At 46.4% G+C, this 57671-nt stretch carries 58 protein-coding genes and 1 other annotated feature (2 of these 59 cut by a window edge); of the genes, 50 read left to right on the plus strand and 8 right to left on the minus strand.

The features are described 5' to 3' along the window. Positions 1 to 190: the 3' portion of an FtsW/RodA/SpoVE family cell cycle protein gene (locus tag DIJ65_RS04020; RefSeq protein ID WP_117301492.1), read on the plus strand. Its footprint begins 977 nt before the window's first position; the window shows 190 of its 1167 coding nt (coding positions 978-1167); the start codon falls outside the window, past its left edge; its stop codon occupies positions 188 to 190. 15 nt (positions 191 to 205) lie between these two features. Beyond that, positions 206 to 3646: a pyruvate carboxylase gene (gene pyc / locus DIJ65_RS04025; protein WP_117301491.1), complete on the plus strand. Its 3441-nt coding sequence runs from the start codon at positions 206 to 208 to the stop codon at positions 3644 to 3646. A gap of 605 nt (positions 3647 to 4251) precedes the next feature. On the opposite strand, the gene DIJ65_RS04030 is transcribed toward pyc, so the two are convergent. Next, a complete protein-coding gene (locus DIJ65_RS04030) occupies positions 4252 to 5301 on the minus strand; it encodes an IS1595 family transposase (RefSeq protein WP_117301489.1) in 1050 nt (349 codons plus the stop codon). Between the two features lie 80 nt (positions 5302 to 5381). Then, positions 5382 to 6293 (minus strand): COX15/CtaA family protein, encoded by a 912-nt coding sequence (locus DIJ65_RS04035; RefSeq protein ID WP_117301487.1) that lies wholly within the window; start codon positions 6291 to 6293, stop codon positions 5382 to 5384. A 347-nt stretch (positions 6294 to 6640) separates the two neighbouring features. Between DIJ65_RS04035 and cyoE the strand changes: the two genes are divergently transcribed. The 7 genes from cyoE to DIJ65_RS04070 all read left to right on the plus strand — a co-directional run bounded on the left by cyoE (position 6641) and on the right by DIJ65_RS04070 (position 13183). Continuing rightward, positions 6641 to 7558: a heme o synthase gene (gene cyoE, locus DIJ65_RS04040; protein WP_117301485.1), complete on the plus strand. Its 918-nt coding sequence runs from the start codon at positions 6641 to 6643 to the stop codon at positions 7556 to 7558. Positions 7559 to 7605: 47 nt separating this feature from the next. Beyond that, complete coding sequence (coxB, locus tag DIJ65_RS04045) at positions 7606 to 8688, plus strand: cytochrome c oxidase subunit II (protein WP_117301483.1); 1083 nt, start codon at positions 7606 to 7608, stop codon at positions 8686 to 8688. 33 nt (positions 8689 to 8721) lie between these two features. Then, positions 8722 to 10611 carry a cytochrome c oxidase subunit I gene (locus tag DIJ65_RS04050; RefSeq protein ID WP_117301482.1) on the plus strand — a complete coding sequence of 630 codons (1890 nt, stop codon included), beginning with the start codon at positions 8722 to 8724 and terminating at the stop codon, positions 10609 to 10611. Further along, positions 10598 to 11224, plus strand: a complete 627-nt coding sequence (locus DIJ65_RS04055; RefSeq protein WP_117301480.1) for a cytochrome (ubi)quinol oxidase subunit III — start codon at positions 10598 to 10600, stop codon at positions 11222 to 11224. The genes DIJ65_RS04050 and DIJ65_RS04055 overlap by 14 nt, the downstream gene beginning before the upstream one ends. Position 11225: 1 nt before the next feature. Continuing rightward, positions 11226 to 11558 (plus strand): cytochrome c oxidase subunit IVB, encoded by a 333-nt coding sequence (gene ctaF, locus DIJ65_RS04060; protein WP_117301478.1) that lies wholly within the window; start codon positions 11226 to 11228, stop codon positions 11556 to 11558. A 212-nt stretch (positions 11559 to 11770) separates the two neighbouring features. Beyond that, a complete protein-coding gene (ctaG, locus tag DIJ65_RS04065) occupies positions 11771 to 12694 on the plus strand; it encodes a cytochrome c oxidase assembly factor CtaG (RefSeq protein ID WP_117301477.1) in 924 nt (307 codons plus the stop codon). Positions 12695 to 12718: 24 nt separating this feature from the next. Beyond that, positions 12719 to 13183 (plus strand): DUF420 domain-containing protein, encoded by a 465-nt coding sequence (locus DIJ65_RS04070; RefSeq protein ID WP_117301475.1) that lies wholly within the window; start codon positions 12719 to 12721, stop codon positions 13181 to 13183. Between the two features lie 51 nt (positions 13184 to 13234). On the opposite strand, the gene ytvI is transcribed toward DIJ65_RS04070, so the two are convergent. Together ytvI and DIJ65_RS04080 are read right to left on the minus strand one after the other, a co-directional pair. Further along, positions 13235 to 14293, minus strand: coding sequence for a sporulation integral membrane protein YtvI (ytvI, locus tag DIJ65_RS04075; RefSeq protein ID WP_117301473.1), 1059 nt, complete (start codon positions 14291 to 14293; stop codon positions 13235 to 13237). Positions 14294 to 14580: 287 nt separating this feature from the next. Continuing rightward, entirely contained in the window at positions 14581 to 14946 is a 366-nt protein-coding gene (locus tag DIJ65_RS04080; RefSeq protein WP_117301472.1) for a YugN family protein, read from the minus strand. Positions 14947 to 15088: 142 nt separating this feature from the next. Between DIJ65_RS04080 and DIJ65_RS04085 the strand changes: the two genes are divergently transcribed. Beyond that, positions 15089 to 16153: a CAP domain-containing protein gene (locus DIJ65_RS04085; protein WP_117301470.1), complete on the plus strand. Its 1065-nt coding sequence runs from the start codon at positions 15089 to 15091 to the stop codon at positions 16151 to 16153. Between the two features lie 6 nt (positions 16154 to 16159). Here the strand turns inward: DIJ65_RS04085 and DIJ65_RS04090 are convergent, their stop codons facing one another. After that, positions 16160 to 16642, minus strand: a complete 483-nt coding sequence (locus DIJ65_RS04090; RefSeq protein ID WP_117301469.1) for a PaaI family thioesterase — start codon at positions 16640 to 16642, stop codon at positions 16160 to 16162. A gap of 74 nt (positions 16643 to 16716) precedes the next feature. Between DIJ65_RS04090 and DIJ65_RS04095 the strand changes: the two genes are divergently transcribed. After that, positions 16717 to 17163 carry a YlbF/YmcA family competence regulator gene (locus DIJ65_RS04095; protein ID WP_117301467.1) on the plus strand — a complete coding sequence of 149 codons (447 nt, stop codon included), beginning with the start codon at positions 16717 to 16719 and terminating at the stop codon, positions 17161 to 17163. A gap of 127 nt (positions 17164 to 17290) precedes the next feature. Here DIJ65_RS04095 and DIJ65_RS04100 read toward each other — a convergent pair whose 3' ends face one another. Next, positions 17291 to 18196 carry a glycerophosphodiester phosphodiesterase family protein gene (locus DIJ65_RS04100; protein ID WP_117301466.1) on the minus strand — a complete coding sequence of 302 codons (906 nt, stop codon included), beginning with the start codon at positions 18194 to 18196 and terminating at the stop codon, positions 17291 to 17293. 162 nt (positions 18197 to 18358) lie between these two features. Here DIJ65_RS04100 and DIJ65_RS04105 point away from each other — a divergent pair, with 162 nt between their 5' ends. Beyond that, the gene (locus tag DIJ65_RS04105) at positions 18359 to 18631 is read left to right on the plus strand and encodes a YlbG family protein (protein WP_117301464.1); all 273 of its coding nucleotides are present in this window, start codon (positions 18359 to 18361) and stop codon (positions 18629 to 18631) included. On the opposite strand, the gene DIJ65_RS04110 is transcribed toward DIJ65_RS04105, so the two are convergent. Then, positions 18632 to 19012: a DUF7147 family protein gene (locus DIJ65_RS04110; RefSeq protein ID WP_117301462.1), complete on the minus strand. Its 381-nt coding sequence runs from the start codon at positions 19010 to 19012 to the stop codon at positions 18632 to 18634. An 82-nt stretch (positions 19013 to 19094) separates the two neighbouring features. On the opposite strand from DIJ65_RS04110, the gene rsmD reads away from it, so the two are divergent. The 3 genes from rsmD to DIJ65_RS04125 are packed head-to-tail and all read left to right on the plus strand — an operon-like array spanning position 19095 to position 21224. Beyond that, positions 19095 to 19670 (plus strand): 16S rRNA (guanine(966)-N(2))-methyltransferase RsmD, encoded by a 576-nt coding sequence (gene rsmD, locus DIJ65_RS04115; RefSeq protein WP_117301460.1) that lies wholly within the window; start codon positions 19095 to 19097, stop codon positions 19668 to 19670. Then, positions 19663 to 20142: a pantetheine-phosphate adenylyltransferase gene (gene coaD, locus DIJ65_RS04120; RefSeq protein ID WP_117301458.1), complete on the plus strand. Its 480-nt coding sequence runs from the start codon at positions 19663 to 19665 to the stop codon at positions 20140 to 20142. The genes rsmD and coaD overlap by 8 nt, the downstream gene beginning before the upstream one ends. 56 nt (positions 20143 to 20198) lie before the next feature. Then, on the plus strand, positions 20199 to 21224 hold the full coding sequence (locus tag DIJ65_RS04125; protein ID WP_117301456.1) for a SepM family pheromone-processing serine protease: 1026 nt from the start codon (positions 20199 to 20201) through the stop codon (positions 21222 to 21224). Here the strand turns inward: DIJ65_RS04125 and DIJ65_RS04130 are convergent. Continuing rightward, positions 21212 to 22414: a nucleotidyltransferase gene (locus DIJ65_RS04130; RefSeq protein WP_117301454.1), complete on the minus strand. Its 1203-nt coding sequence runs from the start codon at positions 22412 to 22414 to the stop codon at positions 21212 to 21214. The two genes, DIJ65_RS04125 and DIJ65_RS04130, sit on opposite strands and share 13 nt — an antisense overlap. A 127-nt stretch (positions 22415 to 22541) precedes the next feature. Here DIJ65_RS04130 and DIJ65_RS04135 point away from each other — a divergent pair, with 127 nt between their 5' ends. The 35 genes from DIJ65_RS04135 to carB form a co-directional block, all read left to right on the plus strand. Beyond that, positions 22542 to 23075, plus strand: coding sequence for a YceD family protein (locus tag DIJ65_RS04135; protein WP_117301452.1), 534 nt, complete (start codon positions 22542 to 22544; stop codon positions 23073 to 23075). Between the two features lie 24 nt (positions 23076 to 23099). Further along, positions 23100 to 23276: a 50S ribosomal protein L32 gene (rpmF, locus tag DIJ65_RS04140; protein WP_117301450.1), complete on the plus strand. Its 177-nt coding sequence runs from the start codon at positions 23100 to 23102 to the stop codon at positions 23274 to 23276. Between the two features lie 571 nt (positions 23277 to 23847). Next, positions 23848 to 24600: an enoyl-CoA hydratase/isomerase family protein gene (locus tag DIJ65_RS04145; RefSeq protein ID WP_117301448.1), complete on the plus strand. Its 753-nt coding sequence runs from the start codon at positions 23848 to 23850 to the stop codon at positions 24598 to 24600. A gap of 193 nt (positions 24601 to 24793) precedes the next feature. Beyond that, positions 24794 to 26143 (plus strand): acetyl-CoA carboxylase biotin carboxylase subunit, encoded by a 1350-nt coding sequence (locus DIJ65_RS04150; protein WP_117301447.1) that lies wholly within the window; start codon positions 24794 to 24796, stop codon positions 26141 to 26143. Continuing rightward, the gene (locus tag DIJ65_RS04155) at positions 26140 to 26355 is read left to right on the plus strand and encodes an acyl-CoA carboxylase biotin carboxyl carrier protein subunit (protein WP_117301445.1); all 216 of its coding nucleotides are present in this window, start codon (positions 26140 to 26142) and stop codon (positions 26353 to 26355) included. The genes DIJ65_RS04150 and DIJ65_RS04155 overlap by 4 nt, the downstream gene beginning before the upstream one ends. A gap of 29 nt (positions 26356 to 26384) precedes the next feature. Further along, entirely contained in the window at positions 26385 to 27935 is a 1551-nt protein-coding gene (locus DIJ65_RS04160) for an acyl-CoA carboxylase subunit beta (RefSeq protein WP_117301443.1), read from the plus strand. An 83-nt stretch (positions 27936 to 28018) separates the two neighbouring features. Continuing rightward, a complete protein-coding gene (locus DIJ65_RS04165; protein ID WP_117301441.1) occupies positions 28019 to 28879 on the plus strand; it encodes a ketopantoate reductase family protein in 861 nt (286 codons plus the stop codon). Beyond that, entirely contained in the window at positions 28876 to 29256 is a 381-nt protein-coding gene (locus DIJ65_RS04170; protein ID WP_230321366.1) for a DUF3397 family protein, read from the plus strand. The genes DIJ65_RS04165 and DIJ65_RS04170 overlap by 4 nt, the downstream gene beginning before the upstream one ends. Positions 29257 to 29364: 108 nt before the next feature. Further along, positions 29365 to 30984, plus strand: coding sequence for a bacillithiol biosynthesis cysteine-adding enzyme BshC (gene bshC / locus DIJ65_RS04175; protein ID WP_117301439.1), 1620 nt, complete (start codon positions 29365 to 29367; stop codon positions 30982 to 30984). Between the two features lie 148 nt (positions 30985 to 31132). Next, the gene (gene mraZ / locus DIJ65_RS04180; RefSeq protein WP_117301437.1) at positions 31133 to 31564 is read left to right on the plus strand and encodes a division/cell wall cluster transcriptional repressor MraZ; all 432 of its coding nucleotides are present in this window, start codon (positions 31133 to 31135) and stop codon (positions 31562 to 31564) included. A 21-nt stretch (positions 31565 to 31585) separates the two neighbouring features. Beyond that, positions 31586 to 32524, plus strand: a complete 939-nt coding sequence (gene rsmH / locus DIJ65_RS04185; protein ID WP_117301435.1) for a 16S rRNA (cytosine(1402)-N(4))-methyltransferase RsmH — start codon at positions 31586 to 31588, stop codon at positions 32522 to 32524. Positions 32525 to 32536: 12 nt separating this feature from the next. Then, complete coding sequence (ftsL, locus tag DIJ65_RS04190) at positions 32537 to 32896, plus strand: cell division protein FtsL (RefSeq protein ID WP_117301434.1); 360 nt, start codon at positions 32537 to 32539, stop codon at positions 32894 to 32896. Next, the gene (locus tag DIJ65_RS04195; RefSeq protein ID WP_117301432.1) at positions 32893 to 35130 is read left to right on the plus strand and encodes a penicillin-binding transpeptidase domain-containing protein; all 2238 of its coding nucleotides are present in this window, start codon (positions 32893 to 32895) and stop codon (positions 35128 to 35130) included. Before ftsL ends, DIJ65_RS04195 begins: the two co-directional genes overlap by 4 nt. A gap of 24 nt (positions 35131 to 35154) precedes the next feature. Further along, on the plus strand, positions 35155 to 36123 hold the full coding sequence (gene mraY, locus DIJ65_RS04200) for a phospho-N-acetylmuramoyl-pentapeptide-transferase (protein WP_117301430.1): 969 nt from the start codon (positions 35155 to 35157) through the stop codon (positions 36121 to 36123). Continuing rightward, positions 36124 to 37488, plus strand: coding sequence for a UDP-N-acetylmuramoyl-L-alanine--D-glutamate ligase (murD, locus tag DIJ65_RS04205; RefSeq protein ID WP_117301428.1), 1365 nt, complete (start codon positions 36124 to 36126; stop codon positions 37486 to 37488). Positions 37489 to 37925: 437 nt separating this feature from the next. After that, the gene (locus tag DIJ65_RS04210) at positions 37926 to 38708 is read left to right on the plus strand and encodes a cell division protein FtsQ/DivIB (RefSeq protein WP_117303173.1); all 783 of its coding nucleotides are present in this window, start codon (positions 37926 to 37928) and stop codon (positions 38706 to 38708) included. Next, complete coding sequence (locus tag DIJ65_RS04215; protein ID WP_117303175.1) at positions 38686 to 39411, plus strand: DUF881 domain-containing protein; 726 nt, start codon at positions 38686 to 38688, stop codon at positions 39409 to 39411. The genes DIJ65_RS04210 and DIJ65_RS04215 overlap by 23 nt, the downstream gene beginning before the upstream one ends. A 16-nt stretch (positions 39412 to 39427) precedes the next feature. Beyond that, positions 39428 to 40144, plus strand: coding sequence for a DUF881 domain-containing protein (locus tag DIJ65_RS04220; protein ID WP_117303177.1), 717 nt, complete (start codon positions 39428 to 39430; stop codon positions 40142 to 40144). Positions 40145 to 40146: 2 nt separating this feature from the next. Continuing rightward, positions 40147 to 40509: a small basic family protein gene (locus DIJ65_RS04225; protein ID WP_117303179.1), complete on the plus strand. Its 363-nt coding sequence runs from the start codon at positions 40147 to 40149 to the stop codon at positions 40507 to 40509. 104 nt (positions 40510 to 40613) lie between these two features. Next, entirely contained in the window at positions 40614 to 41900 is a 1287-nt protein-coding gene (gene ftsA, locus DIJ65_RS04230; RefSeq protein WP_117303181.1) for a cell division protein FtsA, read from the plus strand. Between the two features lie 232 nt (positions 41901 to 42132). Then, positions 42133 to 43314 (plus strand): cell division protein FtsZ, encoded by a 1182-nt coding sequence (ftsZ, locus tag DIJ65_RS04235; RefSeq protein ID WP_117303183.1) that lies wholly within the window; start codon positions 42133 to 42135, stop codon positions 43312 to 43314. A 115-nt stretch (positions 43315 to 43429) separates the two neighbouring features. Continuing rightward, positions 43430 to 44098 (plus strand): YggS family pyridoxal phosphate-dependent enzyme, encoded by a 669-nt coding sequence (locus tag DIJ65_RS04240; protein WP_117303185.1) that lies wholly within the window; start codon positions 43430 to 43432, stop codon positions 44096 to 44098. Beyond that, complete coding sequence (locus tag DIJ65_RS04245; RefSeq protein WP_117303187.1) at positions 44098 to 44568, plus strand: cell division protein SepF; 471 nt, start codon at positions 44098 to 44100, stop codon at positions 44566 to 44568. The genes DIJ65_RS04240 and DIJ65_RS04245 overlap by 1 nt, the downstream gene beginning before the upstream one ends. Positions 44569 to 44589: 21 nt before the next feature. After that, positions 44590 to 44850 (plus strand): YggT family protein, encoded by a 261-nt coding sequence (locus tag DIJ65_RS04250; protein ID WP_117303189.1) that lies wholly within the window; start codon positions 44590 to 44592, stop codon positions 44848 to 44850. A gap of 65 nt (positions 44851 to 44915) precedes the next feature. Then, on the plus strand, positions 44916 to 45701 hold the full coding sequence (locus DIJ65_RS04255; protein WP_117303191.1) for a YlmH family RNA-binding protein: 786 nt from the start codon (positions 44916 to 44918) through the stop codon (positions 45699 to 45701). Between the two features lie 93 nt (positions 45702 to 45794). Next, positions 45795 to 46316: a DivIVA domain-containing protein gene (locus DIJ65_RS04260; protein ID WP_117303193.1), complete on the plus strand. Its 522-nt coding sequence runs from the start codon at positions 45795 to 45797 to the stop codon at positions 46314 to 46316. Between the two features lie 442 nt (positions 46317 to 46758). Beyond that, positions 46759 to 46973: a binding site (T-box leader), on the plus strand. Positions 46974 to 47016: 43 nt separating this feature from the next. Continuing rightward, positions 47017 to 49779 carry an isoleucine--tRNA ligase gene (ileS, locus tag DIJ65_RS04265; protein ID WP_117303197.1) on the plus strand — a complete coding sequence of 921 codons (2763 nt, stop codon included), beginning with the start codon at positions 47017 to 47019 and terminating at the stop codon, positions 49777 to 49779. Between the two features lie 490 nt (positions 49780 to 50269). After that, on the plus strand, positions 50270 to 50746 hold the full coding sequence (lspA, locus tag DIJ65_RS04270; protein WP_117303199.1) for a signal peptidase II: 477 nt from the start codon (positions 50270 to 50272) through the stop codon (positions 50744 to 50746). A 5-nt stretch (positions 50747 to 50751) separates the two neighbouring features. Further along, entirely contained in the window at positions 50752 to 51663 is a 912-nt protein-coding gene (locus tag DIJ65_RS04275) for an RluA family pseudouridine synthase (protein WP_117303233.1), read from the plus strand. A 191-nt stretch (positions 51664 to 51854) separates the two neighbouring features. Next, positions 51855 to 52391 (plus strand): bifunctional pyr operon transcriptional regulator/uracil phosphoribosyltransferase PyrR, encoded by a 537-nt coding sequence (gene pyrR, locus DIJ65_RS04280; protein ID WP_313903006.1) that lies wholly within the window; start codon positions 51855 to 51857, stop codon positions 52389 to 52391. A gap of 26 nt (positions 52392 to 52417) precedes the next feature. Continuing rightward, positions 52418 to 53707, plus strand: coding sequence for a solute carrier family 23 protein (locus DIJ65_RS04285; RefSeq protein WP_117303201.1), 1290 nt, complete (start codon positions 52418 to 52420; stop codon positions 53705 to 53707). Between the two features lie 123 nt (positions 53708 to 53830). Further along, a complete protein-coding gene (gene pyrB / locus DIJ65_RS04290) occupies positions 53831 to 54739 on the plus strand; it encodes an aspartate carbamoyltransferase (RefSeq protein ID WP_117303236.1) in 909 nt (302 codons plus the stop codon). A 3-nt stretch (positions 54740 to 54742) separates the two neighbouring features. After that, the gene (locus DIJ65_RS04295) at positions 54743 to 56023 is read left to right on the plus strand and encodes a dihydroorotase (protein WP_117303203.1); all 1281 of its coding nucleotides are present in this window, start codon (positions 54743 to 54745) and stop codon (positions 56021 to 56023) included. After that, entirely contained in the window at positions 56020 to 57114 is a 1095-nt protein-coding gene (locus DIJ65_RS04300) for a carbamoyl phosphate synthase small subunit (RefSeq protein ID WP_117303205.1), read from the plus strand. The genes DIJ65_RS04295 and DIJ65_RS04300 overlap by 4 nt, the downstream gene beginning before the upstream one ends. Then, positions 57107 to 57671 carry the beginning of a carbamoyl-phosphate synthase large subunit gene (gene carB, locus DIJ65_RS04305; protein WP_117303206.1) on the plus strand. Its footprint extends 2624 nt past the window's final position, so the window shows 565 of its 3189 coding nt (coding positions 1-565); it begins with the start codon at positions 57107 to 57109; its stop codon lies beyond the right edge, outside the window. The genes DIJ65_RS04300 and carB overlap by 8 nt, the downstream gene beginning before the upstream one ends.

The raw sequence follows: 57671 nt of genomic DNA on the forward strand, positions 1-57671 counted from the left end.
CGGCATAGCGAGTATGATTGGGATCCAATCTTTTGTTAACCTGGGAGGGTTGACAGGGCTAATCCCGCTGACCGGTGTCACTTTGCCGTTTATAAGTTATGGCGGAACTTCCGTAATTTTGTTATCGTTAGCTATGGGAGTATTAATGAATGTCTCCATGTTCCACAAATATGAAAAAACAAAAAAATAAAGGGTGTGCTGCATTGTGAAAAAAGTTAGCAAAATTTTAGTGGCAAACCGCGGAGAAATCGCTATCAGGGTTTTTCGCGCCTGTACAGAACTGAAAATTCCGACAGTTGCAATCTATTCACAAGAAGACAGTGGTTCTTATCATCGCTATAAAGCGGATGAATCATATTTAGTAGGAAAAGGGAAAAAGCCGATTGATGCTTACCTTGATATTGAAGATATCATTCGGATTGCAAAAGATACAGAAGCGGACGCCATTCATCCGGGTTACGGATTTTTATCGGAGAATGTCCATTTCGCACGCCGGTGTGAGGAAGAAGGAATTGTGTTTATCGGACCGACTTCGGCACATCTGGATATGTTCGGCGATAAAGTGAAAGCGCGTTCACAGGCGGTTGCTGCCGGAATCCCGGTTATTCCAGGTACCGACGGCCCCGTTGCATCACTGGAAGAAGTGGAAGAATTCAGCAGAACAGCCGGTTTTCCTCTGATGATCAAGGCGTCTTTGGGTGGCGGAGGACGCGGCATGCGCATCGTCCGCAATCAGGGAGAGCTTGCCTCAGCTTATGAAAGGGCAAAATCCGAAGCCAAGGCTGCTTTTGGCTCAGACGAAATGTACGTCGAAAAATTCGTGGAAAAGCCGAAACATATAGAAGTCCAGATTCTTGGGGACACTGCAGGAAACATCGTCCATTTATATGAACGCGACTGTTCAATTCAGCGCCGTCATCAAAAAGTGGTGGAAATTGCCCCGTCAAATTCAATCAGCAATGAATTGCGCAACGAAATTTGTGATGCGGCAGTTAAACTCATGAAGAATATAGATTACATAAATGCCGGAACCGTGGAATTTCTTGTCTCAAACGACGAATTCTTCTTTATAGAAGTAAATCCACGTATTCAAGTTGAGCACACGATTACGGAAATGATTACAGGAATCGACATTGTGCACTCACAGATTCATATCGCGCGCGGCAATGAGCTTCACGGAGATGTTATCGGCATACCTTCGCAGGATAAGATTCCGTTATTCGGTTATGCAATCCAGTCCCGTGTAACGACTGAAGATCCGGTCAATGATTTCATGCCGGATGCCGGCAGGCTGATGGTTTACCGCTCGGGTGGAGGTTTTGGTGTTCGACTTGATACGGGCAATGCATACCAGGGCGCAGTCATTTCGCCATATTACGATTCTTTGTTGGTAAAACTATCAACCTGGGCTTTGACTTTTAAAGAAGCTGCAGGCAAGATGGACCGGAATTTGCAGGAATTCCGAATCAGAGGAATAAAGACTAACATTCCTTTTTTGGAAAATGTTGTAAAACACCCAAGTTTCATTAAAGGGGAATTTGACACAAGCTTCATCGATTCAACACCGGAACTTTTCCTCTTCCCGGTGCGCCAGGATCGTGGAACAAAGCTTTTGAGTTATATCGGTAATGTGACGGTAAACGGATTCCCTGGAATTGAAAAAAGCAAGAAACCGATTCATGCGGCACCTAGAAAACCTGAAATCGACTTGACTGCCACGTTGCCTCCGGGCACAAAACAAATCTTCGATGAAAGAGGCGCAGATGGTCTTGCAGCATGGATCCATGAGCAGGAAGATGTCTTGTTGACGGATACGACATTCCGTGATGCACACCAATCCTTATTGGCAACACGGCTCCGTTCGTTTGATATGTTTGCTGTCGCGAAAGAAACTGCCCATTTGCAGAACGATCTTTTCTCAATGGAGATGTGGGGAGGCGCGACCTTTGATGTCTCTTACCGTTTCCTGAAAGAAGATCCTTGGCAGCGTTTGATAAAATTACGGGAGCGGATGCCGAACATCCTGTTCCAGATGCTTTTCCGGGGAGCAAACGCAGTTGGTTACAAAAACTACCCCGATAATGTCATCCGTGATTTTGTAAGGAAATCAGGAGAAGCGGGAATCGATGTTTTCCGCATCTTTGACAGTCTCAACTGGATCAAAGGGATGGAAGTCGCAATCGATGAAGTAAGGCAAAGCGGGAAAATTGCGGAAGCGGCAATCTGCTACACCGGTGACATTCTTGATCCGAGCCGGGATAAATACACGGTTCAATATTATAAAGACATGGCGAAGGAATTGGAGGCGTCAGGCGCCCATATTCTTGCCATCAAAGATATGGCCGGCCTGTTGAAACCGGAAGCGGCTTACCGTCTGGTTTCGGAACTGAAGGATACGGTATCGTTGCCGATTCACCTTCATACACATGATACGAGTGGCAACGGGATTTATATGTACTCCAAAGCCATTCAGGCCGGGGTTGATATAGTTGATACGGCCCTGGGGACGATGGCGGGACTTACCTCGCAGCCAAGTTCAAACTCCCTCTATTATGCGATGAACGGCAGCGGGCGCGAAGTCCGGATGGATATTCAGGCTTCTGAAAAGCTGTCCCATTATTGGGAAGATGTCCGCAAGTACTACGGCGATTTTGAAAGCGGCATGAACAGCCCGCATTCCGAAATCTATGTGCACGAAATGCCTGGCGGCCAATACAGCAATTTGCAGCAGCAGGCCAAAGCGGTCGGACTGGGAATGCGCTGGGAAGAAGTAAAAGAAATGTATTCACGTGTCAATATGCTTTTCGGCGATGTTGTAAAAGTGACGCCTTCATCAAAAGTGGTGGGGGATATGGCTCTGTTCATGGTGCAGAATGATCTGGACGAAAAAACGGTCATCACGCGCGGGGAAACGATAGACTTCCCGGAATCTGTCATAGAATTCTTTGAAGGCTATATCGGTCAGCCTCATGGCGGTTTCCCGAAAGAACTGCAGAAAGTGGTATTAAAAGAGCGCAAACCGATTACGGTGCGTCCCGGTGAATTGCTGGAACCGGTCGACTTTGAAGAAATCAGCAAAGTGCTATACGGAAAACTCGACCGGCCGGTAACAAGCCACGAAGTTCTCGCTTATGCGCTGTATCCAAAGGTGTTTGATGAGTATACGCTGACGAATAAAACATTCGGCGATGTTTCGGTTCTGGATACCTTGACTTTCCTTTACGGATTAAGACTGGGTGAAGAAATTGAAGTGGAAATCCAAAAAGGGAAAACATTAATCATCAAATTGGTTTCCATTGGAGAACCGCAAAAAGACGGAACACGCTCCATTTACTTTGAATTGAACGGCCAACCCCGCGAAGTCAGTATACTGGATAAGACAGTTGAAACCGACAGCGCGGTAAAACCCAAGGCAGACCCTACACAGGAAAGCCACATTGCGGCCACGATGCCGGGAACGGTTTTGAAAGTCGTTGCTGAAAAAGGGGCGAAAGTGAAACGTGGAGACCACCTTCTGGTCACCGAAGCCATGAAGATGGAAACAACGGTACAGGCTCCTTTTGATGGTACGATCACGGAGATCCATGTCAATGCAGCAGATGGCATTTCAACGGGAGACTTGTTGATTGAAATGGAAAAAATTTAAAAAAAGACAGCGGCGCATTTTAAGCGCCGCTGTCTTTTTTATTTTTGGCTATGTTAAAGTTTGGTGTTGTTTTTCACTATGATAAAAGGACCTCACATATTTATGAAAAAGTCCTTTTCATTGTCTTTATGGTTTTACTGTTTAATCAAACGTGAATAAGGTTGATTTTAATTTCAATTGAATGATAAGTTCACTCTCCTGAAGTGCTTAGACTCAAATAATTTGTTAATGATATTACATCTACTTCTATTCCATCTTTTTCATAAACAGTTAAAGCACCTTCTTGTTCTTTTTTCTCCCAACCCCAAAGGAAAATGATTGCCTTATACCTTAAAGGAAGTCCATTTTCCTCTGAAGCAGGACCCCAATCGTAAGACTCTAAAGTGCTTTTAGTATCTAAAAGTTCAGCTGTTTTTGGAACAGGAAATTCCTCGAATTGTTCAGATTCTTCATATGAAAAAAGAAAGATTAGAGGAAGGGTTATTACTATTACACTAATTAATACTTTACCTATTATTTTTTTAATAATCTTTGCTCACCCCTCCATATGTTTAATGAAACAAGAACCGTTTTCTTGATACTTCACCATAAAAATAGAAATATGATTATTTAGTAAACTTAGATAACCTAAGCTTATCATATGTTTCGACAATTGGAATTAAATTCCCTTTAATTATCATATCGTTGACCGTCACTTCGTTCAGTTGGTGCTGGATGCTCTCAAGCACCTGGAACCACGTAAGGTAATTATCAAGATACTTGGTTGCTACACCGTTGAAACGCTGTATCCAGCCTTTCAGTCTGCTGTGATAACTGTTGACGTTTTGGATATGATAAAGACCCTTTGTGCGGACTTTGCCATCTGATTTGAACTGATAAATGGTCATTCCTTTGTCAGTAGCGTAGGTTCTGAACGCTCGCCAGGAGTCTGTACATAATACATTTTGAGATGACAGTTTTTGACCAATGACTTTATCCAATTGCTCTTTCTTTATTCTGCCTACACCAAGAGTTGTCGAAACTGTATTTTTGTCACGGTCTCTTGCTACTAAGACACAGACCTGTTCCTTGCTGATGCCACGCTTTTTGGCTTTTCCACCACGTTTACGGGATTTTCTACCAGCAATTTTCTTCTGCCCTTTTTCAGAGTACAGAAAATAGGTCTCGTCCATTTCAACTATACCTTGAAAATTTTCTACTTCAATTTGTTTCAAAGCTGATAATAGTTTGTGTCTCCAGTAAAACAGCGTAACGTGGGTTACCCCTTTGACCATCTCAGCTGACTTACGGAGGGAGTAACCATCAATCATACATTCAATGAATTTTATCCATTTATTCAGACGGCGGGTTCTATAAAGTGCAGTGTGGGTTAAATCGGTGAAAGTGGCAGTACAGGCTTTACAGCGATAACGTTGTTTTTTTACTTCGTCACCATCTACAAGGGTAGTGTATTTGCCAAATCTGACAACGTGTTTGGATTGGCAGTGAGGGCAGGTGTATCCCTGTTTATTTTTACGTTCTGAAATCTCTTGTAAAGCATTTCCTGTTGAAGACGAAGCAGTAAGAGCATCTATAAGAAATGCTCGCAGTCTTTGTTTTTCTGCGGGATTTAATTTCTCTATCTCTTTAAGAATATCTGACGCTCTCACTGTCATCGCCATCCTTTAGTTGATACTTTTATTATAGAACAAACGTTCGTTAAATTCAAATATCAACATTAACCTTTAACATAGCCTTATTTTTTGCTGTAACTTCGTGAAACCAGTAGGACCATGTAGCACAAAAGCCCGAACAGGAGAGTGATGAAAAGCGAGTGCAATAAGGCAACCGCCAAATTCAATTTTGTCAGAACTGCAAGCATGCCGGTAGTAGCCTGCATCATCACAATGGTGAAGGCAATGATCCAGCCCCAGTAAATTGCACGTTGATTTTTGTAATGCTTGATGGCGTGCCACATGATGATGCCGATCCAGATGACGATGAGCCCAGCTGCTCCGCGATGCCCCATCTGTACCCATTCATACATATTGGATGGAAGGGCAAAGGAATCATTGCGGCACAGCGGCCAGTCTGAACAAATCAGGCTGGAATTCGTATGGCGGACGAGCGCGCCGGTGTAAATGACCAGATAGGAATACAAAGCCACACCGATTGTATGGAACTTTAATTTTCTGCCGATCTTCAATTTTTCCGTTTCGAATTTCCGGTCCACTTCAAATATGAGAAGAGCCAGGAGGAGCACTGATGCAAATGATATGAGGGAGATGCCAAAATGCAGAGCGAGAATGAAATCACCCTGGCCCCATAACACTTGAGCAGCACCGATGAGAGCCTGTAAAACCAAAAAGAACACGGAAGTGACCGCGAGAAACTTGGTTTCTCGCACATGCCCGAATTTTCTCCAGGCCCAAATGGCGAGAATCAAAATCAAAATACTGACGGCTCCGGTAACAAGCCGGTGGGAAAACTCAATCAGCACTTCGGCGGTAATGACATCAGGGATCAATTGGCCGTTGCATCCCGGCCAGTGCCGGCCGCAACCCATCCCACTGTCAGTTTTGGTGACGAGGGCACCGCCCAGAAGTATGAAGAGCATACCGATTGTCGCCGCAACTGCAAATAACTTTATATATTTATTCTGCTGCAAGAAAGCCACCTACTTTTTCTATATGAAAATACAATTAAACGTCCGTTACCTGCATACTCGATAATAGCGAAAGTCGGGTTAAAACACAACGGAAAATCAGTAATAGCGGAAACTTTCGATATTTGGACATATTAGGTGCAGCCTTCACAAACTGTTCAAAAACTATTATTTTTCATTCTTAAAAATGACCTTGTCATGATGTATGATAGGAAGAGTGCAATTGAGGCAAACTCACCATAATCAAAGCTTTTATCGCTAAATTTCAGTTATATGTAGAAAAAGGGCTGGATTTTAGATATAGTTATGATTAGCGGACTATGCTTACAACTTTGAAAGGAGGAGGTTAAATGTCAAACGGCCGGTCTTTGTCTGCGGAAGCACACGAGACACCTGAAACAACCAGCTTTGTCCAGGACTTTTTGGCACTTATAAAAATCGGGATTGTCAATTCAAACCTGATTACGGTTTTCACCGGATTATGGCTGGCATTTCAGTTTTCGGGCAGACATTTTTTACAGCATTTGGACATCCTCGTCTACACCTTGGTCGGATCAGCATTGATCATAGCAGGTTCTGCTGCGATGAATAATTATATTGATACAGATATCGACCCATTGATGGCGAGCAAGAAATCCCGACCGACGGTAACCGGCAGATTTAAACCATCAGCTGTTCTGGCACTCGCAATTTCTTTCATTGTTCTAGGCGAAATCTTTTTGTTTTCCGCTTCTGTTTCAGCGGGGGTTCTCGGAATAGCAGGGATTCTGGCTTATGTGGTCCTATATTCCATGTGGTCCAAGAGACGCCACGTCAGCAATACGATTGTCGGCAGCATCTCGGGTGCCATACCGCCGCTGATTGGATGGGCAGCAGTAGAACCCACCTTGGGCACTGGTGCCTGGGCATTGTTTCTGATCATGTTCATTTGGCAGCCGCCGCATTTTTATGCGCTGGCCATGAAACGCACGGAAGAGTACCGGGCTGCAAATATCCCGATGCTGCCGGTGGTGAAAGGTTTCCACCGGACAAAAAAATCTATGCTGGCATGGGTTTTGATGCTTTTCCCATTACCGTTTCTTTTGCCGGAATTGGGAATTGGCTTCTTCATCTTAGCAACACTTTTGAATGCCGGCTGGCTGTATTTGGCCATTCGCGGATTTGGAGTGAAAGATGATTTGAAATGGGCGAAGAGTATGTTCATCTATTCATTGAACTATATGACGATTCTTTTCGTCGCAATGATCATATTCGCTGTATTCGTCTGATTTCCAATACTTAAAAACTTTTAAATGAGAGAGGGGTAAGAAAAGCTATGATGAAAGGACTTACTAACTGGCGTCTTTTCGCATTGATGACAGCATTGCTCGTCTTTCTGTCGGGCTGTGGGCGTGAAGAGATTTCGACTCTCATCCCTGCTGGTAAGGTTGCGCAGGACCAATTCAATCTTTTGATATTGTCTAGTATTGTTATGACTTTCGTAATTATAGTCGTATCAATCATTTTCGTCCTGGCAATTGTCAAGTTCCGCCGCTCCAAACTTGGGGAAGATATGATTCCTGAACAAGTGGAAGGCAGCGCAAAACTTGAGTTTATCTGGACTGCTGTGCCAATCGTACTTCTATTGATCCTTGCTGTTCCAACAGTCTATTCAACATTTGATTTGGCTGACGTAACCGCGATGGATTCTGTAAATGAAGAAGGCGAACAAAACCATCTTACGGTCAACGTGACTGCTTACCTTTATTGGTGGGAGTTCGAATATCCGGAGCAAGGAATTGTAACTGCTCAGGAATTGGTCGTTCCAACCGATGAACGTGTTTACTTCAATTTAATCTCTGCAGATATCAAGCACTCCTTCTGGATTCCTTCAGTCGGCGGTAAACTTGATGTAAACCCTGAAAACGTCAATAAATTCTATCTTGAATTCGACAAGCCTTCTTCAGAACTTGAAACAGGAGTTTTCTATGGAAAATGTGCTGAGCTTTGCGGCCCTTCACACGCATTAATGGATTTCAAAGTAAAATCTGTTGACCGTGAAGAGTTTGACCAATGGGTAACTGCCATGCAGGAAGAACCTGAACCTGCTGCTGAAGCACTGGCTCAGGACGGTGAAGAAATCTTTGCTAACAGCTGTATCGGATGCCACGCAGTTTCTGGTGTTGGTTCTGGCGGTATGGCAGGTCCTAACCTTGCTGCATTCGGCGACCGCAACCGTATTGCCGGATTCTTGGAACATGATGAAGAAACTTTGAAAAACTGGATTGAAGATCCACAGCAATACAAACCAGGAAACTTGATGCCTGACGGAGAAACAAATAACGGCGGAGAACCATTTTCCGAGCAGGAACTGGATGCGCTTGCAGCGTATCTGATGAGCCTGACTGTTGAGGAATAAGAGAGTCAGAGTGTAAAAAGGGAGGTATACAGTGTGAGTTCTTTAGCACAAAAAAAGGGATTCGGCGCAGTTTTATGGGATTATCTTACAACAGTAGACCATAAGAAAATCGCGATCCTCTATCTAATCTCAGGCGGCTTTTTCTTCCTTGTAGGTGGACTGGAAGCGATGTTGATCCGGATCCAACTGATGAAAGCAGGTAACGATTTCCTGAGTGCCGGATTGTATAATGAAATTATCACCATGCACGGTACAACCATGATATTCCTGGCAGCAATGCCATTGCTTTTGGCGTTTATGAACGCCATCATGCCATTACAGATTGGTGCGCGTGACGTAGCTTTTCCATTCCTGAACTCTTTGGGATTCTGGCTTTTCTTCTTTGGGGGCATTTTCCTGAACCTTTCATGGTTCATGGGCGGAGCACCTGATGCAGGCTGGACAAACTACGCTTCGCTCGCTTTGGCTTCCGAAGGGCACGGAATTGATTTTTATGCACTTGGATTGACAATTTCCGGTTTCGGTACATTGATCGCAGGGATTAACTTCCTGGTAACAATCATCAATATGCGCGCACCGGGTATGACGTATATGAGAATGCCATTGTTCACCTGGACGACTTTCGTCGCTTCAGCACTGATCCTATTGGCTTTCCCGCCACTTACTATCGGATTATTCTTCATGATTTTTGACCGGTTGTTTGATTCAAACTTCTTTGTCGTCGAAATGGGCGGTAATACGATTATCTGGGAGCATTTATTCTGGATTTTCGGACACCCGGAAGTTTACATTCTAATATTGCCGGCATTCGGTATTTTCTCTGAAATCTTTGCGATTTTCTCAAGAAAGCGCCTATTCGGTTATACCGCTCTGGTTTTTGCTACAATCTTAATCGGTTTCTACGGCTTTATGGTTTGGGCCCACCATATGTTCACCGTCGGCCTTGGACCAACTGCAAACGCAGTTTTCGCCCTGGCGACTATGATCATTGCTGTGCCAACCGGTATTAAAATCTTTAACTGGCTTCTGACGATATGGGGAGGAAGCATTCAATTCAGCGTAGCAATGGTTTACGCAATCGCGTTCATTCCTTCTTTCGTAGCAGGGGGAGTAACTGGTGTTATGCAGGCCATTGCACCACTCGATTATCAGTTGCACGATTCTTACTTTATCGTCGCTCACTTCCATTACGTTATCGTAGGTGGGGTAGTATTGGGGCTTCTGGCAGGTACGCATCTGTACTGGCCGAAAATGTTCGGGACGATGTTGAGTGAAAAATTGGGAATGGTGACATTCTGGTTCTTCTTCATCGGATTCCACCTGACGTTCTTTATCCAGCATTTCCTTGGATTGTTTGGTATGCCACGCCGCGTTTACACATTCAATGCAGACCAGGGCTGGGATTTGTACAACCTGATCAGTTCTGTGGGCGCATTGTTCATGGCAATCGGTATTATTGTCCTGCTGGTGAACGTAGTATTAACAACAGTTAAAAATGTTCGTGTCGGCAATGACCCTTGGGGAGACGGACGCACACTTGAATGGGCGATTCCATCACCACCGCCGTTCTATAACTTTGCTCAAACTCCATTGGTTCGAGGCCTTGATACGTATTGGATCGAAAAAATGGAAGGCAATAAAGAAGGCATGATTTATGCAGAGCCCCTTGGCGATATCCACATGCCGAACGGTTCGATTATTCCCTTTGTCATGTCATTCGGCATGTTCGTTGCAGCATTTGGCGCACTTTACTTTATGGATGACACGAAACCGTGGGCATTGGCAGTATTGGTCATCGGTCTGGGAATCACTTTCGGTTCGATGCTTGTCCGTTCGTTGAAAGATGACCTCGGATTCTACATCACTAAAGAAGAATTGATCGAAGATGCTAAGAGAGGAGGCAACACCGATGGACATAAATAAAAGATATACCGCTCAATCTTGGCCGGATCATCCGGAGACGGCAACATTGGAAGGTAAAAATAAGTTCGTCGGCTTCTGGTTGCTTCTGGCTGCTGAAACAGTAACTTTCGCTTCGTTGTTTGCAACATATCTTGCATTAAAAGATAAAGGACCAAGCGGAATGGAGTTTACGGCTGCAGGTTTATTCGAACTGCCATTGGTATTCGCAATGACGATGATCCTTTTAACGTCGTCACTGACAAGCGTTTACGCGATGTACCACATGAAAAACCATAATTTCAAAGCCATGCAGGCCTGGTTGGGCATAACTGTTTTGCTGGGATTAACCTTCCTTGGTTTGGAAATCTATGAGTTTAACCATTACGTACATTTAGGATTTGGCTTTACACACAGCGCTTTCAGTTCCGCTTTCTACGTATTGGTCGGAACTCACGGTGCCCACGTTTTATTCGGTCTCAGCTGGTTTATTGCATTGATGATCCGTAATTCAAAACGTGGATTGAATATGTATAACGCTCCTAAGTTTTATCTTGCAGCTCTTTACTGGCATTTCATCGACGTAGTATGGGTATTCATCTTTACTGTAGTCTATTTGATGGGAGTGATCGGTTAATATGGCACACGATACACCTGAAAAAATCAGATCACATGCAGAGCACGAATTTTTAAAGAAAAAAAGATCGGCTGAAATGCGCCAACAGTTAACGTCGTTTGCAATCATGATCTTCCTTACTCTGATTGCATTTACGATGGTGGCTGCCGGATTCTCGACGTACCTGATTGTACCGATTATCCTGTTGTTGGCTGCAATCCAGGTTGTTCTTCAGCTTTACCATTTCATGCACTTGAGCAACAAAGGCCACGGAACCATCGCGTTCTTTATGTTCAGTGGGATGTTTGTTGCCTTCATCACGGTTTTGGCACTTGTCACAATCGTTTGGTGGTAAACCGCATTTTAAAAGCCACTTTCACTTTTTTGGTGAAAGTGGCTTTTCTATGCTTGAAATCTTTACGGCCAGCCATGTGAGTACCTTTTCTTAAAAAGAGTTCAGTCATTGGAAATTCCATCATCCTCAGTAAATGTCATGATTCGTTCATTGATATACAATTGTTTCCGCTATATAATGAGGGTACTTAAGGAAAAGGAGGTATGTTTGGCATGCCAATCAGTATTTTCGGATTTCAGGCTTTGTGGAGTCCGGTTTACTTAGGAATCCTTGTCTTGATCACGCTCTTTTATTTTTTAATCACCACTAAATGGAGAGGCAAGTTTAAAGACAGCGAACCTTTAAAACAGAAAGAAGCTCTGCTGTTCGTTTCCGGGATGGCTTTGTTATATATCATAAAAGGCTCACCAATCGACCTTTTGGGTCACATCATGTTCACGATGCACATGGTTCAGATGGCATTTCTTCTGCTGTTGGTGCCGCCACTGTTGATCATGGGGATACCACCATGGCTGTGGAGATGGTTTATTGATCTTCCAGTAATCAGACCGTTGTTCCATTTCTTCACCAAGCCGATGCTTGCATTGATCTTGTTCGGTATATTCTTCTCGGTCTATCATTTGCCTCTGGTATTCGATTTCGTCAAACAGGATATGCTGCTGCACAGTGTTGTCAGCAGTCTGCTGTTTTTGTTCGCGATCTTCTACTGGTGGCCGGTGGTCAATAATCTCGAAGGCATGCACAAGTTTCACGGACTGAAAAAACTTGGGTTCCTGTTCGGGCTAAGTGTGCTTATGACGCCTGCATGTGCGCTGATCATCTTCAGTGATACGCCATTCTACGCAACATATACTGATGCAGATGCATGGCTGCAGGCAATGGCATTATGTGTGCCGGTTGGAACCTTATCGCAATTGAATCTTTCCGGACCGGAATTGTTTTCTTCAATGAGCTTACTGGAAGACCAGCGGACTGGCGGAATTACAATGAAGATTTTGCAGGAATTAGTATTTACCGTCTTTATCTGGCTGGTGTTTCATGAATGGCTCCGCAATGAAAATGACAATGCGGAAGCAATTACTGCTCAAGTTTTGCAGGATCGAAAAGAGATGGCTTATCACCGACATAATGGGTAAAGGCTGAAAAGGGGATTATAAGAGATGGATTTACCGCTATTACCAACTATCAGCACGTTTTTCATTGTACTAAGCGCTATTTTTGTAGCGATCGGCTGGAATTTGATCCGACAGAGAAAAATTGAAGCCCATAAAAAATGGATGCTGGCTGCAGGCGCTTCGGCTCTGACATTCTTCATCATCTATGCTTCACGCACGATCTTTGTCGGCAATACTGCGTTCGGCGGGCCGGAAGAGTACAAAATTTTCTATACGATTTTTCTGATTTTCCACATCACCCTGGCCACTATTGGCGGGATTATGGGGATTGTGAGCATCTGGCTGGGCTTGAAGAACCGCCTGGAACTGCACCGTAAAATCGGGCCATATACCAGCATAATTTGGTTTTCTACTGCGATTACGGGTGTTATGGTTTATCTTCTATTATATGTAATTTACAAAGGCGGGCCGACGACGTCCGTCATCAAAGCGATTCTCGGATCAGAATAAGAAAAAGGAGAACCTCTATGGGTTCTCCTTTTTCTTTGGAATATTTTATTGTCAGATTTTAAAATCCATTTTGATGATGCCGGCTTCACGTGCAGATGTGAACAGGATGACAAGCAGCGGTCCGACAAAGAAACCGAGGAACCCGATCAACTGCAAACCGATGAACATCGCGATCAGAGTGGCAAGCGGGGACAAACCGATCTGCGACCCCATAATTTTCGGTTCGACTGTCCGACGAATGATCAGCAGGACCAGCGCAAGGACGGCCAATTGGGTGCCTTGGACAACGTCGCCTGTAATGAATTCGTAAATGAACCAGGGTGTTAAAACGATGATTGATCCAAGAATAGGGATGAAATCGATGAGCCAGATGATCAGCGACATCACCAACGCGACTTCCGGTGCAATAAACATAAGAGCGACAAGTGAAACCAGGAAGATAATGACGCTCACCAGGAATTGCGCCTTCAGAAAGCCAAAAACCACGTTGTTCAAGCGGGCAGCCATAAAGCGGACTTTTTCTGCTGTGGTATCTTTCAGTCGGCCGAACAGCATTCTTTTTAAATCATCGAGGTCCAGCATGAAGAGGAACAGCGCAATCAGGAAAACAATAAAGCTGACAAGGAAAGAAGGGATGCCTGTCAGAAGATTGGTGATTGTGTCGTAATTGACTATGGTCAAAATCCAATCGCGAATCCCTTCAAGGAATTTTGCTAATTCAGTTTCGAAGGAATTGACCACTTCAACAGGCATCTCTTCTGATGAACGAAGGAAAAAGGCCTGAATTTCTTCCCAGATGGAAGACGCCCCATTAATGTATTCAGGCATATTCTGTGAAACCTGTATCAATCTGCCTGTCAGATAAGTGACGGTCCAGTATAGAAAGGCTGAAACGAGCAGCAGGAAAACGATGAAAGCGGTAATGACCGCGGATTTTCGCTGCCATTTAAAGCGCTGTTGCAGGAATGCAACAAACGGTTCGAGAAATACGGCGGTTAACAATGCCAAAATCAGAGGTATTGCAATTGGAATTATGTATATCGAAATTAGAACTATTACTGCAATAACAAGTACTATGGTTAAAATCTTTTTGTTCCACCACTTGGCCACATTAATCCTCCCAAAAACATTATATTATTATTCTATCAATTCGAAAGGTGAAATAGGAATTTTTAAAAAAATCCGCAGTTCAATGTTGAAATGCGGTTTTTATTAACGATTTGGAGTTTAGTACTTTTTAAGTCTGGATGTTCTTAAAAATAAGTGCTGTGCTGTCCAGACTCCAGCGGCCCAACTCTTCGGGTCATAAGCCTCTAAAGTGCTCCTGCATCGCTGCGCTGCTTCGTCGCAAAGAGCTGGCCCCATAAGCTTTGGGCCATCTCTTCGCTGTCGCTTTTCTAGACTTGAATTTCAAAAGCTTTTAATTCGGATTTAATGGTTGCCAGAATATCGGCACTAGTTTTCAAAAGGTGTTCAGGGAAATGCTCATCTTCGCCGTATTCAACGCCGAAGGGATAATAATGTTTGCCGATAACAGGTTTCATGATTTTTACAGTCGCATCGCCGGCATCAATATCGCCGTCAACTGCATAGGCGAATACGCGCAAATAGTAGCGTCCTTCACGGATATCGAATCTACGGTCGAATGTTACACGCTCGTAATCCCATTGGCCTTCCTTAGTTAATCCGTGTTTGCTCATAACCTGCTCGAGCAAATTGAAGTCTACCAGAATGTCCTCAAGTCCTGTATTTTCAAAATACATAGGATCTCCTCCTCTATCTCAAAACTGACTCAATGCTCCTTTAATAATAGATGAAATTTGCGGTTGTTGCAATGGCTAGATTGTGTCAGTATAGAGGCGGCTGTTATAATTGATGAAAAGAGCTTGACAAGGAGGAAGAAGATTGAAGAATTTATTGCGTATCATGATATTTCTGTCAATCATCCTCATTACTTTTTTTTACTTTGATTCGTCGATAAATGAGAACGACATATTGGAAGCTCCCCGGCAAGTCGATCCGCTTCCGGCACATGAAATTATTGAGAATCCTTTGGTGGTGGAACGGCCGGCACAAGGAATTTCAGTTTATATCGGGCAATCTTCCCAAAAATGGATCGATGATTACGGCAAGCCTGCGCGCATTGAACCTTCAGCTTTCGGCTACGAATGGTGGATATACAATCAATCTTTTTCGAATTATAAAATGGTGGGTGTCAAAGACCAGAAGGTGGTGCAAGTGTATTCTGCCGGTACCGCCACGGACGCCAGCCCTTATAAAATTGGCCAAACTATGGAGGAATTATACCGTTTTACAATCATAGAAGACGAGGTGACGGTTAAATTCGGAACGAATATTTATACATTCAGCCTGAGTGCGAAAGATCGTCACACGAGACTGCTGGTCAGTTTCGACGACATCTACGCCCAATTATATATTGATGAGAAGGACAGTATGCTTGAAGCCGTCCGTTTCATGGATGCAGAAACGCTCATTCGCCACCAGCCCTACGATATGATGTATGTCGGAGATCTGCTGGCGCCTGTAAGTCCTTCCTCCAATTTGCAAGCGTCCATCGATAAGGCGAATGCAAAACAGGTTATCGACCTGACGAATGTTTATCGACTCCACCACCAGCAGAAACCTTTGACTGCCAACCCGGCGGTAAGTATGCTGGCTGAGAGGCATAGCCGCAATGTGGCCCGGAAGAATTTCTCATCGGAAGAAATAGAAGTTGAAAGCCTGGAAGAAAGGCTGAAAAATTCCAGCATCATCTATGAGGAAGCGGCTGAAAATACGGCTTCCCGCTATTATGACGCAGCTGAAACGGTCCACGGCTGGATCAACTCCGAAGAACACAGGGACACCTTGTATTCAAGCCGCTTCAATCAAATCGGGGTAGGCGTTTTCGGCAAATATTATACGCAAAGCTTTTTGAGGCAGGAACCGCCAAAGGCGGAGAAACAATAGGACTTGTTATGATTTGGGAACAATGAAAAATGAGGCGGTGGATGTAGCGATATGCTTGCCTCCGGTTTCATGGATGTTTCCCTCGATCACCATGGTATGACGGCCTTGCCGGATAATTTTAGCTTCTGCTGTGATGGTTTCTTCGGTTGCAACTGTCAAGTAATGGATGGCGAGGTTTGTGGTCACGGCACCAAAGCCTTCAAGGCATCTGCTGTTGGCAAGTGTCCCCATTGCCGTATCCAGAAGAACTGCCAGAATGCCTCCGTGAGGGATGTCAATATTATTGTGGATGAAGGGGGTATTCGGTATGCTGACAGTCCAGGTGTCGTCGGCCTGCTTTCTGCTCATGCCGAGCGCAGCGCTTAAATAGGTGGTGAATTCTCCGGACTGTTTCTTTTCCAGATTTTCAAGGAACTGTGAGAGAATCTGGATATCCTCGGATGAGCCATTTTCAACAACCCTTTCAAATTGTGCAGTTAAATTCTTCATGGAGACAACCCTTTCTTTCTGTATTAAAATTCAGCTGTGTTTGATATAATTGAACCGTAGAGGAGGTAATAGTTGTGATCATGACCTACGAATGGGTGCAAGTTGCTGACTCTGCTGATGAGTTAAGTAGAATGATACTACAATCAGAGCAGGCTGAGCAATATCGACAAGCTTATCATGCTGTTTACGATAATAAAGATCTGGCGACTGAAATTATCGCTTTTGCCCGGTTGAAAGAATTATATGAAGAGGTACAGCGTTTTGGGAAATATCATCCGGATTACAAAGATGTGATGAAACGTATTCGGGTGGGCAAACGGAAATTGGACCTTAACGAAAAAGTCGCGGATTTGCGGCTGGCGGAAAATGAATTGCAGGACCTGATCGACCAGATAAGTTTCATTATCGGCCGTTCAGTTTCAGAAGCGGTCAAAATCCCATCCAGCAATCCGTTCTTTTCTTCAGACTCCTCCTGTGGGGGAAGCTGCGGAACCGGCGGCGGCTGTTCTTGCTCAGCTTAGGAAAAGCGGAAGCGAAGAGATTGGACAAGGAGCCTTTAAGATAAAAGGTTATACTTTTTTATTCATAAAAAGAGCCGGCGGAGAAAAAGCAATGCTTTTTCTCCGCCGGCTCTTTGTGTATTCAATTCTATTGTGCTTCTTTTACTGCTTTTACCGCCAAATCGGGCCGATCGGTGATGATGCCTTTGGCTCCTGCGGCGATCAACGCGCGCATCGCTTCCGGATCATCGATTGTCCAGTAATGGACGGGAACATTCAGTTCGCCAAGAAATGCAATAAAGCGCGGCGACACCAGATTGAATCCATTAGAGCGGATCGGAATCTGGAACATGTCTGCACGTGGCTTATAGAGATGCCCGAACTGGCTGTTGAATGCTGCAAAGGCTTTTCTCACTTCATTTTCTCCGGCTCCAATTGCCACCCGGTTTTGGGCATAAAGATTGAATCGGTCTATTTGTTCGTCGAAGAAGCTGGTGACACCCACGCGCTCTTCGACACCTGCAGATTCAATCAGGCGCCAAAGTTTCGAAGGCATCAGGCTGCCTTCATACGTCTCAGGAGAATCTTTCATATCGATATTGATGTACATTTCAGGGAATTCTTCCAGCATTTCACGAAGCGTGACAATCTTTTCATTTGTCCCACGATAGGAATTTTTCCCTTCCAGGTCTTCAAAATGATAGCCCAGGTCTAATGTGCGCAACTTTTCCAGTGTCAAATCCGAGACTTTGCCGGCACCGTCAGTTGTGCGGTCGACAAATTCATCATGAAACACGATCAGTTCCTCATCGCTGGTAAGGCGGATGTCGATTTCAAAACCGTCCACGCAGAAAGATGCAGCTTTCTTAAAAGAAGCCATTGTGTTTTCCGGCGCCAAAGCAGCACCGCCACGGTGAGCCAGAATCATCGGGCGTTCGTATTCCAGTGCAGTTTTCTTTGGGCGGGGCTGTGTCGTGACCAATGCTTTTGACCCTGCCCATGCAGCTGCCCCGACTGCTGCTGCAGCTATGCCTATTTTCGTTTTTTTCCCCATGGCTATGTAATACCCCCTTATATAGTAACGCTGTAATCATTATATCGAATTTTAAATGGCAATGTCAGTTATTATGGTGCGACAGCTGAAAGTCCCCATAATGGCGGTTGCGGCTTTTTTCTTTCCTATGGTATTCTAGAAGCTAAGAAAAGAGGGATTGCTATGCATGATCGCCAAGGACTTATTGTCTATGTGCATCATTTGAAACAGGCAAAATCATTACGAAAGTATGGGCATGTTCATTTCATTTCACGGAAACTGAAATATGTCGTTTTATATATGGACCAGGAAGTCATTGAAACCACGAAAGCCAAATTGCTCAAGCTGCCTTACGTTAAGCAAGTGCTTGAGTCCCAGCGTCCTTTTATCAAAACGGAATATGAAAATGCCAAACCCGATAAAGCTAAGGAATACGACTATAAAATTGGTCTCTGATTATTGCATCGGCGGGATATAATGGTTCAGCCGCAGCACGGATATCAGATGACTGAAATAGAATGTGCGGTCGGCATAGACGGTGGAGTGCTTGACGTCCATATGGATGGGCAAGCTTCCATTCTCTTTGACCGCTTCTTCAAACACAGCGAGCCTTTTCGAATTTTCCGGAATTCCTTCCTGGCAAATATAAATGGGCATAAAATTGCCCTGTTCTGCAGGTTTGAAGGCAGCAGCTACTGATAACACAGGTTTTCCACTCATATCTTTTGCATGGAATACAAAACCGTGCATAAACCGGCTGCGGTTGGTCACAATCAATTCACGAAGTTCATAAATATCTCCGTAACCTTCTCCAAGCCCGATAAAACGCTGGATCATTTTAACACGTCCTTTCCAGTAACCATTCTATCATTTACAGGGTGGATTGCATCAATAAATTCATAAACTGGGAGGCGGAAACATGCGCGTAGTTGCAGGAAAGGCCAAAGGGGTGCCATTAAAGGCAGTTCCCGGCAATTCTACAAGACCGACAACAGATAAAGTGAAAGAATCGGTATTCAATATGATCGGACCATTTTTTGACGGGGGCAATGCCTTGGATTTATTTGCGGGAAGCGGTGGACTGGGCATCGAAGCTTTGAGCAGGGGGATAGACAAAGCGGTCTTTATCGACAAAGATGGTAAAGCCGCGGAAACCATACGGATGAACCTTGAGAAAACTCGCCTTTTGGGTCAGGCGGAAGTCTACCGGAACGATGCGAAGCGGGCGATTAAAATTTTGAAAAAAAATGATTTCGAGGCCCGTCTCCTGTTTCTTGATCCACCATATCATATGACGGAAGCCTATGAACTGATGGATTTTGCCGCTGAAACAGGAGTTCTTACATCAGATGCTATTGTTGTATGCGAACATGAAAAAGACGTCAGGCTCTCAGACCGGACCAAGTATTTCGAGCGTTTTAAAAATGAAATTTACGGCGGAATCGCTATTTCGATTTATCGCTATACAGGGGAAGAGGGAAAAGTCAGTGAATAAGGTTGCTGTAGTACCAGGAAGTTTTGATCCGATTACAATGGGGCATCTGGATATTATTAAAAGGGCTTCGAAGATTTTTGATGAAGTGAAAGTCGTCGTTATGAACAATTCTTCGAAGAATCCGCTTTTCAATTTAGAAGAAAGAATAGCGCTGATTGCCGAAGTGACCAACTCAATTCCTAATGTCAGTGTGGATTCTTTCGGCGGATTATTGATCGATTATGCGGTAGAAATTGAAGCGAATGCAATTATCAGAGGGCTGCGGGCCGTATCGGATTTCGAATACGAAATGCAGATCACATCGATGAACCGTTTTTTGAATGAGGACATTGAAACCTTGTTTATGGTTTCGAACAACCAGTATTCATTCCTCAGTTCAAGCATCGTCAAAGAAGTTGCCAAATACAGCGGCAATATCACTGGACTCGTCCCGGAACCTGTTGAAAAAGCCTTGAAGAAAAAATTCGATTAAGTCACGTTTCGCGTGGCTTTTTTGATATTTTTCTTTTGAATAGAGAGGGTTAGCCGATGAAAAACAAGAAAATGATCTATTATTTGATTTTGATTGGAATTGTTGTGTTTATCACCTTCTACCGGATGGACAGCTATATTTCACGTCCTGGTAGCGCCTATGAACTGTCGCCGCTCGTTGAAGTGGAGAATGGCGATCAGGATGATGAGGGAAGCTTCAGCCTGATGACTATATCGATGCTGAATGCCACACCTGCGCTTTATGTCTACGCCCAATTCCAGGAAGGCTATAAAATACTGCAGCCGGAACAGGTGCGCAGCCCGCACGAATCGGATGAGGAATACAACGTCCGGCAGCTGAAACTGATGTCGGATTCGCAAGTCAACGCATTGAAAGCCGCTTTTGAAACGGCCGAGCTGCCTTATGAAATTAATAAAGCAGGTGTCTTCGTTTTGAATGTGCTGGAAGGCGGTGCTGCGGATGATATACTCGCTTCCGGTGACCGGGTTCTATCCATCGATGGCAATCGTTTTGACAACCAGCAGGATTTCATCGATTTTCTGGCCGGCAAACAGCAAGGAGATTCAGTGGAACTGGTGATAGAGCGTGACGGCAGGGAATTGATTGAGAACATCACATTGGAGCCTCTGCCGACAGATCTTGAAAGGGCGGGGCTTGGAATATCGTTTGTTGAAGATAAATCCATCAGCACAGAGCCGGAAGTCTCCATAGACTCCGAACAGATCGGCGGTCCGTCAGCGGGATTGATGTTTACTTTGGAAATCATCAACCAATTGCTTGAAGATGATATCGCTAAAGGCTACGAGGTTGCGGGTACCGGAACCATGGAAAGTGATGGGGAAGTCGGGCGCATCGGCGGCATCGACCAGAAAGTGATGGCTGCTGACCAAGATGGAATGGAAATTTTCTTTGCGCCGGATGACGAGGTTGCCTCCGACAGCGAAAGCAATTACGATCTGGCTGTGGAAACTGCAGAGAAAATCGGCACGGATATGGAAATCGTGCCGGTTAAAACGCTGCAGGATGCGCTCGACTATCTGGAACAGCTTCAGCCGAAGTAAATCGGCGGTGTTGTAAATTCTTTTTTATGATTACTGCTTCCAAGCCCCAGCTGATAGAGGCTGCTGGCGTGAATATCAAGTTTGCCCATGCTGTTGTCCGCCAAATCGGCGGCACGGCTGATGACGGGCAGGCTGATATTCTTTTTTTGTGCGTGCAGATACTGACGGCCGGAATCCGTCATCCCAAGCAAACGGAGATAGGATGGCTGTTTAAAGGATTTCAACTTTTCCCAGGTAAAGCCGGTGAATATATGAGTCAGCATTCGCTGGATGCGTGTTCTGGTAAAACGCTTGGATTTTATCCTGCCGATAAATGCTTCGAAATCCTGTTCCTTTCTGGCTGCATCATAAATAAGATTTTCGATTCCTTCTGTCACCTCTGCATATTGGCAGAGGTTTTCCGGCTTTTCTCTTAAAATAGTAAAGCGGAGCATCGGATAAAATGCTTCCCAGCTGCCAAAATGGCCGTATTCCTGCGCGAAAGATTGTAATGCCTGGAGGGAATAAGAAGGAAGATAAAGTGACAATTCTTCAAGTGAGCCGCCTTCGAAAAATGCTTTCCGGATACCCGTCGCACTGGCAATCGACAATCCTTCCTGAATAGGATCGTGGTAATTTGCACCAATCCGCTGGATGGTCAATGGCCGCATCGCCGATGAAATTCGCTCCGCCGCTTCGATGTAATGGTAGCCCAAGATATTATTCGGTTTTGTCAGGTCGGCAAAGCCTGCTTGTCCTTCTGTCAACGCCAGATAAGCCTCATTCATCGCTTTAGGATAACTGATGCCTGACTGGACCGCTTCATGGATCCTTTGCTGATAACCAAGGTTTTCTCTATCCAGCAATTGACGGGATTTCAGAAAAGGTTCGATGGTTCCCTGTTCGCTTCCAAAGCAAAAAGCCTCACAGCCAATGGCATCCAGCAGGGTAATGGCACCTCGGGCAAAATCAGAAGCCTGCGCGGTTGCATAAACATACGGCAATTCGATGACGATATCGACACCGTTCGCCAACGCCATTTCCGTCCGCTTCCATTTATCGGCAAAAGCCGGTTCGCCCCGCTGGAGAAACTGTCCGCTCATGACAGCGATTAAAATGTCCGCTCCGGAACTTTCTTTGGCACACCGGGCATGATGAAGATGGCCATTATGAAACGGGTTATATTCGACTACAATGCCTGCAGCTTTCATTTGCCCAACTCCTTTGGTAAACTTAAGTCTAAGTATAACGATGTTGGGAATCGTGTGACAAGATTTTTTCTTGACATCTTTTTCTGCTCATTATATAATCAACTTTGTTGTCTTGAGGTGATTACTTATGAAAATAGCGATTCAACAGCTTCAAAAGCATCGCAAAGACGGAATGAAGATCGACCAGATGGTCAATCTTGAGGAAGTGAAAAAACGCAATAGCGATATTCGTGATATCACACCCATCCACGTCACAGGACATTGCACAATTGGTTCGCAACAACTCACGTGCCAGCTTCAGCTCAAAGGTATGTTAACATTGCCTTGCGCACGAACTTGGGAAGATGTCGAATTTCCTGTAGATATTGAATCGGTTGAAATCTTCACCTGGTCTGAAAATGGCCTTGGAGGAACAGCTGATAATGTTCACATGGTCAAAACGGAAACAATTGATTTCCAGCCGGTCCTCGAGGAACTTATTCTTTTGGAAATACCGATGCAGGTCTTTAAGGAAAATGCCGATCAGGCCGTTATTAAAGGCGGCAATGACTGGTCATATTCGACAGACGAAGAAGTTCAGGCGGAGAAAGAAGAAGCACAACCAAAACCGGATCCAAGACTTGCTGATTTAGCAAAGTATTTCGATCAGTCAGATGAATAGAATCACTGTAAGGAGGTGTCACCAATGGCTGTACCAGCTAGAAGAACGTCCAAAACCGCTAAAAGAAAACGCCGTACGCATTTCAAATTGTCCGTGCCGGGCATGGTAACTTGCCCAAGCTGTGGCGAATCGAAATTGGCTCACCACGTCTGCAAAGCATGTGGATCATACAAAGGGAAAGAAGTAGTAGCAAGCAAATAAAACAGTATTTGCTGCTAAAAGGCTATTGAGAGGCCATGGCTCTCGATAGCCTTTTTCTCTGTACATAAGATGAAATGAAATGATTTTAAAACAGATATTCCGCAAAACAGCTGCGAAGACAGTAGACGTGTCCTGCACGGATACTGTCTTTGCGACGAAGTGGGGAGCACTGCAGGAGCACGTAAGTTTAAATTGTGGTTGCTCGGGTTGAACCAATTTAAAACATTGCTCCTGTCTCTGTCCCTGCATCGCTGCGCTAGCTTCGAGACATGAAAAACCGTCGCATCGCTGCGCTGCTTCGTCGCAAAGAGTTGCTCCATATCTTTAGAGATTTCTCTCAGCAAAGGCGCGGCTCCGGAGCAGGCGAATGCCGACGGAGCAAAAGACGAGTGGTCTTCTCGGCTTATTGCGGGAGGCAAGGGTCGACATACAAATATGTCGCATCCTTTGCGACGAGCAGTGCGCAGGAGCATAATCTTTGCACTGTCCATAGCGGCGAAGCGGTATATAAGTTATTTCTAAAGTAAAGCGGATGTATTTACATACTCTCACACTCACGAGGTGAATAATAATGGCTTATAAAATCGACACGGCCGATGGGATCATGACCTTCACGATCGACCGGCCTGAAATAAGAAATGCAATCAACGATGAAGTAATGCTTGGCCTGGAGAAACTTGTCGAACGCGCAATTGCAGAACTGCCGCGCCTGGTGGTCATCACAGCCACAGGAGACAGGGCGTTTTGCTCCGGAGGAGATCTTTCCGTGTTCCATGCTTTGGAAACAGAAGAAGAAGCCTACCCTATGCTCAAGCGCATGGGCGATGTGCTTTATGCGATCAAAACCTTGCCGGTGCCTGTTGCGGCTCTCGTGAACGGTACAGCGGTCGGCGGTGGATGTGAAATTGCGACAGCCTGCGATTACCGGCTTGTCCGCAGCCATGTCAATGCGGGCTTTATCCAGGGAACGCTTGCCATCACCAGCGGTTGGGGTGGTGGAACGTATCTTTTCGAAGCCTTGAAGCACGATCACGCCTTAAAGATGCTGAGCGAAGCACGCCTTTATTCGGCAGAAGAACTTTACGCGAATGGATGGGCGACTGCCATTATCCAGGACGAAGGGGATGTTGAGCGATTCCTGGAATCGTTTCGCAATGTGCTGCCTGAAGTGCATCGTGCCTACAAGGAAATGGCCGTCAGGAAATGGAAGGCAACCGATTTGGAGGCGCGCGTGGAAGCAGAAATCCGGCGCTGTGCCCGATTATGGGCAAGTGATGCGCATCATGCAGCTGTCGCAAACTTTTTGAAGAGGCCAAAAAAATAAATGCGTAAAAACTGTCGTGATTGCTGTGGCAGTTTTTTATTTGTTTAAATTTTACAAACAAGAACTGCATGAAAGCCGTTATTCAGAGCTTTCAATGCCGATATATTCAGAATTTATTTTATCCAATAGTTGAAATCGCTTACAAACTTCATATATGCTATAGAAGGGAGAAAACATAGGGGGTATTTCAAATATGAAAAAAATCCTGATTGCAAACCGGGGAGAAATTGCGCGCCGGATCATCCGCACGTGTAAGCGTCTCGGTATTGAAACTGTTGCTATCCATTCTGAGGCTGATGGGGATCTGCCTTATGCAAGCGAAGCGACAGAAGCTGTTCTGATCGGACCAAATCCGGTTGTCCAGTCATACTTACAAGCAGAAAAAATCATTGAAGTGGCGAAACAACATAATGTGGACGCGATCCATCCGGGTTATGGATTATTATCCGAAAACGCGGGATTTGCACGCAAAGTGAAAGAAGCCGGGCTTATTTTCATCGGTCCTGACAGTGACATCATTGATATGATGGGTGACAAGATCGAATCCCGCCGTGCCATGATCAAAGCAGGCGTGCCGGTGGTTCCGGGTACGGAAGAAGGCGTTGCAACGCTTGATGAAGCTATTGAGGAAGCCGGTAAGATCGGGTATCCGCTGATGCTGAAAGCGAGTGGCGGTGGCGGCGGAATCGGAATGGTGCGCTGTGAAAATGAGCAAGCGCTCAGTCAGCAATTCGAATCCGTCAAAAACCGGGCAAAAGCCTATTTCGGCAATGACGTTGTGTATCTCGAGAAATTCATTGCGGATGCCCGCCATATCGAAGTTCAGATATTCGGGGATTCACATGGCAATATCGTTCATTTATTCGAACGGAATTGTTCTGTTCAGCGCCGCAACCAAAAAGTGATTGAAGAGTCGCCATCGCCGCATCTTCCACAGGAAGTGCGGGAGCGCTTGTGTGAAGCGTCAATCCAAGCCGGCAAAGCGGTGGGTTACAGCAATGCCGGAACTGTTGAGTTCATCGTCGACCAGTCAAATGAATTCTATTTCCTGGAGATGAACACGCGGCTGCAGGTGGAGCATCCGGTTACAGAAGAAGTAACCGGGATTGACCTGGTTGAATGGCAGATTGACGTTGCAAGGGGAGGCAAACTCCCTGAACAGGAAACGATTACGACCAAAGGCCATGCGATCGAATACCGGATTTACGCGGAAGATCCTAAAACCTTTTTCCCATCACCAGGCAAGCTGGAAAAAATAGAATGGGGCGAAGGCGCCCGCATTGAAACCGGCTATGAACAAGGAAATGCCGTCACACCGTTTTATGATCCGATGATTTCAAAAGTGATCATAAAAGGACATGACCGTGTGGAGGCACTTTCGAAATCACAGAAGTTTTTTAATCATGCTACAATTGATGGGGTAAAAACGAATATTCCGTTATTTAAAGAATTTATTGAATCACAGGAATTTATTTCAGGGGAGTATGCTACAGCTGTATTGCCGAACTGGATGGAAAAATCGAAGGAGGAAAAAACAGTATGAAAGAATTAAAAGCAACAATGGCAGGTACAGTTTTGAATGTATTGGTAGGCGAAGGCGATGCGGTAACAGCAGGTCAGGCGATTTTGACAATCGAGTCCATGAAAATGGAGATCCCTGTTGAAGCAGAATTTGCAGGATCAGTCCAGAAGGTCAATGTTGAAGTGGGCGGTTTCGTCAACGAAGGCGACACTTTGGTAACTTTGGGAGAATAAGAGACCGACAAGCAAAGGGGGCAGGCATAATGACTAAAACAACTGAAACAACGGGGTATAATGAACGTCTCGAAGGGAAATTGGCAAAAATCTTTGCAGGCGGATTGCCGAAATATCATGAAAAAATGAAAGAAAGCAATAAATTGTTCGTTCGCGATCGTTTAAAACTTCTTTTTGATGAAGAAGACTACGCAGAAGATGGCCGTTTTGCAAATGTTGAAGCAGAAGGCCTTCCGGCTGACGGCGTTGTAACCGCAATCGGCAAAGTCAATGGCCAGACGGTTTGCGTCATGGCCAATGACTCTACCGTCAAAGCAGGTTCTTGGGGTTCGCGTACAGTGGAGAAAATCATCCGCATCCAGGAAACGGCTGAAACAATGCAGGTTCCGATGCTGTATCTGGTCGATTCTGCTGGTGCGCGCATCACGGATCAATTGGATATGTTCCCGAACCGTCGAGGGGCAGGTAAGATTTTCCATAACCAAGTGAGGATGTCCGGCATGGTGCCGCAGGTTTGCCTATTGTTCGGACCGTCTGCAGCAGGCGGAGCCTACATACCGGCCTTCTGTGATATCGTCATCATGGTTGAAGGCAATGCGTCGATGTATCTTGGCTCACCACGGATGGCTGAAAAAGTCATCGGTGAAAAAGTGACGCTCGAGGAAATGGGCGGAGCGCGCATGCACTGTACCGTCAGTGGCGTTGGTGATGTACTGGTTTCTTCTGAAGAAGAAGCGATTTCAGAAGCGCGCCGTTACCTGACGAACTTCCCAGCGAATTTCGCAGTAAAACCGGATAAGCTTGAGGCAAAGGCAGCAAAAGCCGGACGCAGCCTGGAAGCGATTATTCCGGAAAACCAGAACGCACCGTTTGATATGTATGAACTGATTGATCAATTGATTGATGAAGGATCATTTTTCGATATCAAGAAATTGTTCGCACCGGAACTGATCACGGGTCTCGCCCGCATTGACGGCCAGGTGGTCGGCATTCTTGCCAACCAGCCGAAAGTAAAAGGCGGTGTACTATTCGGAGATTCAGCGGATAAAGGCGCGAAATTCATCAATCTTTGTGATGCGTTCTCAATCCCTCTTCTGTTCCTTGCCGATGTGCCCGGCTTCATGATCGGGACAAAAGTCGAACGTGCCGGTATTATCCGCCACGGGGCGAAATTCATCGCGGCCATGAGTTCTGCGACTGTGCCGAAGATTTCTGTCATCGTCCGCAAAGCTTACGGTGCGGGTCTTTACGCAATGGCCGGGCCGGCTTTTGAACCGGATGTCTGTATCGCCCTTCCAACGGCGCAAATTGCCGTTATGGGACCGGAAGCCGCAGTCAATGCGGTTTACTCGAATAAAATCGAAGCAATCGAAGATCCGAAAGAGCGCTTGAAATATGTGCAGGAAAAACACCAGGAATACAAAGAGGAGATCGATATCTATCGTTTGGCTTCCGAGCTCATCATTGATGATATCGTGGCGCCGTCCGATCTTCGCCATGTGTTATCGCAGCGTCTGGCAATCTATGATACAAAAGATTTACCAATGCCGTATCGAAAACACGCCGTTACTCCTGTATAATGAAACCTAGTGAAAGTGGAGTCTGCCTCATTGGCAGGCTTCTTTTTTAAAAGAAACCCGATTTCTTTGGTGGGAGGAATATCATGAATTTTGCTGTTATTGGCGCGGGCGCAGTGGGGATGCTGACTGCTTCGTTGTTAAAAGAGGCGGGATGTGGCGTACAGCTCATCACGCGAAGAAAAGAACAGGCAGAGCTTATCAATTCGGAGGGCATCAGCCGCGACGGAAAAGTACAATACATAAAAGCTTTCACTGAATGGGACAAAATTCCACAGAATGCATTTATTTTAGTGACCGTAAAATATGCGCATTTACCTGAAGTTATCGACACTTTGAAAAGACGGTGCCTGGATAATCCGATTGTCTTCATGCAAAACGGGATGATGCATTTGGAATTGCTGCGCTTCTTGCCGCAAAAGAATATAGCTGCAGGCATTGTTGAGCACGGAGCCCTGAAAATCAGTGACAAAGAAGTGAAACACACCGGAAGGGGCACGTTCAAGTTCGCCTTGCTTTCCGGAGATGAAAAACGGTTCCTGCCGCTGCTCACTATTAATGGTGTCAAAACCGAATGGCAGAAAGACGCTGATAAAATGCTGCTTCGCAAAGTGCTGCTGAACAGCATGATCAATCCCTTAACAGCTTTGTTGTCGATGAAGAATGGCGAACTGCTGAGCAATCCGCATGCTTATGAGTTGTTGAAAACTATATACACCGAACTGTATAGGGCGTTTCCGGAAATCGATGCGTTGCTGCCATTTGAACAGGTTACCGCATTATGTGCAGCGACTGCTGAAAACACTTCCTCGATGCTGGCGGACAAACAGGCCGGACGAACGATGGAACTGGATACAATTGTGCTCTATACGATCCAGCGGGCTTCCTGCGACCTGCCTTCCTTGCAGACGATCTATCATTTGCTGAAAGCGGCTGAGAACGAATGATGGCCTTTCTCCAGATCTTCGGGGCAATATTGATTTTCGCCCCTTTCCTAGTATTTATCTTCTTGCTGCTGCTCAGCCGCAAGAAACTCAAAAGAAAAGCGATCGGCTTTTCAGCTGACCTTACAACTTTTCTGCTGTTCATTTCTGTCCCTGTTTCAGTAGAGGCGTTATGGGAAGTGGAAATAGCATTCGCGCTCCTGGGCACAGCTCTCCTGATCGCACTTCTTCTGCTGGTAATCGAATGGAAGAAAACAAAGGAAATTGATGTGCTGAAATATATCAGAAAAACGTGGCGCCTTTACTTTCTTCTGCTGGCGATGGGATATATTCTTATATGGGTTACGGGTTTGGCATTGACGGTCATCAGCTTCGGTTGATGGGTTGCGTCGATGCTTTTTTTGTTCAACATAGAGGCTGATGTTTTTTCAAGCGAACCTGGGTCTGATATAGTAGGTGTTATGTAATGGGAAAAGGGGATTCGCAAGATGAAATTAAACCAGGAATTTGTACCACCTTCGAGCAGTTTGATGAACGATTACATAAATGGAGAAGAACAGCTTCTCCATTATTTTTCATATAGACCGGAGCACGGTTCTTTCGAAAGCAGGCAGAAAAAACTTGAAGGTCATAACGTCGACCGCAACAGATTGAGCTCTATCATCCATGCATATATGGAGCCGTACGGCATTTCCGAAAAAGCAGAAGAACATCTGAAAGATTTTCGCGAAGGAGCTTCCGTTGTCATTACCGGTCAACAGGCAGGTCTCCTGACCGGACCGTTGTACACGATTCATAAAGCGATATCAACCATTTTGCTGGCAAAGCAGGCCGAAGAACAACTGGGTGCAAAAGTGGTGCCGGTTTTTTGGATTGCAGGAGAAGATCATGATCTGGCAGAAATCAGTCATCTTTACCGAGAAGTGAACGGACGCGTGGAAAAACTCAATTTCCCTCATATGGAATACGGCAAAAAAACGGCTTCCACTGCCAGCCTGAACAAAACGAAAATCAGGAATTACCTTGAAGACTATTTCAGGAGCCTGCCGGAAACCGCCTATTCAGCCCACCTCCAGCAGATGGTCTTCGGTTTCTTGGAGACAACAGACACGTATACGGAATTTTTCTCAGCATTTCTTAATCACTTCTTCAACAAAGAAGGTCTCCTGTTTATTGATGCTGCACATCCTGAAATGAGAAACTACGAGGCGCAATATTTTAAACAGTTGATCAACCTCGCTCCCGGAATCGCTGAAGAGGTTTACACAGCAGAGCAGGAACTTGTAACTGCCGGGTATGCCCCACCGCTTTCAGCTGAAGAAGATGCCGCGAATCTTTTCATAACCGTGAAAGGTGAGCGAATCTTGTTGAAGCGGGAGGATGGGATGTTTACGGGCAACAATGGCAATGTGCGATTCAGTAAGGAAGAACTATTGACCATCGCCGAACAGACGCCCGAAATTCTCAGCAATAATGTGGTGACTCGGCCTTTGATGCAGGAAATGGTTTTTCCTGTCCTTGCTTTTGTCGGGGGTCCTGGCGAAATCGCGTATTGGTCCCTGTTGAAAAATGCATTTGCATTGCTGGAAATGGAAATGCCGGTCATCATGCCACGGCTCGGCATGACCTTCCTAAACCGGCGGGTACAGGTGCTGCTGGAGAAATACAACCTGACATTCAAAGATTTGGTGATTGATAAAAAAGCTGCGGTTTTGAAAGCTAAGCTTCTCGATTCAGTGAGAGCGCGCGGAGCGGAAAATCTCATCGATGAGTTGGAAACGAAAATACAGGATGACTTCACGACAATAAAAGAAAAATTTACTGAAGTAAGCACTGGATTGGCACCTCTTGTTGATAAGAATCTGCAATATCATCTAAAACAGCTTGATTTCCTCAAAAACAAACTGGCAGATGAAGTGGTTCTGCAGAATTCGGTTCAGTTTGGACATTACGATTTTCTGGAAAACGAGTTGATCCCTGGCGGCTCCCCGCAGGAACGGATTTATAACCCGATCCCTTACCTGAACGAGTATGGGCTGGATCTTGTGGACAAGATATTAGAGCTGGAAATGAAATATGACAAAAATCACAAACTCATCTATTTTTAACTCTCAAAAGTCTGCTGCGGCAGGCTTTTTTTTGTCTCAAGAAGTTATAGTGAGATTTTAGTTTGTAACATTTATGAAATATTTCAAAAACAAGTGGTGGGAAGTGGGGGATTGTGGTACATTAATTACAATAAGTGGGGTGATGGGTATGTTCATGGGCGAATATCAACATAGCGTTGATTCAAAGGGACGTTTGATCGTGCCTGCTAAATTTCGTGAACAACTGGGCGACAATTTTGTCATCACCAGAGGCTTGGATCACTGCTTATTCGGTTACACAATGGATGAATGGCAGAAGATTGAAGAAAAACTGAAAGAACTTCCTGTCACCAAAAAAGACGCACGTGCTTTTACACGATTCTTTTTCTCGGGCGCCACAGAAGTGGAACTTGATAAACAGGGACGCGTCAACATTCCTTCGACTTTGGTATCATACGCAAAAATCGAAAAGGAATGCATCATTCTGGGTGTCTCCAACCGATTCGAAATTTGGGCAAAAGACTCCTGGGAAGAATACTTTGCAGAATCTGAAGACTCATTTAATGACATCGCAGAAAACCTGGTGGATTTTGACTTTTAAAAAAGAAACGGAGGGAATGGATTGTTCAACCACACCACGGTTTTACTCCATGAGACTGTCGATGGACTGAACATTCGTCCTGACGGCATATACGTAGACTGCACCCTCGGTGGTGCAGGGCATAGTGAGTATCTGGTCCAACAGCTTTCCGACGAGGGTCATCTCTTCTGTTTCGATCAGGATGAGACAGCAATCGCGCATGCGAAAGAAATGCTGAAAGATTATATACATAGAATCACTTTCATCCACGCCAACTTCAAGGACATTAAAATGGAACTTGAAGAGCGTGGGATAGAAAAAGTAGACGGCATCCTTTACGACCTTGGGGTTTCATCTCCACAACTCGACACACCTGAACGCGGTTTCAGCTACCACAACGATGCACCACTGGATATGCGCATGGATCAAAGCGCTTCTCTCAGTGCCTACGAAGTGGTAAATGACTGGTCATTCGAGGATCTTGTCAGAATCTTTTACCGCTATGGAGAAGAAAAATTTTCGAAGCAGATCGCGCGCAAAATTGAAGCTGCACGAAACAAAGCACCGATCGAGACTACCGCCCAATTGGTGGAGTGCATCAAAGACGGCATCCCTGCTTTTGCAAGAAGAACAGGCGGCCATCCGGCCAAGCGTGTTTTTCAGGCAATCCGGATTGCGGTCAACGATGAACTTGGAGCCGCTGAAACTTCTTTGCAGGATGCCATCACTTTACTGGCACCCAAAGGAAGAATCAGCGTTATAACATTCCATTCACTGGAGGATCGACTGTGCAAAACCATTTTCAAAGAAGCCGCCTCGCTGCCGGAATTGCCACCGAACTTTCCGGTCATTCCTTCCGGCAGGGAGCCTGTATTGAAGCTGATCACACGGAAGCCGATTCTTCCATCAGAAGAGGAACTGGCGCACAATAACCGTTCCCGATCAGCGAAATTGCGAATAGCAGAAAAAATCAGAGACTAAGGACGTGTTTGTATGGCGTTGAATGCAAGAAAAGAAACCTATATCCAACAGCCGGCCGTTCCTCACACTCCGAATCACCAGCCGGTCAGAAAAAAAGCTCTCATCACCAAAGGTGAAAAAGTTTTATACTTATCTTTCCTGGCTGTATTCGTTATGTGCGCATTGCTGGTTCTTCAAAATCAAGCTACGATTCAGGCGACCACCCATGAAATTCAGACAATTGAAAATGATATCAATGAAATCCAGAAGCAAAATACAGATTTGTCAGTGCAAGTAAGTGAACTTTCTACATATGAGCGCATTTGGTCAAAAGCGAAAGAGCTTGGTCTAAAATTGGATGAGCAAAATGTAAAGGTAGTGCCTGGGCAATGAAAAAAAAGTTTCGATTTCAATGGGGAGCCTTTCTGCTGTTTTTAGTATTTGCAGGGCTCTTTTTCCTTTTATTGGCAAGAATTGTCGCCATCCAGGCAACTGGACAGGTGGAAGGCCAGGAGCTGGCTGCCAAAGCGGCTGCCAAATACAGCCAGGAAGAAGAGCTGGCGGCCGAACGCGGCAAAATACTTGACCGCACAGGTGAAATTATCGCTGAAGACACACTCTCCTATAAACTTGTTGCTGTTCTGGATGAGTCGGCTACGCATAAAGTCAATGATCCGCGCCACGTAACGGATATTGATAAAACAGCAGAGACCCTTGCAGAATACATCCCGGCGCCACGCGAAAAAATATACGATACACTCCAACAAGGGCAGGAAGCAGAACGCTACCAGGTCGAGTTCGGTACTGCGGGGCGGGAAATCAGCCATACGCAGATGCTCGAGATGAAAGAAGAAGATCTGCCCGGCATCCTGTTTGTCAAAAACCTTAAGCGCCTTTACCCAAATGGAGTTTTTGCTTCTCATTTAATCGGTTTTGCGATGAAAGAAGAACTTGAAAATGGGGAAACGGTAACAAAAGGGAAAATGGGGCTGGAACTGATTTATGATGATGTTTTGACCGGGGAAAACGGTAAAATAGAGTTTGACACTGATAAATGGGGCTTTTTGCTGCCCAACAGTGAATCAGCAGTCACACCGGCTGTCGATGGCTCGGATATCAAACTGACTCTCGACAGAACATTGGAAAATTTCCTGGAAGATGCCATGTCATCAGTACAGGAAGAATATGAGCCCAAGCGAATGATTGCATTGATTGCGAACCCGAAAACCGGTGAAATTTTGGCCATGTCGCAACGCCCTTCATTTAATCCGAATACGCGAGAAGGCCTGTCGGACAATTGGCTGAATGAAAGCATCCAGCTGACCACCGAACCTGGCTCGCCGATGAAAATATTCACGTTGGCTGCTGCTGTCGAAGAAGGCAAATGGAATCCGAATGCAACTTTTAAATCGGGTTCATATAATTTTGGCAACACGATTATCGGCGACCACAATGGACGAAAAGGCTGGGGTGAAATCAGTTACCTTGAAGGCTTCCAGCGTTCTTCCAACGTTTCGATGGCGTATTTGCTTGAACGGATCGGCCCTGATATCTTCATGAATTACATCGATGCCTTCGGTTTCGGCAAAAAAACCGGCATTGATCTTCCTGGCGAAGCGGCCGGAACAATTCTTGATGAACGGGAAATCAACAAACTGACCCTGACTTTTGGCCAGGGCTCGACTGTCACACCCATTCAGATGATTCAGGCCTCCACGGCTTTTGCCAACGATGGCGTCATGATGAAACCTTATATTATTGATGAAATAAAAAATCCGGATACCGGTGAAGTGACGCTCAAAGGTGAACCGCAACAAGCCGGACAGCCGATTTCAGCGGAAACCGCCAAAATCGTGCGGGATGTTATGGCATCGACGGTGACGGCGGAAGAAGGGACAGGCAAACGGTTTGCCCTGCAGGATTACACGGTTGCAGGAAAAACGGGGACTGCCCAGATTCCGGGTGAAAATGGCCGCTACATGACCGGTAAAGACAATTATCTGTTCTCTTTCGTCGGCATGGCGCCAGCTGAAGATCCGGAGCTTGTGATGTATGTCGGAATTCAGCAGCCAAACATGGATGTAACCGGACACGGCTCGAAACCCGTAGCGGAAATATTCACTTCTGTCATGGAAAATGGCTTGAAATATCTGAATATCGAACCTGAAGATGCTGAAGAAACGCCGATTGTAGAGCTCGCAGACTATTCCGGAAAGCCCTCTGATAAAGCAACAGCAGAATTGGGTTCGAAGAATATCAACGTGTTCACCACCGGCAGTTCCGGTAAAGTGACTGGCCAATATCCTGATAAAGGGGAATTGCTGTTGGCAGGGGGAACCGTCATTCTGCGGACAGAAGGCGACACAATTCTGCCGAATTTTATCGGCTGGCCCAAACGGGAATTGCTTGCTTTTCAGGCGATGAGCGGATTATCATTGGAAATTGTGGGACAAGGGTACGCGGTGAATCAGAGCCTGTCTGCAGGTTCATCCATAACGAGTGATGAACCGGTTGTTATAAGGCTGCAGACACCCGGAGATTCTTATAAAGTGCAGATGAAGGATGGGCCGGAAGGTGTACCGGAAGAAAATCCAGAAGAAATAATTACAGAAGATACATCTGAATAGGAAGATGTTTAAAGGAGATCATTTATGGACGTTTATTTAGTACTTGGATTTGGAATTGCGTTATTACTTACTGCGGGATTGATGCCTGTTTTCATCCCTTTGCTCCAACGGATGAAATTTGGGCAAAGTATCCGCGAAGAAGGCCCTGAATCACATATGAAGAAAACCGGCACACCTACTATGGGCGGCCTGGTCTTTTTAATATCCATAATTGTGACGGCATTGGGAGTTGCAGTATCTATGGACCTGCTGGTCGTGGAGCTGATGATTCTTCTGCTGGTACTGTTCGGCTATGGGTTAATCGGGTTTTTGGATGATTTTATAAAAGTCGTTTTGAAAAGGAATTTGGGGCTGACTTCTCTTCAGAAGCTTATCGCACAAATTTTCATTGCTGTCGTCTCATTCTTTTTGCTTGGAATGATCGAATTCGATACTGGTTTGGTGATTCCATTTACAACATTTTCCATTGAATTATCAGGGCTTTATGTACTGTTCATCATTTTCTGGCTGGTCGGCTTTTCGAACGCAGTCAATTTGACGGATGGTCTGGACGGTCTAGTGGCTGGAACGGCATCAATCGCCTTTGCTGCGTTTGGCGTTCTTGCCATCAGACAGGATGAAGGCGCAGTTGCCTTATTCACATTTACTGTTGCAGGAGCTTTGATCGGCTTCCTGATCTTCAATAAATACCCGGCCAAAGTTTTTATGGGCGATACGGGATCCCTGGCACTCGGTGGGGCGTTGGCAATGGTTTCGATTCTGTTGAAACAGGAATTGCTGCTGCTGCTGATCGGAATTGTTTTCGTTATCGAAACGGCTTCAGTTATTCTGCAGGTCGGAAGCTTTAAATTAAGAAAGAAACGAATTTTTAAAATGAGTCCGATCCATCACCATTTTGAATTGAGTGGATGGTCTGAATGGAAAGTAGTTTCGGTATTCTGGCTGGTTGGTTTGATCGCCGCAGTAATGGCCGTCGTTCTGGAGGTAATGTAAATGAAAGAGTTGGAGCAGGTCCATCATAAAAAAGTGTTGGTTCTCGGATTGGCGAAAAGCGGTTTTACAGCAGCCCGGCTGCTGCATAAATTAGGTGCTTTTGTCACTGTCAACGATGCAAAGACTTTCGAAGAGAATCCCGAAGCCCAGGAATTGCTGAATTTGGGAGTTACGGTCATATGTGGCCGACATCCGGAAGATTTGCTGGAAGAAGGATTTGAATTACTGGTGAAAAACCCGGGCATCCCCTATTCCAATCCTATGATCCGCGCAGCACAGGAGAAGGGGATTCCGGTTTGGACGGAAATTGAATTGGCCTATAAAATAAGTGAGGCTCCATTTATCGGCATCACCGGCTCGAACGGAAAAACAACAACAACCACGCTTTTGTTCCACATGCTCAATCAGGATGAAAAGGAGCCGCTGGTTGCCGGTAATATCGGAACAGTGGCATGTGGTGTCGCAGAACATGCGAAAGCTGAAAACGTCATCGTAACAGAATTGTCTTCTTTCCAGTTGAAAGGGACGGAAACTTTCCGCCCGCGCATTGCCATTGTGGTAAACCTGTATGAAGCCCACCTGGATTATCATGGGTCCCTGGAAGACTATGAAGCGTCGAAGATGAAGCTGACACAAAACCAGACAACTGAAGATTACTTTATCTATAACGCCGACCAGCCCCATCTGGCTGCCTATGCGCAGAAATGCAAAGCGCAGCTCGTGCCTTTTACAGTAAAAGGCAAGACCGAAGACAGCATAAGTGCCGATGAAAATTTTATTTACTGGCAGGGGAAAAAACTGATCGAACGCTCAAAAATCATGCTCGGCGGACAGCATAACCTCGAAAACATCATGGCTGCCGCCGCCGCTGCGTTGATTTGGGGCGGAACGGAAGAAACTATTATCCGTGTACTGACGTCCTTTACAGGGGTCAAGCATCGATCGCAATTCGTTGTCAACTGGAAAGGCCGGAAATTCTACAACGATTCAAAAGCTACTAATGCGCTGGCGACGAAAAGTGCCCTGGAAGCATTTCCGGGCAACATCGTTCTGCTGGCAGGGGGACTCGAACGCAATCACTCACTTGAAGAGTTGAGGCCTTATATGAATCGGGTTAAAGCGCTTGTGACTTTCGGAGAAACTTCCGATCGATTTGAACAGTTCGCGTTTGACTGTGGAGTGGATAAGGTGGAAAAAGTTTCGGACATGCGCGGTGCCGTCGAAAAGGCGGTCAGCAATTCCGACGATGGCGACACCATCCTGTTGTCGCCGGCGTGTGCAAGCTGGGATCAGTATGAAAATTTCGAAATCCGCGGAGATGCCTTTATCGAAGCGGTCAGACAAGTGACTGAAGCGGACGATTAAGAAAAGAAAAGCGAAAGCGCCCGTTAAGCTCTGAAAGGCATAAGACGAAACAGCGGAGCGGCGTCCTTTGCCGCATAGCTGGGTCGGCTTATGACCCGAAGAGCTGGGCCGCTGGAGTCTGGACAAAGAAAAGCGAAAGCGAGAGATAGCCCAAACTTGTTTGGGCCTATCTCTTGCGACGAAGCAGCGAAGCGATGCAGGAGCACTTTTAACCGAAGAGCCGGCCCGCTGGAGTCTGGACAAAGAAAAGCGAAAGCGCCCGCTAAGTCCCGACAAGCGCTGGAGGGCTTGGAAGTAATGGCGTCCTTTGCCATTGCAGCCAAGACCGAAGCGACTCGAGGGACTGGGCCGCTGGAGTCTGGACAAAGAAAAGCTTCTTGCCAAGTTGATTCATTAAAAAAGCCACCGGATTTCATCTTCAGAAAGGAGCAGCAATTATGGAGAAAGTGATTGATATAGAAGAACGCATCCCCACGCTTCGTGAGCGTCGGCGAAGAAGAACCAATCGCAAATTCCTGGCATTGCTGTTCATTATTCTGATCCTGTTGGCTGCTTTGATTTACAGCCAATCCAAATACAGTGAGATTCAAACCATTTCAGTCAGCGGAGCATCCATATACGACGATGAAAAGTATATTGAAGCAAGCACGCTGGCTGCAGGAGATTCGATGTGGTCCTTCAATTCCGGTGAAATCGAGCAGACCATAAGCGGGCTGGAGTGGGTGGAGACAGCTGCAGTTGATAAAAAATGGCTGACTGGTGTGGAAATCACGGTTTCAGAATTTCCTTCCATCGGTTATCTGGAAAACGACAATGGATACCAGAAATTATTATCGAACGGTTACGCAGTGGAATTGCCCGTTGAAACAGTAGATGGACCCGTTTTTACAAATGTCGGGAACCCGGAGATCCGCTTGGAGCTTTCAGCCCAATTGGAGCGGCTCGATTCCGAGGTTTCAAATATGCTGTCACAGCTCGTTTTGACTGATGGCGAAACGGAAACTGCCGATGTCACTCTATATATGACAGACGGCAACGAAATCCGGGCAAAACTGAACACACTGGCAGAAAAACTTAACTACTATCCATCTTTGATAGCACAATTGGATGAAGGCCAAAACGGAGTTTTTGATATGGAGGTTGGAATTACTTTCCGCTCCTTTGATGACGTTTACGGTCCTCCAAAGGAGGCTGCAGATGAAGAAACCGAGCAGCCGTAAACAGGCGAAGTTCAGCAAGTCGATCATCTTTCCGCTTGTATTCCTTGTTCTGGGTTTTATACTTGCATATTCTTACAGCCTTTCCCAGGCAGAAGAAACCAGCGGTGATTTCATGGCAAACTCCCAGTTTGAACAGGAAGAACGTTTTCGGGAAGAACTGATCGAGCAGCAGGAACGCAATAAAACCTTGCGGGAAGAAATGCAGAATAAGCAAAACGCACTTCAGGAATTTGAAAGCTCCTTTTCAACTGAAGAAGCAGATTATAGCGGAATGGCTGCAGAAGCCGAAAAGCTCCGCCGATACATCGGTCTGATGCCGGTGGAAGGGGAGGGGTTGAAGGTTGTCCTTGAAGATGGAGAATACAGTCTCGAGGCCGTCAACCCGAATAATTATATTGTGCATGAAAGCCATGTCTTCCAAGTGATTCACGAAATGTACATTTCCGGGGCAGAAGCTGTTTCAGTAAACGGCCAGAGAATTCAATCGAATTCGACGATTGTTTGCACCGGACCGGTAATCGAAGTGGATGGAGTGCAACATCCGGCACCTTTTGTAATTGAAGCAATCGGAAAACCGGAAGTTCTTGCCGCATCTTTGGAATTGCCGGGTGGAGTTCTCGATCAATTGGTCAATGACAATATAATTGTTACCATGGACGAGGGGCTGGTCATCTCAATGCCTGCCCTGCTGTCGGAATCATGATTGAGGGGGAAGTTGCATGAAAAAGAAAGTCTTTTCCCGGTTTACGATGATCTTGTTTGTCATCGGTCTGATGACTGCAATTCAATTCAATACGATAAACGAGCCGGATTCACGCGACACGCGGGATGTTTGGGAAATCAGACAAGAGCTTTCCAGGGAAAAGCAACTTCACTCTGAGTTATTATCCGAGATTGGCACTATTGATGAAACGCTTGAAAAATACAAGGAATCTGAAAGTGATAGTCCGGAGCAGGCCTTGCAGGAGACAGTTGAAACATTGCGGAAAGAAGCCGGCCTTACCGAATTAACAGGGCCAGGTTTACGGATTGTCATCGAACCCTCACCGGAAGCTGTTGCAACCGGACAGAATATCGAGCAGATCTCGCCGGCACTGTTGATCCGCTTTGTGAATGAAATCAATCGATTCAATGCAATCGATTTGGCAATCGACGGCAAGCGGCTCATCAATACCAGTCCAATCCGCGACATCAACGGCAGGACCACTGTCAACGGCGAACCTATCGGAACTCCACCACTGGAAATGACGATTGTAGCCGGAACATTTGAAAATGCAGAAAAACTTTATAACCATTTAAACGCATCACCGATACTCGATAATTTTTATATCGACAACCTTTCGGTGGATGTGAAGCGGCCTCAGAAAAAAATTACGATTGAAGCCTATAATGAAGAGCTTGAACTCGATCATTTAAAAGCAGCAGAGGGGGAATAGCGATGTGGCTTTCGATTTTGGGGCTGATCCTGGGGGTTTCACTTGGACTTCTGACGGATATCAGAATACCGCCTGAATACGCCAACTACCTTTCCATTGCTGTGCTCGCAGCACTCGACACACTTTTCGGAGGGATTCGGGCGCATCTTCAGCAAGTATATGACGATAAAGTATTCGTATCGGGGTTCTTCTTCAATATCATGCTGGCAGCCGGGCTGGCATTTCTCGGAGTTCATCTTGGAGTCGATTTGTATCTGGCAGCAATCTTTGCTTTCGGAGTCAGGCTGTTTCAGAATATCGCAGTTATCCGGCGTATTTTATTGAACAAATGGACAGAAAAAAAAGAGATTCGGGAATCAGTTTGAATTTTCAGACCAAATGCGCAAATATTGCATCAAATTACTTAGACAAGGTGTATAATCTACAATAGAATATAAGTAATTGGAATATAATAAGGAGGTGCCACGAATTGAGCCAATCAGAATTGTATGTAAGTTTAGATATTGGGTCGTCGTCGGTTAAAGTGTTGATCGGAGAAATGGCCAATAAATCGTTGCACGTCATCGGTGTTGGCAATGTTAAATCAAACGGTATTAAAAAAGGGGCTATTGTTGACATAGATGCAACTGTCCAATCAATCAAAAAAGCGGTCGACCAGGCGGAGCGGATGATCGGCAAGTCCATCCACGAAGTTGTCCTTGGGATACCTGCCAATAAAATGATGCTGCAACCTGTTAAAGGGGTCGTTGCAGTCAACAGCGAAAACCGGGAGATTACCGATGAAGATATGGACCGGGTGCTTGAAGCGGCCCAGGTTATTTCCATTCCCCCAGAACGGGAGTTGGTGAACATCATTCCTGAGCAATATATCGTAGACCATTTGGATGAAATTAAAGATCCACGGGGTATGATTGGGATTCGCCTTGAAATGGATGGTACAATGGTGACGACGTCCAAGACGATTTTACACAACGTCCTGCGGTGCGTTGAAAGGGCCGGCCTTCAAATCCGGGATATCTATCCTCAACCACTGGCTGCAGGATATTACGCATTGACGGAAGATGAAAAAAATCATGGCACAGCGTGCATTGATATCGGTGGGGGATCAACCTCAATCGCCATTTTCCAGGACGGTCATCTCGCAGCATCGACAGTGATACCGGTCGGAGGCGACCATGTAACGAAGGATTTATCCATCGTGCTGAAAACGCCGACTGACCAGGCTGAAAAGATCAAACTCGAGTACGGCCATGCTTTTTATGATAACGCTTCTGATGATGAATTGTTCGAAGTGCCAGTTATAGGTTCTGATACGAAAGAACAATACAGCCAAAAATACATATCTGAAATAATCGGAGTTCGCCTGGAAGAACTTTTTGAATTGATTTTGGATGAATTTTACCGTCTTGGTGTCCAGGACCTTCCAGGGGGTGTCGTCCTTACGGGCGGCATGGCTAAGCTTGAAGGCCTTCCTGAGCTCGCGCGCAATATTCTTCAGACGCGAGTGCGCCTGTTCACACCTGAATATATCGGGGTGCGCGAACCGCAATATACGACTTCGGTCGGGCTGATTCAATACGCTTATATGGAAGATGTCTTTTATGGGCGCATCGGCAGCGGAGCAGCATTGGGCAGCACAGCCAAGCTTGAACAGGAACCGAAGCCACAGAAACAAAGACAGCAAAAACAGCCGAAAGAAGACGGCGAAGGCGTAGTAACCAAAGCCAAAAAAATGTTTGACAGATTCTTTGAGTAAGAAAAGCGGAAGCGCCTGTTCAGCTCTGAAGGGCATAAGGCAGACCAGCGAAGTGGCGTTCCTTGCCACGCAGCTGGATTGACTTATGATCCGAAGAGTTAGGCGCTGGAGTCTGGACAAAGAATCTCTATTTCAAAGTCCTTTTAAACTTTAAAAGTTATATTTTCTGATTGATAATAAAACATTGCATCATGCTTCATCACAGAGCAGAGCAATTTTAGGAGGAAAAAGAATGTTGGAATTTGATACATCAGTTGATGCTATGGCAGTTATAAAAGTTATCGGTGTTGGCGGCGGCGGGAACAACGCCGTAAACCGCATGATCGAACACGGAGTGCAGGGTGTAGAGTTTATCGCAGTCAACACGGATGCGCAGGCGCTCAATCTTTCAAGAGCTGAAGTCCGCCTTCAAATTGGCGGGAAATTGACACGTGGTCTTGGTGCCGGTGCCAATCCTGAAGTCGGCAAAAAAGCAGCAGAAGAAAGCAAAGAACAGATTGAAGAAGCTTTGCGCGGAGCGGACATGGTATTTGTGACAGCCGGCATGGGCGGTGGGACCGGAACAGGTGCTGCTCCGGTCATCGCAGCAATCGCCAAAGAACTTGGCGCATTGACAGTCGGTGTTGTAACCCGTCCTTTCACATTTGAAGGGCGCAAGCGTTCCACACAGGCAATCGGCGGAATCGGACAGATGAAAGAATCAGTCGATACACTTATCGTAATCCCGAATGATCGCTTGCTTGAAATCGTCGATAAAAATACGCCGATGCTTGAAGCTTTCAGAGAAGCGGATAACGTCCTTCGCCAGGGTGTCCAGGGTATTTCGGACCTGATTGCAGTTCCCGGCCTCATCAACCTTGACTTTGCAGATGTTAAAACAATCATGTCGAACAAAGGTTCAGCATTGATGGGAATCGGTGTTTCTTCAGGAGAAAATCGTGCTTCGGAAGCTGCGAAAAAAGCAGTTTCAAGTCCGTTGCTTGAAGTATCTGTCGACGGAGCAAAAGGTGTTCTTATGAACATCACCGGCGGATCCAATTTAAGCCTATATGAAGTTCAGGAAGCAGCAGACATCGTCGCTTCTGCATCCGATGAAGATGTAAATATGATTTTTGGTTCTGTTATCAACGATAATCTGAAAGACGAAATTATCGTTACAGTAATTGCAACAGGCTTCAATGAGGAACAGATTCAGCCGAGAACTCCAAGAGGCTCCGGTTTGAACACCAGCCGTGTACAGTCTATTCAGCAGCAGCAGGCTCCTCAGCCAACACTTCGTGAAGCACGCCGCGAAGAGCAGCGACGCGAAGAACAGGCTCCTGTCTATCAACAGGAACCGGTGCGCCAGGAAAAACCGCAGGATGATGCTTTGGACATCCCGACTTTCCTCCGCAACAGACAAAAACGACGTTAATCAAAACAGCTGCCGACCCGGCAGCTGTTTTTTGTTTCTTAAAATATGGTGCAATTGATAAATGGCATCATACTTGGTACAATTAACTGAACATCCCAAGAAAAGTTGTGAATTTATGAAACCCATTGAACCGGTATATAAAGAGTTGAGAAATGAATTGGATGCCATCAGGAAAGGCATCGAGGTCATCGCTGTAACAAAGCAGGTAGGTGTTGAGCGTACCCGTGAAGCAATCACAGCCGGTCTCGGTCACCTTGGCGAAAATCGTCCGGAAGGTTTTCTTCGGAAGTTCGAAGCAATCGAAGATGAAGTCAAATGGCATTTCATCGGAAATCTTCAGAGCCGGAAAGTAAAAGAGATCATTAACCGGATCGATTATCTTCACTCCCTGGATCGGATGAGCCTTGCAAAGGAAATCCAAAAACGGGCAGACCATGTCATTAATTGTTTCGTGCAAGTGAATGTGTCAAAAGAAGACACGAAAAGCGGCATCCTTCCTGAGGAGACGCTGGAATTCATCAAATCCCTGGAGAAATATGATAAAATTAATGTAATCGGATTAATGACCATGGCACCGGATGTCAAGGATGAAGAAATGTTGCGGACAGTATTTCGCGGACTGAAAGCTTTGCAGCAGGAAGTTGCAGAAAAACAATGGCCGCATGCTCCCTGTACGGAATGTTCCATGGGCATGTCGAATGATTATTTGATAGCAGCGCAGGAAGGGGCGACTTTCGTTCGCATCGGGACTGCATTAATAGGTTCAGAAAGTGAGGCAGAATGATGAGCATTAAAAATTCATTCAAAAATTTCTTTTATTTAGAGGAATACGAAGACGGTCAGCCGCAGCAGCAAAACCAGCAGGCTCCCCGTTACGAAAAGCAGTCTGTCAGCCCTGAAATTCGCAAAACGCCGAAAGAACGCCGCCAAAAAGCTACTGATGCAAGCACGCCGAATCTGGTGAGCCTGCAGACTGCCGCAGCTAAATCATCCAAGGTGCATTTGGCAGAACCACGAGTCTACGCTGAAGCCCAGGATATAGCAGAACACCTGAAGAGTAAACGCGCCGTTGTTGTGAATCTCCAGCGCATTGAAAAGAGTCAGGGCCTGCGGATTATCGATTTTCTGAGCGGCACAGTTTATGCCCTTGGCGGAGATATCCAGCGCATTGGAACGGATATTTTCCTTTGCGTACCTGACACTGTCGAAGTGGATGGCGCAATTTCAGATTTCTATTACGACGAAGAACAATAAGAAGAGGTGCATAATTAACTGATGGCATACATCGAAATGTTTATATTAACTGCAGTGAATATTTATTTTTACCTTATCATCGCCAGCGTTCTGATGAGCTGGATTCCCAGCATCAAAGAATCGCGGTTTGGGCAGTTTATCACCAGCTTGACTGATCCCTATCTTGATATTTTCAGAAAGTTCATCCCGCCACTTGGCATGATCGACATTTCACCGATCATCGCCATCTATGCTTTGCTGCTGGCAAGCAGAGGGATCCAGGTGTTATTCGGAATGCTATAAGATCAGCCTCACGCTTAGTGGGGTTTTTTTCTTGAAAAAACTTCAATTCAGAAAGGGGCATCGCAATGGATTCCATTTTTCAGCATTTTCGAAAAGAAGAACAGCAATTTATCGAACAGGTTTCCGGCTGGATGAATGAAGTCGAAGACCGCTATACACCGAAGTTGACCGATTTCCTGGATCCCCGGGAGAGGTTCATCGTAAAATCGGTATTGGGCTCAAACGACATCCAGATGGAGTCAATGGGATTATTTCCGGACGCCGAACGTCAACGGGTCTTATTGTATCCATCTTATTACGAACCTTCATTGGAAGATTTCAATATAACGGTTTTTGAACTGAAGTATCCAGTGAAATTTGTAACCCTGCGACACCCGGATATTCTGGGGTCGCTGATGTCAGTAGGGCTGGATCGAAGCAAATTTGGTGATATCCGGATAGAGGGGGAGCGAATCCAATTTGCGGTGGCAGACGAAGTGAGCCTCTACCTCAAGACCAATTTCATTTCTGCCGCTAAAGTAAAAGTGCAATTACTTGAAGTGGAAGACGTTGCCGAAATGATTACAGCAACAGAAGAATGGCATGAAGAATCCCACACCGTCAGTTCCCTGCGGCTCGATACCGTAGTGAGTTCGGTTTATAATATCTCCCGGCAAAAAGCTTCCGCGTTGATCCACGGTGGCAAGGTGAAAGTGAATTGGCGAGTGCAGGAGAACCCTTCTTTTGAATTGCATGAATCGGATATGATTTCTTCCAGGGGCTTTGGCCGGATTAAAGTGCTGATGGTTGAAGGGCGTACGAAAAAAGATAAAATCCGCCTGCAGATCGGCCGGTTGGAAGTCCGGAAATGACCGCAGCATGGAATATCAAAAATTATACTGATATTTCATGCCATGGGCGGTATAATGGAAAGTAACAAACATAATTTAAGGAGAGTGCACTGAATGCCATTGTCCCCGTTGGATATACATAATAAAGAATTCAGCAAAGCGTTTCGCGGATACCAGGAAGATGAAGTGAACGAATTCCTGGATCAGATCATCAAAGATTACGAGATTTTGATGAAAGACAAAAAAGATCTGGAAGAGCGGCTGAAACAGACCGATGAACGTGTCGGACATTTCACAACCATCGAAGGAACTTTACAGAAGTCGATTGTTGTTGCCCAGGAAGCTGCAGAAGAAGTTCGCCGCAATTCCCAAAAAGAAGCGAAACTCATTGTTCGTGAAGCGGAAAAAAACGCAGACCGCATCGTCAACGAATCATTGACAAAAGCACGCCGCATTGCAATGGAAATCGAAGAACTGAAGAAACAGTCAAAAGTTTTCCGCAACCGTTTCAAAATGATTGTGGAAGCGCAGCTTGATCTGATCGATACGGACGATTGGGAATCATTGATGGAATATGATGTCGATACGACGACACTCGATAAACTGGAAGACAACAACGAAGACTACCGTCCTTGACTAAGGGTGCAACACTCTTTATAATTACGACATACTAGATATGTTGAACTAATAATCTATAAGAAACGATATTGCGCAAAACAGCTTCGAAGACATTAGCCGACGCTTGCGAGGCTAAGTCTTTGCGACGAAGCAGCGAAGCGATGCAGGAGCACAGTGTTTGTGCCTGGGGGCTTGCGCTGAGCTAACTCGGCCTCGTTGCACTTCGCCCGAGTGGATCTCATCACTGCGTCGGCATTCGCCTGCTCCCCTGGGCGTCTTCGCTGTTTTGCTCCATATCTTTGAGACTCTCTTCACGAAAGATGATCACCCAGCGCCGGCGCGACTCAGGACGGAGCGGAGCAATAAGACGAGTGGTTTTCTCGGCTTATTGTGGGAGCTCTGTCCAAAGCGCCGAAGCGTTTTTATACTGGTTCACTTATATAGATTCATTAAAATCATAAAATATGCGTTGACGGAGACAGTAAGCATAGCCGATTCAGGAAAGCGAGCCGGGGACAGTGCAAGCCCGGTGCTGAAAGCTATGAAGAAAATCACTCTTGAGCAGAACCGGGGAAAATGAGTATCCGGTTCCGTTTCACCACGATACGGTGTTCGAGTGGCAGCGTTCAAGCTGCAACAAGGGTGGTACCGCGAGTCTGGCTTCTCGTCCCTTTCCAGGGATGGGAGGTTTTTTATTATGTTTACAGGAGGAATTAGGATGGATTACAAAGATACATTATTGATGCCGAAAACCGATTTTCCAATGCGCGGAAATTTGCCGAACCGGGAACCGGAAATGCAGGCAAAATGGGAAGAAATGAATATTTATGGAAAAGTGCAGGAGCGGACGAAAGACATGCCGTTTTTTGTCCTTCATGACGGACCGCCATACGCAAACGGTGATTTGCATATGGGCCATGCACTGAACAAAGTGCTCAAAGACATGATTGTCCGTTCGCGCTCGATGATGGGCTTCAATGCCCCGTACGTTCCAGGCTGGGATACCCACGGCTTGCCGATCGAACAGGCATTGACAAATAAAGGCGTCAACCGCAAAGAAATGACAGTCGCTGAATTCCGCAAGCTATGCGCGGAATACGCCTATGAGCAGATTGACAGCCAGCGCAGCCAGTTCAAGCGCATCGGTGTGCGCGGTGACTGGGAAAATCCGTATGTTACGTTAAAGCCATCTTATGAAGCACGCCAAATCGAAGTTTTCGGTGCCATGGCCAATAAAGGCTATATCTACAAAGGTCTGAAACCGGTTTACTGGTCCCCTTCGAGTGAATCGTCGCTTGCGGAAGCCGAAATCGAATATCACGATAAAAAATCGCCATCCATCTATGTTTCATTCCCGGTGACGGACGGTAAAGGTGTTCTTGCCGAAGGCACAAAATTCATCATCTGGACGACAACGCCTTGGACTATTCCAGCGAATCTCGGCATCACGGTCCACGAAAAACTGGATTATGTTGAAGTTGAAGCCAACGGGTCTTTATATATCATCGCACGTGAATTGCTTGATGAAGTGACTGCTGAAATCGGCTGGGAAGCGCCGAAAGTGGTGCGTGAAATGAAAGGTGCAGAGCTGGAGAATATCCTGACGAAACACCCACTTTACGACCGTACTTCTCTCATTATGCTCGGCGACCACGTTACGGTCGATTCGGGTACGGGCTGTGTCCACACAGCGCCAGGACACGGGGAAGATGACTTTTTGGTCGGCAAAAAATACGGGCTTGATGTATTATGCCCTGTCGACGAACGCGGCGTCATGACGGACGAAGCGCCAGGATTTGAAGGCCAATTTTATGACAAAGCCAATAAAGCGATTACGGAATCGTTGGACGAAGCGGGTGCTTTGGAAAGCTTAGCTTTCATCACCCACTCGTATCCGCATGACTGGCGTACGAAAAAACCGGTCATTTACCGGGCGACTGCCCAGTGGTTCGTATCAATCGACGCTTTCCGTGATAATATCCTTAAAGCAATCAAAGAAACATCGTTCACGCCAGCATGGGGAGAAACGCGTCTCTTCAATATGCTCCGCGATCGTGGCGATTGGAATATTTCCCGTCAGCGTGTATGGGGCGTGCCGATTCCGGTATTTTATGCAGAAAATGGCGACCCGATCATCACGCAGGAAACAATTGCGCATATTGCCGATCTGTTCAGAGAACACGGCTCGAATATTTGGTTCGAGCGTCCGGCTGCTGAATTGCTGCCTTCAGGTTTCGAACACCCGAGCAGCCCGAACGGCATCTTCACGAAAGAAATGGATATCATGGATGTATGGTTCGACTCGGGATCGTCCCATCAGGCTGTGTTGGACGAACGGGAAGATCTTCAATATCCGGCAGACCTTTATCTCGAAGGCTCGGACCAATACCGTGGCTGGTTCAACTCTTCATTGACAACAAGTGTTGCCATCAACGGAATCGCACCTTATAAAGGCGTATTGAGCCATGGCTTTACATTGGACGGCAACGGCCGCAAAATGAGTAAATCGCTTGGCAATGTCATCGTTCCTGCAAAAGTGATGAACCAGATGGGGGCCGATATCCTTCGCCTTTGGGTAGCATCAGTCGATTACACGGCAGATGTCCGCGTATCCGATGAGAACTTCAAACAAGTTTCAGAAGTATACCGCAAAATCCGCAACACGCTGAAATTCCTTCACGGAAATCTGGCCGATTTCAATGAAAAAGAGAATCGTGTCGCTTTCGAAGACATGCGTGAAATGGATCAGTATATGGCTATGAAACTTCAAAAAATGATTGAAACTGCCCGTAAAGGTTATGAAAACTACGAGTTTGCGACAATCTACAATGCATTGAACAATTATTGCGCAAACGATTTGAGTTCTTTCTATCTGGATGTCGCAAAAGATGTCGTCTACATTGAAGCCGCTGACCACCCGCACCGCCGCGCGATGCAGACAGTCATGTTCGATTCATTGATGTCCATCCTGAAATTGGCGTCGCCAATCATTCCGCATACGGCTGATGAAATGTGGTCGTACCTTGGATTTGTCGAAGAAGACAGTGTCCAGCTGACTGATTTCCCGAAAGCGGTTGTAAATGAGGGCTTTAAGGACCTGGAAGCGAAATGGTCGACATTCATGGCTGTTCGTGACGACGTGCTGAAAGCGCTAGAAGAAGCGCGCGCAGCGAAAACGATCGGCAAATCGCTGGAAGCCAAAGTGACGGTTTACGGTTCAGAAGAAACGAAGAACCTTCTCGCCTCTGTCGATGACAATGTGGCGCAGCTGTTGATCGTGTCCAATTATGAATTCGGTGGAGCTCCTGAAGAAGCACCGGCTGATGCATTGGTATTAAATCACGTAACTGTATCGGTTGAAAAATCTGAAGGTGAAAAATGTGAGCGCTGCTGGACAATTTCAAACAAAATCGGCGTAAGCGAAGCACACCCAACGCTTTGCCCGAGATGTGCTGATGTTGTAGAGAAGCACTATAGCTAATTGAAATTGAACCGATATTCCGCAAAACAGCTTCGAAGAGTTGAACGAAGCCTGCGAGGTCAAGTCTTTGCGACGAAGCAGCGAAGCGATGCAGGAGCACAATGGTTTTTCCTGGGGGCTCGCGCTGAGCTAACTCGTGCTTGTTACACTTCGCCCGAGTGGATCTCAGCACTTCGCTCGTAACGGAGTTGGCTTACCAACTCCGTTACTGCTCCCCTGGGAGTCTGCGCTGTTTTGCTCCATATCTCTAAAGACTTCTCTCAGCGCCGGCGCGCCTATGGACTGAGCGGAGCAATAAGACGAGTGGTTTTCTCGGCTTATTGCGGGAGCTTTGTCCTAAGCGTCGAAACGTTAATTACATGACTTTTCAATCGAAGGGAAAATAAATTGTTGAGGTCTGGAGAACCGTTAGCCCGGCTCTCCGGACCTCACCTATTTAGAGGCGGATTGTGTTAAAATAGAACGACAGATGATTTGACGGGGGAAACATATGTTTATTTATTATGCAATTGCATTGGTGATAATTGCTGCCGACCAGTTTACTAAATGGCTGGTGGTGCAGAATATGGAGCTCGGCGAACGGATACCGGTGTTTGAGCCGTATCTTGCCTGGCTTTCGCATCGCAACCGTGGGGCAGCCTGGGGCATGCTGGAAGGGCAGATGTGGCTGTTTGGGATCATTACCGTAGCGGTCATTATAGCCATCCTCTATTATTTCCATAAACACGCCCAGGGCCAGCCGCTGTTTCAAATCAGCCTGATGGTCATTCTGGGTGGTGCCATCGGAAACTTTATTGACCGGATGCTCCTCGGTGAAGTCGTTGATTTTATCGATGTGCTGATTCCTGTCATCAATTATGATTTTCCAATATTCAATATTGCCGATGCTGCACTGACAATCGGGGTTATCCTGATGATCATATTCGTGATCTATGACGAAAAACAAGAAAAGAAAAAGGTGTCTTAATGGAAATTGAAGATTTAACAATTCAAATTACAGAAGAAATGGCCGGACAACGAATTGACAAAGCCGTTTCGTCGATTGATGAAGATTGGTCACGTTCACAAATCGCCAACTGGGTAAAAGATGGAAACGTTCGGGTCAATGGTGAAATAGTCAAACCGAATTATAAAGTGCGTCCCGATGATGTGATCATTGCTACGCCACCGGTGCTTGAAGAGCTCGACGTGGTGCCGGAAAACCTCGATCTTGAGATCGTTTATGAAGACGCCGATGTTTTGGTCGTCAACAAACCGAAAGGCATGGTTGTCCATCCTGCGCCCGGCCATTCACGGGGTACACTTGTCAATGGCCTGATGTATCAGTGCACCGATTTATCGGGGATCAACGGAGTCGTCCGTCCAGGTATTGTGCACCGGATTGATAAAGATACATCCGGTTTGCTGATGGTCGCAAAAAATGACGCGGCACACATGTCACTGGTCAACCAACTGGTGCGAAAAAGTGTAACCCGCAAATATCTTGCTTTGGTTCATGGACATATTCCCCATGACAAAGGAACAATCGAAGCACCGATTGCGCGCGATCCGAAAGAACGCCAGAACATGTCGGTTGTGGATAGAGGCAAACATGCCGTGACGCATTTCCGTGTTCTTGAACGTTTCGGCGACTTTACACTGGTTGAATGCCGCCTGGAAACAGGGCGTACGCACCAGATCCGTGTCCACATGAAATACATTGGCTTCCCGCTGGTCGGCGATCCGAAATACGGACCGAAGAAGACGATGGACATCGGCGGCCAGGCATTGCATGCCGAAGTGATCGGTTTCGATCATCCGAAAACCGGTGAATACATGGAATACTCAGCTGAAATGCCGGAAGAATTCTCGGAACTTCTTGAATCTCTTCGAAAGAAGGATTGACAAAACCGTCTTTCCTTCTTTATACTTGAAAAAACAAATCGAATAATAACACCTTTAAAAACAGTCCAGAGAGGCTGAGAAGGTATTTACGCAAGCCGGAGGTCTGTCTTCCGTGCTGGACTTTTCTGCGCATATATCCTCCTGCCCTCCGGCAGGAGGTTTTTTATTTGCCCAAAGGAGATGAGACAATGGTGGAGAAAGCAGATATTCTGGACGAGCAGGCCATGGCAAGGGCCATTACCCGCATTGCCCATGAAATCATTGAACGCAACAAGGGAATTGATGACATCATACTGGTCGGCATCAAAACCAGAGGAGCGTTCATCGCAAGGCGGCTAGCTGAAAAAGTGGAGAAAATCGAAGGCAAAGCGATTAAAACCGGCGAGCTGGACATCACCCTTTACCGGGATGATTTGAGTGTCAAAAATAAAAACAATGAACCGCTTGTCCAGCAGGTGGATATCAAACACAGCATCGAGGGACAGAAAGTGGTGCTGGTTGATGATGTACTGTTTACAGGCCGGACCGTGAGAGCGGCGATGGATGCGGTGATGGATATCGGCAGACCAGCCCAGATCCAGTTGGCCGTGCTGATTGACCGAGGACACCGGGAGCTACCGATCCGCTCGGATTATGTCGGCAAGAATATCCCGACATCCAGCAACGAGCGGATCGTTGTTGAGATGAAAGAAAGCGACGGCAAAGACCGCGTAGCAATACACGAATAGTAGAGAGAGAGACGGGGGAGAAATTTTTGAGCGAAGCAGTATTAGATATACATGACAAACCGAAAACCGGCCAGTGGATTTCACTGAGCCTCCAGCATATGTTCGCCATGTTCGGCGCAACAATTCTCGTGCCGCAGCTGGTTGGGTTAAGCCCGGCGATCGCCTTATTGACAAGCGGTATCGCGACGATTATTTTCTTGTTGATCACCCAATTCAAAGTACCGGCATACCTGGGATCATCATTCGCCTTTATCGTGCCGATACAGGTTGCGACATTATCAGGGGGTATCGGCTCCGCAATGATCGGCGCGATGTTCGTCTCTGCAGTATATGCCCTTGTATCACTGATCATCTGGAAAACAGGCTATCAATGGCTGATGAAAATTTTGCCGCCGATCGTAGTCGGCCCGGTCATCATCGTCATCGGATTGGCTTTGGCCGGGATAGCAGTCGATATGGCCATGACAATTCCTGCAGCTGCCGGCGGTTCGGAATACAGCCTGCTGCATTTTTCAGCAGCAATCGTCACCCTTTTGACTGCCATCATCTGTACGATTTACTTTAAAAATATCATTTCACTGATGCCGATCCTAATCGGCCTGCTCGTCGGTTATGCCTACTCAGCAGCAATCGGCATCATCGATTTTGCGGCAATCGGCGAAGCAAGCTGGTTTGCGATACCAGACTTTTTGATTCCCGGTGTGGATTATTCCTTCCAGGTCACTCCGACCCTGCTGTTCATCATGGTGCCGATTGCGATTGTCACCATCTCTGAACACATTGGGCATCAGTTGGTTCTCGGCAAGATCGTCGACCGGAATTACATAAAAGATCCGGGATTGCACCGCTCGATTTTGGGCGATGGTCTTGGAACCTTTATATCTTCACTTATTGGGGGTCCTCCCAAAACGACATACGGGGAAAACATCGGAGTTCTGGCAATCACGCGGGTGTTCAGTGTTTACGTCATCTTCGGTGCAGCCGTCTTTGCCATCGTCTTCTCCTTCGCCGGGAAATTAATGGCGGCCATCGAAACGATACCAACCGCGGTACTGGGCGGAATTTCGATCCTGCTGTTCGGAATCATCGCTTCATCGGGCCTGCGCATGCTGGTCGACAACAACATCGATTTCGGCAACAAACGCAACCTGGTCATTTCATCTGTCATCCTTGTTATCGGAATTGGCGGAGCAAGACTTGAATTCAGTGAAACCTTTGTCATCGAAGGAATGGCGCTTGCGGCAATCATCGGGGTGCTACTCAACCTGGTGCTGCCGGGTCTGGAGAAAGAAGAACTTGACGACGGAACTGAATAACCACCTTTTAATGAATGTCCCGAGAGGCATGGAAAGGGTTGATAGATAAGGGCGAAGTCTGCCCTTGTTTCCTCACACCTTCCTGCCCTCAGGAAGGTGTTTTTTATGGGAGGAGACAAATATATGCCAAATATTTTGACGATGGACAACTTATCAAACGACACCATCATGGGGTTGATCGAACGGGCGACAGCTTTTGAAAAAGGGGAGCAGCTTACACTCGGTGGCACGGTCATCAATCTGTTTTTCGAACCGAGCACCCGCACGAAAATGAGCTTTGAAATGGCGGAATATAAACTCGGCATAACTGCGCTGCCGTTTGAAACCGGCTTCTCCAGTGTCCTAAAAGGAGAAACGCTCTACGATACGGTAAAAACTTTGGAAGCAATTGGTGTGGATGCGATTGTCGTCCGCCATAGTGAAGAAGAATATTATCGTCAACTTGAAGGGATCAAATTGGCAGTAATCAACGGCGGCGATGGCTCTGGACAGCATCCGACACAATCGTTGCTGGACTTGTATACGATCTGGCAAGAGTTTGGCCGCTTTGAAGGCATCCATGTAACGATTGCCGGCGATATCGCCCATAGCCGCGTGGCAAAATCGAATGCCGCAGCTCTTGCCCAGTTGGGTGCTAAAGTAAAATTTGTTTGTCCCCCGGAATGGAGTGGCGATTTTGAAAGTTCAGAACAGCTGGATGATTATATAGAAACAACTGATGTTGTCATGATGCTCCGTGTGCAGCACGAACGGCACGCAGACAGTGAACTGCTGCGGGTTCAGCATAAACGCCATGCAATCAGTGAGCTGCTGACGAAGAATCAATATCATGAGCGATATGGCCTAACCGTTGAGCGCGAAATGAAAATGAAGAGCTCGGCAATCATCATGCATCCGGCACCTATCAACAGAGGCGTCGAAATTGCGGACAGCCTGATCGAATGTGAACGCTCACGAATCTTTAAACAAATGGCAAACGGAGTATTTATCCGCATGGCAGTTCTTGAATACGCAATGAAAGGGAGAGATTGAGATATGAATTTATTCATCAGAAATGTAAACATGCTGCAGAACGGGGAATTGGCTCCGGTGAATATCCGCGTCACTGAAGGAAAGCTAGCCGAAATTGGAACAGAGCTTACCGCACACGGAGAAAAAGAAATAGACGGCAAAGGCCGAATGGTCGCACCAGGGTTTGTTGATGTCCATGTTCATTTGCGTGAACCGGGCGGCGAACAGAAAGAGACGATCGAGACAGGGACGAAATCGGCGGCAAGAGGCGGCTACACAACCATTTGCGCAATGCCAAATACGCGCCCTGTGCCGGACACGAAAGAAAACCTCCAGCACGTCAACGGCTTGATCGAAAAGAATGCGCACATCCGGGTTTTGCCGTATGCCTCCATCACGATACGAGAAGCAGGAAAAGAACGGACCAACTTAAAGGAACTGAAAGAAAACGGGGCATTCGCGTTCACTGATGATGGCGTCGGGATACAGGAAGCGGGCATGATGTTCGAAGCGATGAAGGATGCCGCTGCCATCGACATGGCGATTGTGGCGCATTGCGAAGACAACAGTCTGATCTACGGGGGCGTGATGCATGACGGTAAGCGCAGCCGTGAGCTTGGCTTAAAAGGCATACCTGCTATTGCGGAGTCGGTCCATATCGCACGCGACATTCTGCTGGCCGAAGCGGCAGGCGCGCATTACCACGTTTGCCACGTGTCGACAAAAGAATCGGTGCGTGTCATACGGGATGCGAAACGAGCAGGTGTGAGGGTGACGGCGGAAGTAACGCCACATCATTTATTGCTGACGGAAGAAGACATTCCTGGTGATGACGCCAATTACAAAATGAATCCGCCGCTTCGCTCGACAGAAGATTACGATGCGCTGCACGAAGGGCTGCTTGATGGCACGCTCGATTTTATTGCAACAGACCACGCACCGCATACTGCTGAAGAAAAAGCGAACGGCATGGATAAAGCGATGTTCGGAATCGTCGGCTTTGAAACAGCGTTTCCACTGCTGCACACAAAATTTGTCGAAACAGGGATGTGGTCGCTGGAGCAATTGATCGACTGGATGACAAAAAAACCGGCACAAGTGTTTGGTTTGCCATACGGTACGCTTGAAAAAGGGCAACCAGCGGATCTGGTGCTGCTCGACCTTGAAAAAGAACAGGCAATCGATGTGGCAACATTTGCATCGAAAGGGAAAAACACACCGTTTGGCGGCTGGAAATGTAAAGGGTGGCCGGTAATGACAGTGTTCGGTGGAGAAATCGTTTGGCAGGAGGAGGCTCATCAATGAAACGTTATTTAATCTTAGAAGATGGCACGGTATTTGAAGGGACAGCTTTTGGAAGTGAGGATGCGTCTGTTGGGGAAATCGTTTTCAACACAAGCATGACTGGTTACCAGGAAATCTTATCGGACCCATCGTATTGCGGACAGATCGTCACGATGACATATCCGTTGATCGGCAACTACGGCATCAACAGCGATGATTTTGAATCGATCGAACCCGCAGTCAAAGGTATGGTAGTGCGGGAACTGGCTGAGTATCCGTCAAACTTCAGAAACAAATCGACGCTGTGCGAATTATTCAAGACAAAAGACATTCCAGGCATCACAGGTATCGATACGCGCAAACTGACACGTCTCATCCGTTCAAAAGGCGCGATCAAAGGCATCCTGACAGCAGCGGGGGAAGAAGTTGATATCAACGATGTTGTGAGTAAGCTTAAAGAAACGCCATTGCAGACGGACCAGGTCGCACAAGTTTCCACCGCCCGCCCTTATCCGAGTCCTGGACGCGGCAAACGCGTCGTCTTAATCGATTACGGCATGAAGCACGGCATTCTGCGTGAACTCAATAACCGTGATTGCGACGTCATCGTCGTTCCGTATAACACGAGCTCACAGGATATTCTTGCCTGGGGACCGGACGGTGTCATGCTGTCAAACGGCCCCGGAGATCCGAAAGACGTGGAAGAATGCGTCGAAGTGGTCGGTGAACTGCTCGGGCAGGTTCCGGTGTTCGGAATTTGCCTCGGCCACCAATTGTTCGCCCGGGCTTGCGGAGCAGATACGTTCAAACTGAAATTCGGGCATCGCGGCGGCAACCATCCGGTACGCAACCTGGAAACCGGCAAAATCGAAATCACTTCACAGAACCACGGCTACGCCGTTAATGAAGATACATTGCAGGGAACACGGTTGAAAGTGACACACCAGGCGTTGAATGATGGCACAAACGAAGGCCTCACTCACTTGGACTATCCGGCTTTCACTGTGCAATACCATCCGGAATCGTCACCGGGACCAGAAGATTCCAATTACTTGTTTGACCGTTTTATCGACATGATGAGTGCAAATCGAAAGGAGCAGCAATATGCCTAAAAGACAAGACATCCAAAGTATCCTCGTAATCGGGTCCGGCCCGATCGTTATCGGACAAGCTGCAGAATTTGACTATGCCGGCACACAGGCTTGCCTCGCGTTAAGAGAAGAAGGCTACCGTGTTATTCTGATCAACTCGAATCCGGCCACCATCATGACGGACACGGAAATCGCAGACAAGGTTTATATCGAACCGATTACCCTTGAATTTGTCAGCCGCATCCTGCGCAAAGAGCGCCCAGATGCAGTTCTGGCTACGCTTGGCGGCCAAACAGGGTTGAATATGGCAATTGAACTCGACGAATCGGGCATCCTCGACGAACTCGGAATCGAAATTCTCGGCACAAAACTGGAAGCGATCCACAAAGCGGAAGACCGCGACCTGTTCCGTACGCTGATGAATGAACTTGGTGAACCTGTTCCGGATTCCGATATTATCCATAACCTGGATGAAGCGAAAGCATTCGTGGAACGCATCGGCTATCCGGTCATCGTACGCCCTGCATTCACGATGGGCGGAACGGGCGGAGGAATCTGCCACAACGACGCACAACTGA

The organism is Planococcus salinarum (assembly GCF_007004625.1).
In the GTDB taxonomy this organism is placed as follows: Bacteria; Bacillota; Bacilli; order Bacillales_A; family Planococcaceae; genus Planococcus; species Planococcus salinarum.

Coding starts and splice junctions, on each gene's coding strand:
- DIJ65_RS04195 (WP_117301432.1), top strand. CDS start 32,893: ATGAAAAAAAAGTTTCGATTTCAATGGGGAGCCTTTCTGCTGTTTTTA.
- DIJ65_RS04295 (WP_117303203.1), top strand. CDS start 54,743: ATGAATTTATTCATCAGAAATGTAAACATGCTGCAGAACGGGGAATTG.
- DIJ65_RS04100 (WP_117301466.1), bottom strand. CDS start 18,196: ATGGGGAAAAAAACGAAAATAGGCATAGCTGCAGCAGCAGTCGGGGCA.
- DIJ65_RS04030 (WP_117301489.1), bottom strand. CDS start 5,301: ATGACAGTGAGAGCGTCAGATATTCTTAAAGAGATAGAGAAATTAAAT.
- DIJ65_RS04240 (WP_117303185.1), top strand. CDS start 43,430: ATGAAACCCATTGAACCGGTATATAAAGAGTTGAGAAATGAATTGGAT.
- DIJ65_RS04070 (WP_117301475.1), top strand. CDS start 12,719: ATGGATTTACCGCTATTACCAACTATCAGCACGTTTTTCATTGTACTA.
- DIJ65_RS04210 (WP_117303173.1), top strand. CDS start 37,926: ATGGAGAAAGTGATTGATATAGAAGAACGCATCCCCACGCTTCGTGAG.
- lspA (WP_117303199.1), top strand. CDS start 50,270: ATGTTTATTTATTATGCAATTGCATTGGTGATAATTGCTGCCGACCAG.
- DIJ65_RS04300 (WP_117303205.1), top strand. CDS start 56,020: ATGAAACGTTATTTAATCTTAGAAGATGGCACGGTATTTGAAGGGACA.
- DIJ65_RS04220 (WP_117303177.1), top strand. CDS start 39,428: ATGAAAAAGAAAGTCTTTTCCCGGTTTACGATGATCTTGTTTGTCATC.
- DIJ65_RS04055 (WP_117301480.1), top strand. CDS start 10,598: ATGGACATAAATAAAAGATATACCGCTCAATCTTGGCCGGATCATCCG.
- DIJ65_RS04245 (WP_117303187.1), top strand. CDS start 44,098: ATGAGCATTAAAAATTCATTCAAAAATTTCTTTTATTTAGAGGAATAC.
- DIJ65_RS04250 (WP_117303189.1), top strand. CDS start 44,590: ATGGCATACATCGAAATGTTTATATTAACTGCAGTGAATATTTATTTT.
- DIJ65_RS04225 (WP_117303179.1), top strand. CDS start 40,147: ATGTGGCTTTCGATTTTGGGGCTGATCCTGGGGGTTTCACTTGGACTT.
- DIJ65_RS04150 (WP_117301447.1), top strand. CDS start 24,794: ATGAAAAAAATCCTGATTGCAAACCGGGGAGAAATTGCGCGCCGGATC.
- DIJ65_RS04105 (WP_117301464.1), top strand. CDS start 18,359: ATGCATGATCGCCAAGGACTTATTGTCTATGTGCATCATTTGAAACAG.
- DIJ65_RS04215 (WP_117303175.1), top strand. CDS start 38,686: ATGAAGAAACCGAGCAGCCGTAAACAGGCGAAGTTCAGCAAGTCGATC.
- cyoE (WP_117301485.1), top strand. CDS start 6,641: ATGTCAAACGGCCGGTCTTTGTCTGCGGAAGCACACGAGACACCTGAA.
- coxB (WP_117301483.1), top strand. CDS start 7,606: ATGATGAAAGGACTTACTAACTGGCGTCTTTTCGCATTGATGACAGCA.
- DIJ65_RS04125 (WP_117301456.1), top strand. CDS start 20,199: ATGAAAAACAAGAAAATGATCTATTATTTGATTTTGATTGGAATTGTT.
- DIJ65_RS04260 (WP_117303193.1), top strand. CDS start 45,795: ATGCCATTGTCCCCGTTGGATATACATAATAAAGAATTCAGCAAAGCG.
- DIJ65_RS04135 (WP_117301452.1), top strand. CDS start 22,542: ATGAAAATAGCGATTCAACAGCTTCAAAAGCATCGCAAAGACGGAATG.
- bshC (WP_117301439.1), top strand. CDS start 29,365: ATGAAATTAAACCAGGAATTTGTACCACCTTCGAGCAGTTTGATGAAC.
- DIJ65_RS04165 (WP_117301441.1), top strand. CDS start 28,019: ATGAATTTTGCTGTTATTGGCGCGGGCGCAGTGGGGATGCTGACTGCT.
- mraY (WP_117301430.1), top strand. CDS start 35,155: ATGGACGTTTATTTAGTACTTGGATTTGGAATTGCGTTATTACTTACT.
- rsmD (WP_117301460.1), top strand. CDS start 19,095: ATGCGCGTAGTTGCAGGAAAGGCCAAAGGGGTGCCATTAAAGGCAGTT.
- DIJ65_RS04145 (WP_117301448.1), top strand. CDS start 23,848: ATGGCTTATAAAATCGACACGGCCGATGGGATCATGACCTTCACGATC.
- DIJ65_RS04080 (WP_117301472.1), bottom strand. CDS start 14,946: ATGTATTTTGAAAATACAGGACTTGAGGACATTCTGGTAGACTTCAAT.
- rpmF (WP_117301450.1), top strand. CDS start 23,100: ATGGCTGTACCAGCTAGAAGAACGTCCAAAACCGCTAAAAGAAAACGC.
- ftsZ (WP_117303183.1), top strand. CDS start 42,133: ATGTTGGAATTTGATACATCAGTTGATGCTATGGCAGTTATAAAAGTT.
- ileS (WP_117303197.1), top strand. CDS start 47,017: ATGGATTACAAAGATACATTATTGATGCCGAAAACCGATTTTCCAATG.
- DIJ65_RS04155 (WP_117301445.1), top strand. CDS start 26,140: ATGAAAGAATTAAAAGCAACAATGGCAGGTACAGTTTTGAATGTATTG.
- mraZ (WP_117301437.1), top strand. CDS start 31,133: ATGTTCATGGGCGAATATCAACATAGCGTTGATTCAAAGGGACGTTTG.
- ctaG (WP_117301477.1), top strand. CDS start 11,771: ATGCCAATCAGTATTTTCGGATTTCAGGCTTTGTGGAGTCCGGTTTAC.
- DIJ65_RS04170 (WP_230321366.1), top strand. CDS start 28,876: ATGATGGCCTTTCTCCAGATCTTCGGGGCAATATTGATTTTCGCCCCT.
- ctaF (WP_117301478.1), top strand. CDS start 11,226: ATGGCACACGATACACCTGAAAAAATCAGATCACATGCAGAGCACGAA.
- murD (WP_117301428.1), top strand. CDS start 36,124: ATGAAAGAGTTGGAGCAGGTCCATCATAAAAAAGTGTTGGTTCTCGGA.
- DIJ65_RS04255 (WP_117303191.1), top strand. CDS start 44,916: ATGGATTCCATTTTTCAGCATTTTCGAAAAGAAGAACAGCAATTTATC.
- DIJ65_RS04160 (WP_117301443.1), top strand. CDS start 26,385: ATGACTAAAACAACTGAAACAACGGGGTATAATGAACGTCTCGAAGGG.
- DIJ65_RS04110 (WP_117301462.1), bottom strand. CDS start 19,012: ATGATCCAGCGTTTTATCGGGCTTGGAGAAGGTTACGGAGATATTTAT.
- DIJ65_RS04090 (WP_117301469.1), bottom strand. CDS start 16,642: ATGAAGAATTTAACTGCACAATTTGAAAGGGTTGTTGAAAATGGCTCA.
- ftsL (WP_117301434.1), top strand. CDS start 32,537: ATGGCGTTGAATGCAAGAAAAGAAACCTATATCCAACAGCCGGCCGTT.
- DIJ65_RS04130 (WP_117301454.1), bottom strand. CDS start 22,414: ATGAAAGCTGCAGGCATTGTAGTCGAATATAACCCGTTTCATAATGGC.
- pyrB (WP_117303236.1), top strand. CDS start 53,831: ATGCCAAATATTTTGACGATGGACAACTTATCAAACGACACCATCATG.